The organism is Brucella haematophila (genome assembly GCF_005938105.1).
Taxonomy (GTDB): domain Bacteria; phylum Pseudomonadota; class Alphaproteobacteria; order Rhizobiales; family Rhizobiaceae; genus Brucella; species Brucella haematophila.
On record NZ_VCPE01000002.1, the window covers coordinates 115,344 to 173,014 of the forward strand.

Here is a 57,671-nt window from a genome sequence, read left to right on the forward strand (position 1 = left end):
AGGAAGCGGGTGGGGTTGGCCATATCGAGCCAGCTTGCGGTTTTCACAGCGTCTTTCGTCATGACCTATACTTAACCTCCCCCCTTATGCCGTTCAATTGACCGTAATCAACTGCGTCAATCCGCCGAACATGATGACCACCGAAAACCGGTTCCCACTTTTCGGGATCATGTTCAATCCGCTGAATTCTTGAGCGCAGCGCTCGCGGCCAGCGGCCCCAGCACCGCGAAAAACAGCGTGAGCGCGGACAGAACCAGAAATGGAGCGACAAAGGGGGCGTTGTCTACCGTCGCTCCATAAGAAGCAGATACACCAAAAATTAGAACCGGTATGGTGAGCGGCAGCACGATGACGGAAACAAGCAGTCCGCCGCGCGGCAAGGCCACTGCCAGCGCCGCACCGACTGCACCGACAAAGGCAATGGCGGGCGTGCCGACCAGAAGCGTCAGGGTTGTAGCGCCGATGGCTGCTGCATCCATATTCATGAAAAGGCCGAGCATGGGCGACGCGATCACCAGCGGCAACACGCTTGACGCCCAATGGGCGACGCATTTGACCAGCACCGTGAGCGCCAGCATATGCCGGTCGGAGCCGATCAGCAGAAGATCGAGAGAGCCATCGTCGCGGTCGACCTGAAACAGCCGGTCAAGCCCGAGCAGCGTCGCCAGCAGGGCGCCGATCCACAACATGGCCGGACCGATCCGCGCCAGCAGATTGAGGTCCGGGCCGACGCCAAATGGCATCACCGAAATGACGGCGAGAAAGAACAATATGCCGACCAGCGCGCCGCCACCCGCGCGAAAGCTCAGGCGCATGTCGCGAAGGAACAGCGCCAGCATCAAAAGGCCTCATGCGAGAAACCGGCCATATCGAGCGACTTGATAGAAATATTTCTGACTATCGCAGTTTCTGACGGGAAACCGGCCTCCACTTTCCCTGAAACGGCTTCCAGCCCCAGCGGAATATGCGTGGCAGCAATGATCATGCCGCCCTGTTGCAGATGGTCATGCATCAGCCCGGCAAAGCGCGCTTCGGATGCCTTGTCGAGACCTGCCGTCGGCTCATCGACAATCCATAGCGGACGATAACTGACAAGAAGCTTGGCAATGGAAACACGGCGCTTTTGCCCGGTGGAGAGATAGCCGAAGGGCAGATGTTCAACGCCGGGCAGATTGACGGCTTCCAGCGCCTCATCGACTTCAAGCAGCGGCGCAGTGGCGTCCTGACCGTTAAAGCGTTGCCAGAACAAAAGATTCTCGCGCACGCTCAAGGCTGGTTTCATCGCATTTTGATGGCCGAGATAATGGCAGGCTGCCTGCACCGGCAGTGATGCACCGCCTTCAGTCAACTCGATCCGCCCCTCTTCGGGCGCGAGCAAGCCGCAGATGATCCGCAGCAAGGTGGATTTGCCTGACCCGTTCGGGCCAGTGACCACCAGCGCCTCCCCGCTATCGAGCGTGAAAGAAAGGTTGGAGAAGATTGTCTCGCCGCCCCGTTCGCCGCCCAGATTTTCGGCCTCCAGCCGCATTTTCTCTCCTCAAAAACCAACCGCTTCCCAACTCGATGGAACAACCGGGAGGATCGCAACATTTCGCCGCAAGCAGGCGAATTCACGAGATTCAGTCTGGAATCGTTTTAGGAAACTCTCTATATAGCAGCTACCACGCCAGCGGTCGGCGTGGAAACCATTTTTGGCCGATCTCAACACCTGGCACCCGCAATAAAAAGTTCGGGACCCAGGCTTCGGGACGGACAGCGGAAATGACTGCACCCGCACCTTGGCGCGTCCTTGAAACGCTAGCCTAGGCGTTCGTCCTGGTTTTCCGGCCAGTAGCATAAGGACGAATGCAGTGTCACACATTGACAGCTTCAAATGCCGCAAGACCCTCACCGTAGGTGGTAAAGACTATGTCTATTACAGCCTGACCGAAGCCGAAAAGAACGGCCTCGAGGGTGTTTCCAAGCTTCCTTTCTCCATGAAGGTTCTACTTGAGAACCTGCTTCGCTTCGAGGACGACCGCTCCGTTAAGAAGTCGGACATCGAAGCTGTTGCCAAGTGGCTTGCCGACCGCGGCAAAGCCGGCGCAGAAATCGCCTACCGCCCAGCCCGCGTTCTCATGCAGGACTTCACTGGCGTTCCAGCCGTTGTAGACCTTGCAGCAATGCGCGACGGCCTCAAGGCGCTCGGCGGCGACCCGGAAAAGATCAATCCGCTCGTGCCCGTAGATCTGGTCATTGATCACTCGGTCATCGTTGACGAATTCGGCAATCCAAGCGCGTTCAAGGCCAATGTGGACCTCGAATATCAGCGCAACGGCGAACGCTACCGCTTCCTGAAATGGGGCCAGCAGGCGTTCCAGAATTTCCGCGTTGTTCCTCCTGGCACCGGCATCTGCCATCAGGTGAACCTCGAATATCTGGCCCAGGCAGTCTGGACCAAGGAAGAAGACGGCGAAACGATAGCCTATCCCGACACATGCGTCGGCACCGACAGCCACACAACCATGGTCAACGGCCTTGGCGTTCTGGGCTGGGGCGTGGGCGGCATCGAAGCTGAAGCTGCCATGCTCGGCCAGCCGGTTTCCATGCTTCTGCCGGAAGTTATCGGCTTCCGCCTGACCGGCAAGGTCAAGGAAGGCGTCACCGCGACCGACCTCGTGCTTACTGTCACGCAGATGCTGCGCAAGAAGGGCGTCGTCGGCAAGTTCGTCGAATTCTTCGGTGAAGGCCTCGAAAACATGACGCTGGCCGACCGTGCGACCATTGCCAATATGGGCCCGGAATATGGCGCAACCTGCGGCTTCTTCCCGGTTGACAGCGAAACGCTGAACTACATGAACACCACCGGTCGCGATGAGCATCGCATCGAGCTGGTTGAAGCTTACTGCCGTGCGCAGGGCATGTGGCGCGACAAGGGTGCAGCCGATCCGGTCTTCACCGACATTCTCGAACTCGACATGGCCGACGTCGTTCCGTCGATGGCCGGTCCGAAGCGTCCGGAAGGTCGTATTCCGCTGGAAAACATCGGTTCCGGTTTCGCAACCTCGCTGGAAAACGAGTACAAGAAGACCACCGGCCAGACCACGCGCTATGCCGTTGAAGGCGAAGACTTCGACCTCGGCCATGGCGATGTGGTGATCGCCGCCATCACATCCTGCACCAACACCTCGAACCCGAGCGTGCTGATTGCTGCCGGGCTGCTGGCTCGCAACGCCGTCGCCAAGGGTCTCAAGACCAAGCCTTGGGTCAAGACGTCGCTTGCTCCCGGCTCTCAGGTCGTTGCCGCCTATCTCGAATCCGCTGGTCTCCAGAAGGATCTCGATGCACTCGGCTTCAACCTCGTCGGTTTCGGCTGCACGACCTGTATCGGCAATTCCGGCCCGCTGCCAGCGCCAATCTCCAAGACGATCAACGAAAAGGGCCTGATCGCGGCTGCCGTTCTGTCCGGCAACCGTAACTTCGAAGGCCGCGTCTCTCCGGACGTGCAGGCAAACTACCTTGCTTCGCCGCCACTCGTCGTCGCCCACGCTCTTGCCGGTACGGTCACCAAGGACCTGACCAAGGAGCCACTTGGCGAAGACCAGAACGGCAACCCGGTATTCCTGCGCGACATCTGGCCTTCCTCGAAGGAAATCCAGGAGTTCATCGCCAAGAACGTCACCCGCAAAATCTTCTCGGAGAAATATGCAGACGTATTCAAGGGCGATGCCAACTGGCAGGCCGTTCAGGTTCCTGCCGGCCAGACCTATGCGTGGGACGATAACTCGACCTATGTGCAGAACCCGCCTTACTTCGTTGGCATGGGCAAGTCGGCAGGTCAGATCGGCGACGTCAAGGGCGCTCGTATTCTTGGTCTCTTCGGCGACAAGATCACGACCGACCACATTTCGCCTGCTGGTTCCATCAAGGCTCAGTCGCCTGCCGGCAAGTATCTCATCGACCATGGCGTCGGCATTGCCGACTTCAACCAGTACGGCACGCGTCGCGGCAACCATGAAGTGATGATGCGCGGCACCTTCGCAAATATCCGTATTCGCAACCACATGCTGGGCGAAAACGGACGTGAAGGCGGCTACACCATCCACTACCCGTCGAAGGAAGAAACCTCGATCTATGATGCTGCCATGCAGTACAAGGCCGAGGGTGTGCCGCTCGTCGTTTTTGCAGGCGTCGAATACGGTAACGGTTCTTCGCGTGACTGGGCTGCCAAGGGCACCAACCTGCTCGGCGTCAAGGCCGTGATCGCACAGTCCTTCGAGCGTATTCACCGCTCCAACCTCGTCGGCATGGGCATTGTGCCTTTCGTCTTCGAGGAAGGCACCAGCTGGCAGACGCTTGGCCTCAAGGGCGACGAAATCGTCACCATCGAAGGTCTTGCCGATGTGCGTCCGCGTCAGAAGGTCGACGCTTCCATCACCTATGCCGACGGCTCGGTGAAGAAGGTTCCGCTGATCTGCCGCATCGATACGCTGGACGAGCTGGACTACATGAAGAATGGCGGCATTCTGCAGACCGTTCTGCGCGATCTCGCCGCTTAATCGGCACTCGATTGAAACGAAAAGCCGCCGGATCACTTCGGCGGCTTTTTTATTTTCCGGCAGTTTCAACGCCGAATCTCTCATTTTCGCGATTTTCGCGCCCGAATCCCGACATTTCGGGATTGATATGACGCAAATAGAGCACACTTGCCCCGGAATCTCACCGCAACGTGAATTCCCATTGATCGACGCAATTCCTACATAATAGATGTCATCATCAATTAGTGCAGGATGAAACTAAAGTGACCGCTCAGCCGTCTTTTTATGGAACAGCCACATGGCTGACCGGCGATTTCCAGCCGGGTTGGCGCAACATATGCGCCGTTCTGGGGCTGGCTTTCACCGGTTGCGTCTCCATGCAAGGCTCCGCTTTGGCTGAAGCTGCGCCGAAGAAGACTGCCGTTATCGAGCTTTTCACCAGCCAGGGCTGCAAATCCTGCCCGAAGGCTGACGATAATTTTGCCAAATTCGCCGATGATCCGAGCGTTCTGGCGCTGTCGTTTCACGTCAATTACTGGGATTATATGGGGTGGCGCGACACGCTTGCCACCCAGGATAATACCGACCGGCAGAATGCCTATCGCAATTCCTTCAACGCGCGCATGATCTATACGCCGCAGGCCATCATCAATGGCCGGGCAGAAGTCAACGGTCGCGATGCGGGGGCTATCAACGCACAGATCGCTGCCGACAAGCTGACTGTGCCTGTCACGATCAACCGTCTCGATGATGGCCGTCTGTCGATCGAAATTGGCGCTGGTGAAAAGCCGAAATCGCCGGTGCATGTGGTGCTGTTCTATTTCCGCGATGCAGTGACCATACCGATCACCGAGGGCGAGAATGCCGGTCAGGATATCACTTACCGAAACACGGTGAGCGAGATCAACACCATCGGCATGTGGGACGGCAAACCGCTGAAAATCGAACTCCCCGCCTCCGAATTGAAGCGCAAGGATGTTTCAGGTTGTGCCGTTATTCTGCAGGAAACCCGGGACGACAATTCGCTCGGGCGTATCCATGGTGCCGCCATGTTCAAGGAAAAAGCGCCAGTCGGGTTCTGACCGCAGCGGTTTCATCACAAACCATAGTCTTCAAATCCGGCAGTATTGTCGGGTGTCGAACACGATCATCGCTTTTCGCGGGCTTCGGTTTCGAAGTGTCTGGAAGGAAGTATCAGTGTTGCGGCTCGGTCGGACGAAGAAGGTTGGTTCGGCTCGGGCAGTCCTTTGGGCGGGGGGCTTGGGGTCGGACATACCCGAACCGAACCGTCTCAGGCAACACGTGGATGCTGAAGCCATAATCAGGCTGGAATGCGAAGCTGACAAGGCGAAAATGTGTTCGCCGATCACCATTACAGACAGACTTTCGTTTTTCGTGAACAACTAATGCACGATCAAATAGGCAGCGAATCTGACTTTTTTTTGAGGGAAATCCCGGTCAATTAAACAGCCAAGACGCCGCCTGCACTTGAATTTGTTTCACAAAAGCATCACCCTACTGTCATGCGCTTCGTTTCAGCGAAGACGCGCCTGCCGCTTCGCCACCCACAGGGCTGAAAGGAAGGACATGGATATTTCAAGCGCAGCAAATGAGGATTCATCATCCTCGTCCAACGCGTCTGCGTCGACAAAGGTCGTCTCACTCGACCGCGCCAGACCAACCCCCTCCACCATCAGTTTCGACCGGCATGAACTTGGCAAGATCCTGAACATCTATGGCCGCATGGTCGCCGCCGGTGCATGGCGTGACTACGCCATCGACCACCTGACTGACCGGGCCGTCTTTTCCATCTTCCGGCGCGCCAGCGAGGTGCCGCTGTTCCGCATCGAGAAAAATCCCAAGCTGGCCCAGAAGCAGGGTGCTTATTCGGTCATCGCCGCAAGTGGGCTGATCATGAAGCGCGGCCATGAGCTGGAACGCGTGCTGCGCGTTTTCGACAAGAGCCTGAAACTCGTCGAGGCCTGAACGTCGGCGCGCTCAGGATGAGGATAGCGGCGGCGCTCCCGGCTCAAGCGTGCGTCCGCCGTTGAGCGGCAACTGCATCAGCACAGTATCCAGCCAGCGCCCGTGCTTGAAGCCTGAACCCTCAATTCGTCCGCAATGCTGGAAGCCCAGGCTTTCATGCAGCCGCACCGAACCAATATTGTTCTCGCCATCGCCGATGACGGCCAGCAGCTGCCGAAAACCCGCCGCCGTTACCCGTTCGATCACCTCGCGCAGGAGAAGCTTGCCGACGCCCTTATTCTTGGCCTCTGGCGCGATATAGATCGAATCCTCCGCAAGCCAGCGATAGGCCGGTCTGGTGCGGAAATAGCTGGCATAGGCATAGCCCAGCACCACACCCTCCTCTTCCGCAATCAGAATTGGGAAACCCTGCTCGACAAAACCCTCAAAGCGCTGTCGCAAATCTTCACGCGACGGTGGCTCGACTTCGTAGGAGCCGGAACCGTTCAGCACGGCTTCGGTATAGATTGCAGTGATGGCATCTATATCGGTGGGGTTAAAATCGCGGACGATGGGCATGAGGCAGAACCGGAGAAATGATTTTACACATTTCCAGAATGCATCATGAAACGATCGGACAAAAGCAAAAAGGGCAGCGTTTCCGCTGCCCTTTCGCATTCCAGCTTCTTCTGCTGATTAGTTACGGTTGCCCATGAACTGCAGCAGGAAGGTGAACATGTTGATGAAGTCGAGGTAGAGACGCAGCGCGCCCATCACGACCTTGCGGCCCTGCGTATCCGAAGCATCGCCTTCGTAATACATTTCCTTGATCGACTGCGTGTCGTAGGCGGTGAGGCCTGCGAAGATCAGAACGCCGATCACCGAGATTGCAAACTGCAATGCCGAGGAGCCGAGGAAGATGTTGACGACCGAAGCCAGGATCAGGCCGAACAGGCCCATGATCAGGAACGAGCCCATAGCGGACAGGTCACGCTTGGTCGTGTAGCCGTAGAGCGACAGCGCACCGAAGGACGCGGCGGTCACGAAGAAGGTGCGAACGATGCTCTGGCCGGTGAAGACCAGGAAGATCGACGACAGCGACAGGCCGACGAGAGCTGCATAGCCCCAGAAGACGGCGTTAGCGGTCGAGACCGAAAGACGTTCGATGCGGAAGCTCAGGAAGAACACTGCCGCCAGCGGCGCAAGCATCACCACCCAGCGCAACGGCGAGGTATAGAGCGCGACGCCAAGGCCCGTGAGCATCTTGCCGTTAGCAAGCTGCGCGACGGCTGCGGACGGGTCCGTCGTCGTTGCGAGTGCCGCAACGGCGAATGCAGCAAGGCCGGTAACGGCCAGGCCGATAGCCATCATGTTGTAAACGCCCAGCATATAGCTGCGCAAACCCTGATCGATGCCTGCATCGGCGCGAGCGCCGCCTACGGGCCTCTGCTGCGCCTGAATATTGCGAAAGTCAGCCATGACTTAAATCCTCTTGCCATGTCCCGTCCGGTGTCGGGGCGCTCATTCCGGCGAGCCGCCGCCAGGCGCCGCTGGCGGGACTCCAGCATGCCTGCCTGACATTATGGGGATTATGGCCCTCACGTACAAGTACCGCCTGTAAAAAAACGCGAGGGTCACAGCGAAAAACCGAACCGCATTCTCCATACGATCCAATGGCTTATGCTTTTTTAGCCCTACACATTACAAAACGCTCATATAGTCCGGAGCACTTGTGCAGGCTTCTGGCCCAGCACCCGCCATGTACCGGCCAATCCGAAACCGACCGTCAGCACCAGCGCAACCGCTACGGTCATCAGCGCCACATCGGGCAGGAAGCTCGCCTTGAGCTTCATGATTTCCACCACGACATACCAGCCAGCCGCACTACCGGCGGCAAGTGCAAAAAGCGCGGTTGCGAGACCGAGCAGCATATATTCCATCACATAGGCTGCAATCAGCGTGCCGCGTGTGGCCCCCAGCGTCTTCAGGACGACAGCATCGTGCACCCGGGCGCGGTTGCCCGCAGCCAGCGCACCGCCCAGCACCAGAACCGAAGCGGCAAGCGCAATGGAAGCCGCAGCGCGAATGGCTGTTGCAAGCTGGCTGATGAGATCATTGGCGACATTGAGCGCATCGGTCACGCTGACGGTCGTGACAGCGGGCCATGTCTTGGTGACTTGTCGGAGTACATCAGGCGCGCGGTTTTTCTGGCCGTCCGGAATGGTGAGCGTCGCAAGCCATGTCGCCGGCGCACCGGCAAAGGTGTTGGGCGAAAACACCATGACGAAATTCATCGCCAGCGTTTCCCACTGCACCTGACGGAAGCTCGCGATTTTTGCCGTGATGTTGCGGCCCAGCACATTGACCGTCACCTTGTCACCGAGCTTCAGCCCCAGTTCCTTGCCTTCCCGTTCGGAGAAAGAGACCAGCGGCTCACCGCTATATTCGGCAGGCCACCATTCGCCCTCGCTCAGCGTCGAATTATCCGGCACCTTGTCGGCAAATGTAATGCCGCGGTCGCCGCGCAGAACCCAGGCCGCCTCGGGCGGAATGGTCATGTCGCGGACATTGGCACCGTTGAAAGCCACGATACGCCCGCGCAGCATTGGGCCGGAAGTGAGCTTGCCGTCTGGCACGATGCCGCTCACCAGCTTGGTGAAATCGCCAATGTCGCGGTTCTGGATATCGACGAAAAAGAAATCCGGCGCCTGTGCCGGAATATTCTCCGTGACCTGACGGCGCAGATTGCCATCGATCAGCGCAATCGCCACCATCAGCGTGAGGCCTAGGCCGAGCGAAAGCACCACTGAAGGCGTCAGGGCGCCGGGGCGGTGAATATTGCCGACAGCAAGCCGCAGCGCCGTCGAGCGCACACGCGGTGCGCGGCGGGCGAGCCAGCGTATGCCATCGGCCACAAGCCGCAGCACGCCGAAAGCGGCAATGGCCGAGACGATGAAGATCGCCGCAATGCGCCGGTCATAGGCAACGTATAGCGCCAGAGCAGCGAGAGCCGCAATCAGCAGAACCGCCAGCCCCAGATAAAGCAGCGGCGGCAGACCACGCTGCTCAAAGCCCTGCTCGCGGAACAGGGCCGTCGCCGGAATATCGCGGGCGCGACCCAGCGGAATGATCGCAAAGGCGAGCGTGGTGATCAGGCCGAAGACGGCGGCGAGCGCCAGCGCGCCGGGAAAGAAACCGCCGCCACCGGCGACCGGCAGATAATTGGCCAGCACTATTCCAGCAGCAAACGGAATAATCGCCGCCAGAATAAGCCCAAGCACAATACCGATCAGGCCGATCACCATGATCTGCACCAGATAGACCAGAACCGCAAAGCGCGCAGGCGCGCCAAGCGACTTGAAGGTCGCGATCACACCGCGCTTGCCGTCAAGATAGGCACGCACAGCATTGGCGACACCGACACCGCCGACGATCAGCGCCGTCAGGCCAACCAGCGTGAGAAATTGTGAGAAGCGCTCGATATTGGCGCTCAGCGCCGGAGCGGCATTGGCGCGGGAGCGGATATTCCATCCGGCATCCGGGAAATCGGCGGTGGCCAGCCGTCTGACTTCGGCAATTGCCGAATCTGGCGCGCCATTGGGAAGCGCGACCTTATAAACATGGTCGACAAGGCTTCCCGGCTGGATCAAACCCGAAGCCCGTAGGCCATCAAGCGAAACCAGAAAACGCGGTGCAAAATTGAAGCCGGACGAAAGAAGGTCCGGTTCGCTTTCGATCACACCGCGCAATTCGAATGTTTGCGAACCGAGCAGCACCTTTGCGCCGAGCGACAGCCCCATGCGGTTGAGAAAATCCTGGGAGACCGCAGCGCCGTAAACATCGCCTTTGACAGCCGTCATATCGGCCAGCGACTGTTCTGGTGCGACCTTCAACGTACCATAGAGCGGATAGGCGGCATCGACCGCCTTAACCTCGACCAGCGACTGGTCGGACCCATCCGGCATACGGGCCATGGAGCGCATCGTTGCGCTTTCGGCCATCCTGCCCTGCTTTTCGATAAAGGCGCGCTCATCGGCGGATGCTTCGCGCTGATTGAGCGCAAAGCTGACATCGCCGCCAAGGATGCTCTGACCTTCCGACGCAATGCCTGTGCTGACCGACCGCGCCACGGAATTGACGCCGCCGATAGCCGCCACGCCAAGCGCGATACAGGCCAGAAAAATATAGAACCCGGCAAGTCCGCCGCGCATTTCGCGCAGTGCGAAGCGGAGTGCCAGCGAAAGCGACGTCGCAGATTTCATGCGCCAGCCACCAGTTTCTCAAGCACCGCACCACCCTTGGCCGGTTCTTCTATGCGACCGGAACGGACGGGAATCTCGCGGTCGCAACGCGCGGCCAGCGACGGATCGTGGGTAACGAGCACCATGGTCAGCCCGTTTTCGCGCTGTTTGGCGAAGAGCAGATCGGCAATCTGCCGCCCCGTCGTGGTGTCGAGATTACCGGTCGGCTCGTCGGCGATCAGAATTTTCGGCGACGGCGCAAGCGCACGTGCAATCGCCACGCGCTGCTGCTCGCCGCCGGACAGCTCGGACGGATAATGCGTCAGCCGTTCGCCAAGCCCAACGGCCTTCAACTCGCGTTCCGCAACTTCGAATGCGTCTCGGCGTCCGGCCAGTTCCAGCGGAACCGCCACATTTTCCAGCGCCGTCATATTGGGGATCAGGTGAAACGACTGGAACACAATGCCGATATTGGCCCCACGGAAAGCAGCGGCCTGATCCTCGCTCATCTGGCTGATCGTCTCGCCCGCAATCTTCACAGTTCCGTTATCGACATGCTCCAGCCCTGCCAGAACCATGAGAAGTGTGGATTTGCCCGAACCGGACGGACCGACAATGCCCACGGACTGGCCGCTGGCAATATTGAGGGAGACACCTTTCAGCACATGCACCGATGATGCAGCATGGCCAAGCGTCAGATGAACGTTCTCAAGTTCGATAATCGGGCCAACAGCCTGTTCCGTCACGCGGTTTTCTTCCTATATGAATCAGTAGAACTGAAGGGCGCGCCACAAATTTGAACTTATGTTGCGCCAACACTTGAATAAATCACGTGAGCTGTCGCTCACCCTTTTACCGAATATGGGTTGCCAACGATGCGTTTCAAACTCTCAATTCCGGCATGGCTCTCGATTTTTGCGATCCTCGGATCAGTTTTTGCTGGCAGCGTCTATGCCCAGCAGGAGCCGGCACAGGAAGACCCGACGGGTCTTGAAGACGCTCTGCCGACCGAACAGCTTTCGCAGGTCAAGGTTGTCGGCTTCGGTGACAGCCTGATGGCCGGCTATCTCCTGCCCGTCAATGCCGCCTTTCCGCAGCAGCTTGAAAAAGCGCTGAACGACAAGGGCGTCGAGGTTTCAATTGAAAATGCAGGCGTATCGGGCGACACGACCACGGGCGGCCTGTCACGCATCGACTGGTCCATCCCCGATGGAACCGATCTCGTCATTCTTGAACTCGGCGCCAACGATGCGCTGCGCGGCATCCAGCCCGACATTACGGAAAAGAATCTGGACGACATGCTGGCGCGCCTCAAGGAGCGCGGCATTTCCGTCATTCTGGCAGGCATGATCGCCCCACCCAATATGGGCAAGGACTATGCCGCCAAGTTCAACCCGATTTATCCGAAGCTGGCGCAGAAATATGGCGTGCCGCTCTACCCGTTTTTCCTCGACGGCGTAGCAACCAAGAAGGATCTTCTGCTCGAGGATGGAATGCACCCCAACGAAAAAGGTGTCGAAGCAATGGTGGCAAACTTTATGCCCACTATCGAAAAAAGCCTGTCCGACATGCAAAACAAGGGGACATCAGGAGGCTGAAACCCGTTAGGAGCATAAACAGCTTGCTCCGGGACTCAAACGATGATTCGCTACAAATGCATCGACTTAGCCGAATCGATTTCTGACAGGTACGATGTTTTGACTCTCTAGGTTAGAGTGTCCTTTATGCGTCCACGACGCATAGCGCTCTGACACAGAACGCTTCGAGGAGGATGCCTTATGCCGCGTCTTTTCACTGCCCTCGAAATCCCGCGCGATGCTGCGCTCTCGCTGTCATTATTGCGAGGCGGTCTCCCCGGCGCACGCTGGATTGATGTCGAAAACTACCACATAACGTTGCGTTTTATCGGAGATGTGGAAGGCCATGTGGCCGACGAGGTTGCCAATGCGCTTGATCGTGTGCGGCGACCCGAATTCATGCTCAACCTGTCGGGTGTCAATGCGTTCGGTTCCAAAAAGCCGCACAGCATTTATGCGGGTGTATCCCCGTCGCCTGAACTCAACGCATTGCAGGCGGAAATCGAACGCATCTGCCAGAGGCTGCACATTCCCGCTGACCCGCGCAAATTCACACCCCATGTGACGCTTGCGCGGCTTCGCAACGCTCGCATCGACGATGTCGTGCGTTACCTTTCTTCACGCGGCAATTTCGCGACGCCACCCTTCAAGGTGGGCCGTTTCGTGTTGATGTCCTCCCGCGATTCCGTGGGCGGCGGACCTTACATTGTTGAAGAAGCCTGGCCTTTGGTGGCGTCCACCCGCCAGAACTGGTCGGCCAGCGCTTTCGAAGACGCCAGAACCATCCGGTAAACCAGCTCGAAATCCCCGGTTCCGCCATAATAGGGATCGGGGATTTCAACTGCCTTTCCCTCTGCAATCTCGGTGAACAGCCCAACATGCGCGCTTGCATTTGCAGGCTGCCGTTGCGCGATCATCCGCATATTGTAGCGGTCCATCCCAAGGATCAGGTCGAAGCGGCTGAAATCGGCGGCGATCAGCTGGCGACATCGTTGTGCGCTGATATCGAGACCATGACGCGCCGCAACGCTGATGGACCGTTCATCGGGTTCTTCTCCCGTGTGATAACCGTTCGTCCCTGCCGAATCGATCAGCACATTGCGGACACCACGTGCTTCAAGAACATGTCCCATCACGCCCTCGGCAAGCGGTGAACGGCAGATATTGCCGGCGCAGATGAAAAGAATGCTGGTCGGTTTCTCTATGGTCACGGAACCCTCGCGCTCATGATAAGTTAGTTCAAGAACCGCAACATAGGCGAAAGACGATGGCACGCAACCGGCTGACTGCAGACGAACTGAAACAGGCGCTGGCCGAACTGGAGGGCTGGCAGAAGGTGGATGATCGCGAGGCGATCACCAAAAGCTTCAAGTTCAAGGACTTCAACGCCGCTTTCGGCTTCATGACACGGGCAGCGCTTTACGCCGAAAAACTCGACCATCATCCTGAATGGTTCAATGTCTATAACCGCGTCGATGTCACGTTAGCGACCCACAGCGAGAATGGCATCACAGACCTAGACATCAAAATGGCGCGCAAGATGAATGCGATAGCCACCTCTTAGAGCCTGAATCAAAAAGCGGCATGTGTGTGCGAAAATGGTGATTTTCGAGTACCGGAGCGGAGCGTACTAAAGGTACGTGAGCACCGGAATGTAGAAAATTGACATTTGCAGCCACACAGTACGACTTTTGGAACAGGCTCTTAAACCTTTGAAATATAAACCATGATGATCTTCTTCTGGTAATTGAAGCTGCCGTCGCGGTTCCGGCACGAATAGGGCAGCGCTTTGGTCAGATCGATGCGATCACCCCAGTTCTGGCCAAGCGCGCCGCCATTGATACTTCGGATAAAGACATCGCCGACAGCAATGGCCGAGTGGAAAATATGCCCGGCCCTAACATCGTAGAACCCGATGGCGCGGCCATAGGTGATGGCGGAATAGCCGTTCCACTGCTCTCCGGCACGGAAGTTCAACAGCGGAATCCAGTTCTGCCCGGAGGTTCCGCGCAAGGTATGCTCGGAAATGCCCGCACCCAGAAGAAAGCGCATATAAGCCGTTGCGTCGTAGCAAACATTGTCTTTCACATCGACGGTGATGTGGTCGCTTAAATCCTGCGCCGATGCGAGCTGGTTTCCGCGATAGAACTGACTCGTCCGGTCAGCACGAACAAAGTTCTCGCCATAGCCGGTAAGATGCATGAACAGTCTCCATTCAATCAGATCAAGAAGCTGACCCAGACCCAAAACTGACCTTGGGCTGGCCGGACCTATAATCCGGTGATTTGGGATGGAGGTTGTAGCTGATGGTTCTTGCAGGATGCTGCCTGCCCTGAACGAGCAAAAACTTGAAAACCGGGGCGATACCCCCCATTTTCGATCATGTCATTTTCGGCCCCTCATAGGCCGCGATCTGACTGACAGGAGTTTGCTCGACGATGGATAGCGTCAAAATTGGTGAAATCCTTGAACCCGGCAGCGAAAGCGATTTCAAGAAACGCAGCGAACGGGTGAAGCAAGGTTTCTGGAAGGCCGCACGCCGCGCCGGTCGGATGGTGCCCTTCATGGATGAAGTGGTGGCCGCCTATTATTGCGCCCTCGATCAGAAGACACCGACACGCGTGCGCATGACGCTGATGGCGGCGCTTGCCTATTTCGTGCTGCCCTTCGACATTATCCCCGACATGCTGGTCGGCATCGGCTTTACCGACGATGTCGCCGTGCTGATGGCCGCCCTTACCGCCGTGCGCACGCATATTACGCCTGCGCACCGGTTGGCGGCGCGTCAGGCGCTGGAAGAGGTTGAGGGAGTAAGGGAGTAAGGGAGTAAGGGAGTAAGGGAGTAAGGGAGTAAGTTCTCACAATCCTGAACCCGTACAAGCCCTTAAACTAGGCGGTGAGCCAGAACATATTTGTCGTCATTTGCAGCCCGGATGGCGACTTTCGGACCAGACACTTAATTGTGAAGCCGCAACTTCCCCCTTCATCCCCTATTCCCTTATTCCCCTACTGCCCTACTCCCCTCCTGTCATATTCCAGCCGCTTTCTTTGCATTGATGTGGAGCCTGGGGTGGCGATCAGCCCTTGCTCGTTCAAGTTTTCTTTCAAAACTTCACCGTTTGGTAACCCAGATTAAGGCACTTTAATCGGCAACTGAGCGGGGCGGCGTGTAGAACGGCGGCATCCCGATATTCGAGTTTGAAGCAAACGAAAGAGAACCGGTAAAAGATCATGCTTGGAAAATCGATCGTCGCGGCTTCGGTGTTTACAATTGCAATGGCGGGCTCGGCCCTCGCCCAGACACCGACCCAGATTAAACAGTTCGACGCCTGGGGCGCCTATAGCTACAAGGCGGGCAACGGCAAGGTTTGCTATGTCCTCTCCGTTCCGACTGTGAAGGCTCCGGCCTCGGTCGACCACGGCGACAATTTCTTCCTGATCAGCCAGAAGCCGGGCCAGAACATCTCGTTCGAGCCGCAGTTCATGGCGGGGTATGACCTGAACCCCAACGCCAAGGTTACCGTCAGCGTCGGCAGCAACCGTTTCACCATGTTCGTGAACGGCAAGTCGGGCTGGATGGAAAATGCCGCTGAAGAGCCGAAGCTCATCGCAGCCATGAAATCCGGTCAGGATCTCAAGGTCGAGGCGCAGTCGAAGCGCGGCACCAAGACCAATTACACCTATTCGCTGAAGGGTGTTTCGGCAGCTCTCGCCGCGATCCAGAACTGCAAGTAAGCGACTTTTCGTCGAATACGGACTGAATTTTCAGAGTCGGAGCCTTTGCTCCGGCTTTTTTCTTTTGTGTCAGTTCCGCCAATCTTGCATGACAGCCGGGATGATCGAACGGGATGACGGACGCCTTATTCTATGCTAAGAGCGCGCGGAACAAGGCTCGCATATGCAGATGACAGAGCCCATATACTCCTTGCAATCAGGGCAATCGGGCCCGAATTGATCGGCGCGCGTCATCGCGGTCGCCCCTTAACAGTTGAAAACAGATGTCTATTTCGTTCGACCTTACCATTGATGATACGCGCGACCAGCTTGCCCGCCATGTGCGCGCCAATCTGGAAGCAAAGCCGTCGCTCATCGGCATGTCGCGCGAGGAAATGGCCGAAGCGCTCGTCAAGTCCGGTGTGCCGGAACGTCAGGTGAAGATGCGCATCAGCCAGCTCTGGCACTGGCTTTATGTGCGCGGCGTTTCCGATTTCGCTGACATGCGCAATATTTCCAAGGATCTGCGCGCCATGCTGGCGGAGCATTTCACCATTGCGCGCCCGGAAGTGGTCGAAGAACAGATTTCTCAGGACGGCACCCGCAAGTGGCTGTTCCGCTTTCCGCCGCGCGGCGCAGGTCGCCCGGTCGAGATCGAAAGCGTCTATATCCCCGAAGAAGGCCGTGGCACGCTGTGCGTTTCCAGCCAGGTCGGCTGCACGCTCACCTGCTCGTTTTGCCATACCGGCACACAGAAGCTGGTGCGCAATCTGACCTCGGAAGAAATTCTGGCACAGCTTCTGACCGCCCGCGACCGGCTCGGCGATTTTCCGGACAAGGATACGCCCGACGGCGCCATGGTGCCTGCCGAAGGCCGCAAGATCACCAATATCGTGATGATGGGCATGGGCGAGCCGCTCTATAATTTCGAGGAAGTGAAGAAGGCCCTGATCATCGCCTCCGATGGCGACGGGCTGTCGCTTTCCAAGCGTCGCATCACGCTTTCGACCTCGGGCGTCGTGCCGGAAATCTATCGCACCGGTGATGAGATCGGGGTTATGCTCGCCATTTCGCTGCACGCCGTGCGCGACGAGTTGCGCGACATCCTCGTGCCGATCAACAAGAAGTATCCGCTGGAACAGCTGGTCAAGGCCTGCCGCGAATATCCCGGCCTGTCGAATGCCAAGCGCATCACATTCGAATATGTGATGCTGAAGGACATCAATGACAGCCTGGAAGATGCAAAGCTTCTGGTGAAGCTGTTGCAGGGCATTCCGGCCAAGATCAATCTCATTCCGTTCAACCCGTGGCCCGGCACCAACTACCAGTGCTCGGACTGGGAGCAGATCGAACGTTTTGCCGATTACGTCAACGCAGCCGGTTATGCCTCGCCGATCCGCACCCCACGCGGTCGCGACATTCTCGCGGCCTGCGGCCAGCTGAAGTCGGAATCCGAACGCATGCGCAAGAGCGAACGCCTTGCGCTGGAAGCCATGATGATCGCCGGACACGGCGAATAAACGGAACAAGCGAGCGCGCGTGAACGATACATTCGACTACATAATGCGCTTCGTCGTTATTCTCTTTGGCTATTGCTGCGGCCTTCTGGCAACCGGCTGGTTTCTGGCCGCCATCCTGTTTCGCAGCATCGGCGTCGATGCACTGATGGACGATTTCGCCATGATGGCCGGGGCCAGCAATACGGAAGCCGCCACGCTTTGGGCGACAACCAGCTTCTGGAGCAGTGTGTTCGTCGGTGGTTTTGTCGTGGCCATGCTGGCAGGCGGCATCAGCTTCCTGCCTGCGGCTATCGTCATTCTGCTTGCCGAAGCACGCGGCTATCGCTCGTCGGTGTTTTATTGCGTTGTGGGAGCCGTGATCGGTCTTGGAACTGCTGGAACCGCCATTCCGTTTCGCGGCTCGGACGACTGGCCGGAAATGCCGCTCTGGATTGCTGCCTTCGTGGGCGCGGGCATTGTAGGCGGCTTCATCTACTGGCTGATTGCAGGCCGCAATGCCGGACGGCTTTCCGACCGCCCGGCAGGATAATCAAGGCATAAAGCTTATTTCGCCTGCGCGGTGATGATTTTCAGCGCGAAAGCCGAAAACACACCGGCAAACAACCAATCCACAATGCGCGTGACTGTCGGGTTCTTCTTCAGAAGGCCTGCAAATCTGTCGGCTGCCAGGACCATTGGCACGGTAAAGGGTAGCGCCAGCGGAATGAAGGACAGGCCGAGGAAAAACAGTTTGCCCATCGCATGCGGATCGTGTGCGGAAACAAACTGCGGCAGGAAGGTCATGTTGAACAGAATGATCTTCGGGTTGAGCAGATTGATGCCAAGCCCTGTCGCCCAGTTCTGAACCAGCGTGTGCTTTTTACCACCGTTCTTTTCCGGCGAAAACGCCGAGCCCTTGCGGATTGCCTGTACGGCGAGCCAGACGAGATAGCCGGCACCCACCACCTTCAGCACAGTGAAAGCAGCCGGAGACGCGATAATCAGCGCCGAAAGCCCCAGCGCCACCATCGTCGTATGGATGACGATGCCGGTATTTGCGCCTGCCATGCAGGCAAAACCGGCCGCCTTGCCTTCAGACAAGGCGCGCCCGACGAACAGCGTCATATCCGGGCCAGGCGTGATGGAAAGAATGGCGGTTGCAATCGCGAACTGGACGAAAATGGTCCATTCGGGAATGAAGGTCAGGTTTGTCAGGAATGACATGCGCGTAGCTCCGAAAATTCGCGGCAAAATAGAGCGGTTTCTGTTCTGACAGAATCGTCGGAACCGCTCTATTTGGTTTGCTTTGAGCATTATCCTATGCATCGAAGCGGGATCAGAAATCAGTCCAGTGGACTGATTTCCCCGCGTAGACGCTTCGCACTTTTGCTGGAAATGCTCTAACGCGAATCAAATCTCGCCGCTACTGGATTCTCTGGTCTTTTCGATAAGTCGCAGCCATCCTGCTTGCACGTGGCTTAGCAACTGATAAAAGGACAGCAACATCCAATTCCCAAGCCCTGCGGATGCTCTTCCCGAGCGGACAATGGGGCATCCATCGTATCGGAAGTTGACTATGAGCAAGTGGAAAGACGTTAAGAAGGTCGTACTCGCCTATTCGGGCGGTCTCGACACCTCGATCATCCTGAAATGGCTTCAGACGGAGCTCGGCGCGGAAGTCGTGACTTTCACTGCCGATCTGGGTCAGGGCGAAGAACTTGAACCGGCACGCAAGAAAGCGGAAATGCTGGGCATCAAGGAAATCTTCATTGAGGATGTGCGCGAAGAATTCGTGCGCGATTTCGTTTTCCCGATGTTCCGCGCCAATGCCGTCTATGAAGGCGTTTATCTGCTCGGCACGTCGATTGCCCGTCCGCTGATTTCCAAGCATCTCATCGAGATTGCCAAGAAGACCGGCGCAGACGCCATTGCGCACGGCGCGACCGGCAAGGGCAACGATCAGGTTCGCTTCGAGCTTTCCGCTTATGCCCTGAACCCGGACATCAAGATCATCGCTCCATGGCGCGACTGGTCGTTCAAGAGCCGCACGCATCTGCTCGAATTCGCCGAACAGCACCAGATTCCGGTTGCCAAGGACAAGAAGGGCGAAGCGCCGTTCTCCGTCGATGCCAACCTGCTGCACTCCTCGTCCGAGGGCAAGGTTCTGGAAGATCCGGCACTCGAAGCACCAGAATATGTGCATATGCGCACCATTTCGCCGGAAGCAGCGCCCGACAAGGCAACGATCATCAAGATCGGCTTTGAAAAGGGCGACGCCGTTTCGATCAATGGCCAGCGTCTTTCGCCTGCAACGCTTCTTGCCAAGCTCAATGAATATGGCCGCGACAACGGCATCGGTCGTCTCGACCTCGTGGAAAACCGCTTCGTCGGCATGAAGTCGCGTGGCGTCTACGAAACGCCGGGCGGCACGATCCTGCTGGCAGCTCACCGCGCCATCGAATCGATCACGCTCGACCGCGGTGCTGCTCACCTCAAGGACGAGCTGATGCCGCGCTATGCGGAACTGATCTATTACGGCTTCTGGTTCTCGCCGGAACGCGAAATGCTGCAGGCCGCAATCGATCTCAGCCAGAAGAACGTCGAAGGCGAAGTCACTCTCAAGCTCTACAAGGGCAATGTGATGGTGATCGGCCGTGAGTCGGACAAGTCGCTTTATTCCGACAAGCTCGTGACCTTCGAAGACGATCAGGGCGCTTACGACCAGAAGGATGCAGCGGGCTTCATCAAGCTCAACGCGCTGCGCCTGCGGACGCTCGCCGCGCGCGACCGCCGTTAGGCATTGATCTTCAGGCTCTGATGGCCTGCAAATGGCCGTTTTCTGCGCTTCCGGTGCTCACGTACCTTTAAGTACGCTGCGCGCCGGTTCTCGAAAACCACCATTTTCAGCTCACCAGCGCCAGAATCTCAACAGCCTAAGGTCTACCGTTCTGGAAACGCCCTCCCTCATCGGAGGGCGTTTTTCTTTGCCTGAATTTTCTTTTCTATGAAGAATCCGACACGCCGACAGGGATCGGACGTTTCCCTGCTTGACTCTTTTCAGAGTCGATTCAATACTGGAACAAATAGAGAACGAAAGCGACTTCGGCAAAACAGGCAGGCAGGCTTGCCTCCGGAACCGCGCAATCAAACACAGACAGATTACAGGAATTTTGACGTGAGCGGCATCGACATCGCGACGTTGCGGCGCATGGTTACCGCCATTGAAGGCAACGATCCGCAAGGAAACTTTGCTGGCGATACAGGTGCCGGTTTCGGGCGCGCAAACAGCTTCGCGCTTGGCCATGCGGCGGCGGACACCGCCTTTCCGCATGGGTTTGCTGGCGATGCCTTGCATGAGGTTTTCGCGGAAAATCCCGGTGCGCATATGGCGGCAACGGGCTTTGCGCTCGCCATGGCATTGCGAGCCACACAGAAGCAGCGACCGATCATTTGGATCGAGGAGGAAACGGCGACAAGCGAGTATGGCGGGCTCTACCCGCCGGGACTGTATGCTTTCGGCATCGATCCGCACCGGCTGCTGATCGTGCGCTGTCCGAATGCGCAGGATGTGCTGAAGGCCGCCAATGATGTGCTGGAAGCAGGAACCGGCGGCAAGGCTTCGCATCTGGTTTCCGGCATCGTTGCCTCGATAACCGGCCAGCCGAAATGCCTCGACCTGACGGCCTCACGCCGCCTGCTGCTGGCAGCGGAGACAGCGCAACTGCCGGTCATCCTGCTTCGAAGCCATCGCACCGGCGTGCAAAGCGCTGCCGTCAGCCGATGGCGTGTGGCCCCTGCGCCCTCGCGCTCCAGCGGGGCCAATGCGCCCGGGAAACCGGCCTTTCTGGCCGTTCTGGAGCGCAACCGTCATGGCACATGCGGCCAGTGGATCATGGAATGGAACAATGAAACCCTTGAATTCGGCATCAGAGAACGGGAAGGAAGCGGTAGCGTCGGCATCCATGGCGTCCTCCATGGCGTTCATGGCGCTGTGGTTTCCGTTTCTGCCGACGGACAGGCTGCACCGCGCCGGGCGATCTGATGCGTCCTCCGGGCAAGCATCCGACGCGCTGCCGCTTGTCATTACCGAGCGCACCGCCAATGCGCTGCGGCTGACGGCCATCGACGTCAATGCCGCCAAGCTCGGGCTTTATCCCGGCATGGCGCTGACCGATGCGCGAGCGCGCGTGGAAAGACTTGATGTGGCCAATGCCGAGCCGGAGCGCGATGCCGCCCTGCTCAAAGGAATGGCCCATTGGTGCGAACGCTATACGCCGCTTGTCGCCTTCGATCCGCCGCACGGGTTGATGCTGGACATTACCGGCTGCGCGCATCTGTTCGGTGTCTTAACCGCCATGCATGCCGATGTGATCCGACGCATCGAGCGCGCCGGTCTGCACATACAGGCGGCCATTGCCGATAACAGTTTTGCTGCGCGGCTTCTCGCCCGAGGTACGAGAGGCGGTGTATTCGACAAGGCGCAGGCCGACGCCGTGTTGCCACGCCTGCCGCTTTCCGCACTTGAACTGGCCGCTGCCGCTGAAACCGGCCTCAAACGTGCGGGTCTGAAACGGATCGGCGATGTGATGGCGCTGCCGCGTGCCGCCCTCACCGCGCGCTTCGGTCCAGATCTCGCCACCCGTCTCGGTCGCCTGACACGGCAGGAGCGCGCGCCCATCTCGCCGCTGCGCATGGTACCGCTCGCAACGACTGAACGCCGCCTCTCCGAGCCTGTGACCGCCATGGAACTGGTGGAGCGCATCTTGCAGGAACTGGCGCTGGAGCTGTTCGCCCGGCTTGAGACGGAAGGCAAAGGCGCGCTTCTGATCGAAGCGACTTTCTTCCGGGTGGATGGCGCGATACGCCATATCCATATCGAAACTGGCCAACCTCTGCGCGACGACAGGGTTTTTCTGCGTCTTGCGCGCGAAAGGCTCAATGCCCTTACTGATCCGCTGGATGCCGGTTTTGGTTTCGACATGATCAGGCTTGCCGCCTTGCGCAGCGCCGCGGTCGCACAACGCCAGACCGGGCTGGACCAGCATGAGGAAGACGATGCCGGTTTCAGCCAGCTGATCGACCGGCTCTCGGCGCGTCTGGGGCCGGAACGCGTGCTGGTGCCCTTCGCGCGCGATACGCATATGCCGGAGCGCGCTTTTGGCCTGCGCCCTGCCCTGCATGGCAGCCGCGCAAGCCAGACCGACTATGAAAGCGGCCCGGCACTGGCCGGTGATCCGCCAGCGCGTCCCATAAAATTGTTTCGTCCGCCGCAGCCCATCGAAAGCGTGGCGGAAGTGCCTGACAGTCCGCCTTCGTTCTTCCTGTGGCGGCGGGTTCGCCATCATATTCGCCTTGCCGAGGGGCCAGAGCGGATCGAGCCGGAATGGTGGCTTTCCATCGGTCATGACGTGCCGGAACTGCGCGATTATTACCGGGTGGAGGATGAGAACGGCCAGCGTTTCTGGATTTTCCGCGAAGGGCTTTATGACGGCGCCAATCATCCGCGCTGGTTTCTGCATGGGTTGTTTGCCTGATGACCCATATCGGCAGAAACCCCGCTTATTATGAAATGGCTGTCGCCAGCAATTTCTCCTTCCTGTGCGGCGCATCGCATCCGCAGGAACTGGTGTTGCGCGCGCACGAACTTGGCCTGTCCGGCATCGGCATTGCCGATCGCAACACGCTGGCCGGTGTGGTGCGGGCGCATGCCGCCTGGAAAGATTTTCGTGACAAAAGCGACTTCCGGCTTTTCATCGGCTGCCGCCTGTCCTTCATCGACGGCACGCCGGATATGGTCGTCTATCCGCGCGACCGGCCTGCTTATGGCCAATTGTGCCGCCTCCTGACCGAGGGCAAAAGGCGCGCTGCCATCAAGGGCGAATGCCATCTGCTCTGGGCCGACCTGTTGTTTCGCGCCAGACAGTTTCAGATCGCCGTCATGCCTCCGGAAGACGACGATCCTGACTTTTCGACGCGCCTGTCGGAAATCGCCACGGCGGCGCAAGGCTGTGTCTGGCTGGCGCTCGCCATGCCGCATCAGGGCCATGACGGTCGCCGGGCCGAACGCATCGCCCGTTTTGCAGCAGACGCGGGCGTGCCGCTTCTCGCCACCAATGATGTGCTCTATCACCATCCCGACCGCCGTGCGCTTCAGGATGTGCTGACCGCAACCCGCCATCACAGCACGGTTTTTGCCGCCGGGCGGCTGCTGGAGAAAAACGCCGAGCGCCATCTGAAGCCAGCGCGGGAAATGGTACGGCTTTTCCGCGCCTATTCGCAGGCGATTGCTGCGACCGCCGATTTCACCGCGCCCATCACCTTCCAGCTCGATGAGTTGAAATATGACTATCCCGATGAGCCTGTGCCACCGGGAAAGACGCCGCAACAGCATTTGCATGATCTGGCCTGGGAAGGTGCTGCCCGACATTACGGCGCGGATACCATTCCGGAAAAGGTGCAGGCGCTGATCCACAAGGAGCTGGCACTGATCGAAAAGCTGCAATATGCGGCCTATTTCCTGACCGTCTATGACATTGTGAGCTATGCCCGCTCGCAAGATATTCTGTGCCAGGGGCGTGGCTCGGCGGCAAATTCCGTCGTGTGCTATTGCCTCGGTGTAACCGGTGTGGACCCGACCGAAGTCGATCTCCTGTTCGAGCGCTTCATTTCCGCCGAGCGCAAGGAACCGCCGGATATCGACGTCGATTTTGAACACGAACGACGCGAGGAGGTGATGCAATATGTCTATAATCGCTACACCACCGACCGCGCGGCAATTGTTGCGACCGTCATCAGCTATCGTTCCCGCAGTGCGATCCGTGATGTCGGCAAGGCGCTGGGACTGACCGAAGATGTGACGGCGGCGCTTGCCAATACGGTCTGGGGCATATCCGGCGGCGGCATCGACAAACAGCATATTCGTCAGGCAGGCCTCGACCCGGAAAATCCGGTGATCCGTCGCGCCGTGGAACTTGCCATAGAGCTGATCGGCTTTCCGCGCCACCTGTCGCAGCATGTGGGGGGCTTTGTGCTCACACGCGACCGTCTGGACGAGACTGTACCCATCGGCCCGGCAGCTATGGAAGACCGTTATTTCATCGAATGGGACAAGGATGACATCGATGAAGTGGGGCTGATGAAAGTGGATGTGCTGTCGCTCGGCATGCTCACCTGCATCCGCAAGGCTTTCGACCTCATTCACCAGCACAAGCCGCAGCTTTATGGTGGTCAAAAAATGACCCTCGCCACCCTGCCCCGCAAAGATGAAGCCGTCTATGACATGCTCTGCAAGGGGGATTCGCTCGGCGTATTTCAGGTAGAAAGCCGCGCGCAGATGAACATGCTGCCGCGTCTGAAACCGAAGGAGTTCTACGATCTCGTCATCCAGGTCGCCATTGTACGTCCCGGCCCGATTCAGGGCGATATGGTGCATCCCTATCTGCGACGAAGAAACGGACAGGAGCCCAACACCCTGCCGTCGCCTGCCCCGGAACATGGGCCACCGGACGAGCTGCGGCAGATATTGGACAAGACCAAAGGCGTGCCGCTGTTTCAGGAACAGGCTATGCGTATTGCCATCGAAGCGGCGAAATTCACGCCCGACGAAGCCAACCAATTGCGCCGTGCCATGGCGACTTTCCGCAAGATGGGCACCATCCACACCATGCAGGAAAAGATGATCGACGGCATGGTGAAGCGCGGCTACGACCGGACCTTCGCCGAGAACTGCTTCAACCAGATCAAGGGCTTCGGTGAATATGGTTTTCCGGAAAGCCATGCGGCAAGCTTTGCGCATCTGGTCTATATTTCCGCGTGGATCAAGCATCATCACCCGGAAGTCTTTGCCGCCGCCCTGCTCAACTCGCAGCCGATGGGTTTTTATGCCCCGGCGCAGATCGTGCGCGATGCGCGTGAGCATGGCGTGACGGTCCTGCCCGTCGATGTGAATTTCAGCCAATGGGATAATCTTCTCGAAGACATCCCCGGCCCGCAACCAGCTGTGCGGCTGGGCTTCCGCCAGATCGACGGCTTTGCCAGCCGGGATGCTGATCTGCTGCTTGCCGACCGGCATGAGCCTTATCGCACCATTGAGGATATGCATCGCCGCCTGCGCCTCGACCGGCGGGCCTTCACCGCGCTCGCCGATGCCGATGCTTTCGGCTCGCTCGATATCGACCGTCGCGCAGCACTCTGGGCTGTGCGCCGCCTGCCCAATGATGAAACCCTGCCGCTGTTTCGGGCTGCATCCACAAGCGAACTGGCGGAAGAACCGCGCACCAAGCTGCCCGAAATGGCCGCGGCGGAACATGTCATTGCCGATTACGAGACGACCCGGCTTTCGCTGAAAGGGCATCCGCTGCAATATTTACGCGAGGGGCTGACGGCGGAAGGTGTCTCCACCTGCCGCGCTGTGCAGGAAAGCACCGATAGCCGCCGGATGAAGGTGGCAGGCATCGTGACCGTTCGCCAGCGCCCCGGCAGCGCGAAGGGCGTTGTGTTTCTCACCATCGAAGACGAAACCGGCATTGCCAATATCGTCGTCTGGCCGAAGATCATGAAAGCATTTCGCCGCGAGGTGATGGGTGCTCGTCTCGTCCGCATCGATGGCCGCATCCAGCGCAGCCCGGAAGGCGTGGTGCATGTGGTGGCGGCCAAGATCGAGGATCGCTCCGGTGCCCTGCTGGATCTCAGCGGGCGCGAGGCGCAACGCCTCGTCCCGCCGTCACAAATGGCGCATCACCCCAGAAATGTGCGGATCATGCCGAAGTCACGAGACTTCCATTGAGTATTTCAGTTCCACGCGCCGACGAAGAACACAGCGCAATAATGCAGCATCGCCCCAACCACGACAAAGCCATGCCAGATGGCATTCTGAAAACGCAGCTGTTGCCAGACGTGAAAGATCACGCCCAGCGAATACACGATGCCGCCTGCTGCAATCAGCCAGAACACGGTCGGCGGCAGCGATTGAACAATCGTGTCGTAAACCATGATGCCGCTCCATCCGAGTGCCAGATAAAGCAGGATCGACAGCCGGTCGAAACGGCCGGGCAGGAAAAGCTTCAGCATGATGCCGATGAAAGCCACACCCCACACGAAAAGAAGCAGCGGTACGGCACGGTCGCCCATATGCATGGCGAAAGGTGTGTAGGTTCCGGCAATCAGCAGATAGATGGCCGAATGATCGAAACGGCGCAGGAACCACTTGGTCGGCGAGACCGGCCAGATATTATAGACCGCCGAAATACCGAGTGCGCCCAGAAGGCACGCCAGATAGACGCTGGAAGAAATCGACGTCGATGCGGGACTGTTGGGCAGGAAATAGATCAGCATGGCGATTGCACCGGCAAAGGCCAGCGCCACGCCGAGCACATGGATGACGCCATCCGCCCAGAGCTCCGCCCTGTCGTAATGCCATTTAATAGTATCTGGCAGTTTCATAATCTTCGCCCTGTCCGATGTTCAGACAGCAAACTGCCATTGCTCTACAGCGTCAATATGACAGTTAAACGCATCGTGCTTTCCAAAAATCGATTCCGACTTTTGGGCCGATGCGCCAATCGATGTCGAGATTTAAACCGGCGACCAAGCGCCGCCGGGATAAGCTTACTGCGCGGCAGGCGCGTAAGAAGCCTGGATCGGCGCAACACCCGGCAGCGGCGCGGACGAACCGCTTGGCAGGGAAACTGGCTCGATAGAAGCTGCGGCATCGCGTGTCGGGCCATTGCGGAAACCGCCATCCATGCCGGTTTCTTCCAGCATGCCCTGACGCTTAGCATCGTAATAATAGCCGCGTGCATAGTAACGCACGGCCTGGCTTTCATTGCCGCCGGCAACCTTATACGCACCCGACAGATAGCGAACGGCGTATTTCAGGTTGGTTTCGGCATCAAGCAAGCCCTTCGGCGCGCCCTTATAGCCCATGCCGCGTGCCGTCGGATGGCTGATCTGCATCAGACCCCAATAGGGTCCATTGCGCGCACCGGGATTGAAGCGGCTTTCGCGATGCACAACCCGGCGCACAAGACGCTCAGGCACATCATAAGCGACGGAATATTTGGCAATCAGCGCATCGAGATCTTTCGGCGCGTTCTCCGGCGTCTCAAAAGCCATGTTGGCGGCAACCGAAGCAGGCGAAGCGGCAGCACGTGCGCCGGCATAGGCCATCATCGGCTGCGAAACGCCGCGTTCGCCGGGAATAGGAACAGCGGCAGGCAAAACCGGCTCGGCAGAAGCAACGGCTTCGGCACCCGCTGCTGGCACGCCGGGAACGGTAGTACCGTCCGTTGTGGTGGCAGCGGCAATAGCGGCAGCGCCGCCTGTTGCAGCCGGACCAGCAGCCATGGCCGTTGCAGTCGTGCCGACGGCAGCGCCAGCGGCAGGAGCAGCCGCAGCACCCGGAACCGCAGTTGCGGTTGCGGCGGCAGGCGCACCCGCCACAGCAACAGCCTGCGGCGCGGTAGCGTCGATAGTGGCGCCCGCTGCACTCGTTTGGGGTGCGGTATCGGCGGGGGAAATCAGAGCCGTTTTGACCGGCTTGCCATCATTGGTGGTATTGCAGGCGCTCAGCGCCACGGCGCAGCCCAAAAGCAGGACACCCTTGCGTGCAAGGGAAGCGGATGCAGAAGAAAAAAGCGCGAAACGCATAGCTGGACCCGTTCTCAGGAATCGAAATCTTTTTCGATGCGTTTTTCAAGCTCGACCAGATCGTCAGGCAGCGGCAAACCGTTCGCACGGAGCGCATTCAGCTTTTCGCGAACCGTTTCGCGGATTTCATGGGCGTCCTGCGGCTGATTCACCATTTGCTCAAACAGCAGCGCAATTTCCGCCTTGATGTCCTCGAATGCCATCCAGATCCTCTTGGCTTAACGGCCTCCAGGAAGCCCGTTGCAGTCAATATTCTTTCGGTCGATGACAGTTCTGTACCACGCAAAAGACGAAAAGCGGAAGCTCTAAACGTCAGCGTCGCGCCAAAATGAATATTTCAAATGGTAACAAAAGGATTAACACGCTCAAAGAATGCGTGGCAGCATCGTATCTATGACATTGAAATCCAAGGCAAAAATCCCAAGATCGTCGAAGTCCAGCCCACCGTTTGGATCGAAGAGATAAATGCTCATCCAGATAAGCGCGATGACCAGCAAAATAGCCAGAATCGTGAGAATCAAAAGGCGTTTGCCGAGCGCCGCCTTGCGACCCGCCCCCTGCTTTGAATGCTTTGCCATCGTCACTTGTCGCCCCGGCTCTGGTGCTTCGGCGTTGTTTCGGACGCGCTAATCATCATTGGTCGCATTCAGTTCTTCCGGCGGCGTGCCATGTTCCGGCGCCGTCGGCAGATAGCCTTCATGAACCAGCCATTTGCGCAAAATCAGCGTTATGGCCTCTGTCAGGTTCAGACCCGGATGCTTCTCAGCGATGACGCGCTCCAAAGCATCATGCACATCATCGGGAAGATAGGTGCTCATTCTGTCTCCTCCGCTTAGAGCGCGTTTCGATCTGATTGGATCGGCGCTCTAACTGTTTTATAGAACGCACATCTTATCCGAAAACCGGTGCCCACTTTTCGGGATGCGCTTAATAATCTCAGACAACCGTTACGGACACGCTGCCGACACCATCCACCTTGCCCACGAGACGGTCGCCGCGCTGCACGGGGCCGACGCCTGCGGGCGTGCCTGTGAATATAAGATCGCCCGGTTGCAGCTCAAAGAGCGACGAGAGATAGGAAATCGTTTCGGCCACTTTCCAGATCATCTGGTTGAGATCACCGGACTGGCGCGTCTCACCATTGATGGAAAGCGAAATCGAGGCCGACTGCGGGTGGCCCACATCGGATACAGGCGCAATGGCCGAGCACGGTGCGGAATGTTCAAAAGCCTTGGCGACTTCCCACGGACGACCGGCCTTTTTAGCGACCGCTTGCAGGTCGCGCCGCGTCATGTCGATGCCGACCGCATAGCCGAAAACGTGATCCAGCGCCTGTTCGACCGGAATGTCGATGCCGCCGGTCTTCAATGCAATCACCAGCTCGATCTCGTGATGCACATCCTCTGTCTTGGGCGGATAGGGAAAATCACCGCCATTGATGACCAGGCTGTCCGGATTTTTCTGGAAGAAGAACGGAGGGTTGCGGGTCGGATCACCGCCCATTTCGATGGCGTGATCGGCATAATTCTGACCGACGCAATAGATGCGGTGCACGGGGAAAAGCGCATCTGTTCCCTTCACGGGCAGAAACGGCTGCGGGCGCGGCGCGAAGACATAATCGGTCATTGGGGATTATTCCGATCGGAAATTGCAGAATACGACGAGTTTTGCCCATCATGCAGACGCAAGCGCGTCCTCGCAAGCCTTGAAAGCAGCAATTCCCCGTTATCGCCCGTCCGAGACCACGACAAAATCCGCCTGGCGCGATTGTCCCACAACGAGTTGCGCATTGGGAATGTCGTTGGAAAGTGCGCGGTTGCGCGCCGTCTCCTCGTCGAAACCGAAAGAGAGCCAGCGGTCGATCAATCGCCGTTCCAGTACCGGAAAAGGCACATCGAGGCGGATCGTCATGTCGAAAAATGGCGCCAGTCTTGACCATGGTTGCTGGTCAAGCAGCAGATAATTGCCTTCGACCAGAAGCACCCGATGCTCGGGGCCGACCACCGAGGCCGCCGCACGGGAAAGCTCCAGCGAACGGTCGAACACCGGAATGAACACTTCCTCCCGCACTTGTTTCAGCCGTTCGAGCAACGCTGCAAACCCGGCGCAATCGAAAGTCGGCGGCGATCCTTTGCGACTGCGCAGACCACGCTGATCGAGAATCACATCGTCGAGGTGAAACCCGTCCATCGGCACGACGATGGACGGTGCGTCATCGCCGTTGTTAAGGGCAGCGCGCAGCTCTTCAGAGATCGTAGACTTGCCTGCGCCCGGAGGGCCGGCAATCGCGACGATCAACCGGCCATCATCCTTGGCAAGCCGCGCAAGAATTTCTGAAGGCAGGGCTTCGCGGTCGATAGGCGTCATGTCCGGTTTCCGTATTCTGTCCTTGCCGATGGGTGGGCTGACAGATGCAGCGATTCGAGGGGCCCGCTCAAGAAAACTATGCAGCCTCGGCCTTCGGTCGCATTGCGCCCGTCATCAGAGCCACGGCGTCAGACATCGAATATTCCTTCGGGTCGATCACCGTCAGCCGACGTCCGAGCCGGTGAATATGGATGCGGTCGGCCACTTCGAACACATGCGGCATGTTATGCGAGATGAGCACTATCGGCATGCCCCGCGCCTTGACGTCCTGAATCAGTTCCAGCACACGGCGCGATTCCTTGACGCCGAGCGCTGCCGTTGGCTCATCCATGATCACGACCTTGGACCCGAAAGCGGCTGCGCGCGCCACCGCAACGCCCTGACGCTGCCCGCCGGACAGCGTCTCCACCGCCTGACCGATATTCTGGATGGTCATCAGACCCAGCTCCGTCAGCTTATCGCGGGCGATCTTCTCCATCGCGCCTCGGTCGAGCATACGGAATACCGAACCGAGCGGTCCCTTGCGGCGGATTTCCCGCCCGAGAAACAGATTGTCAGCGATGGAAAGCGCGGGCGAAAGAGCGAGGTTCTGGTAAACTGTCTCGATACCCGCATGCCGGGCTTCCATCGGCGAATGGAAGCTGACCGGCTTGCCATCGAGCTGGATTTCACCTTCGTCGGGCTTGATCGCGCCGGACAGCGCCTTGATGAGCGATGATTTACCCGCGCCATTATCGCCGATAACGGCGAGGATTTCGCCCGGATAGAGATCGAAATCGGCATGGTCGAGCGCGGTAACGCGGCCATAACGCTTGACCAGACCTTTTGCCGAGAGAACAGGTGTAGCCGAGTTTGTCATGCGGCAGCCTTTCTGATCCATTGGTCGATGGCAACAGCGGCGATGATGAGAACGCCGATCAGGAGATAGGTCCATTGCGGATCGGTGCCCCAAAGGCGCAGGCCGAGCGAGAACACGCCGACAATCAGCGCACCGAACATGGTGCCGAGGATGGAGCCGCGCCCGCCGAAGAGCGAGATGCCGCCGATCACCACAGCCGTGATGGACTCGATATTGGCGAACTGGCCTGCAGTCGGCGACACGGAACCAAGGCGACCAATCATTGCCCAGCCAGCCAGAGCGCAGATGATACCGGCCAGAACATAGACCGACATCAGGATCGGCTTGACCGAAACGCCGGACAGCTTTGCGGCCTCCGGATCATCGCCGATGGCGTAGACATGGCGGCCCCAGGCGGTGTGGTTCAGCACATACCAGAGCAACAGCACCAAAAGCACCATGGCGATCACGCCATAAGTAAACACAGCACCGCCGACGCGAATGCTCTCGCCGAAAAATTGCAGGATCGGCGCTTGCGCGGTGATCTCCTGCGCCCGGATGGTTTCATTGGCCGAATAGAGGAAATTTGTCGCCAGAATCACCTGCCACATGCCGAGCGTGACGATGAAGGGCGGCAGGCGAACATAAGCGACAAGAAAGCCGTTGATGAAGCCGCAAAGCGCGCCGGTTGCAAAGCCAAGCACGATGGAAAGCTCGGCTGGCAGACCATAGCGGAAAGTGAACTGGCCCATCACCACCGATGACAGCACCATGATCGCGCCGACCGAAAGATCGATACCGGCAGTGAGAATGACCAGCGTTTGCGCTGCGGCCACGATGCCTGTGATAGCGACCTGCTGGAGAATGAGCGTGAGCGCAAAGGCGGAGAAGAACTTGCCGCCCAATGTGACGCCGAACACCACCAACGACAGAACCAACACGATCAGCGGCACGGCTGCCGGATTGTGATGCAGAAACTGGCGGACGCGGTAAACGGTCGAACGATCGCCCGCATCGAAGGAGGCGACGTCGGTTGCGCTTTGCGACAGGGTTGTTTCAAACGCCTGCATCGACGGTTTTTTTGCAGCGGAAGCCGCCTGTGGCTCACTCATGATTGTCTCCTGCTTTCGCCCGCAGAACGGTCCGGCAAATCTGACACTACAGTTGCATTCTTCGTGATGCCGGTCTGCAACGAGCAATTTCCTGTGCTCCGGTGCTCGAAAATCACTCGTTTCGCCACGGCCTGACGAATTTGCAACTGTAGTGCAAAGACCCGCCAGGCCGGCATTTCCCGACGTTTCAACGACGGATCAACCCCAGCACTTGCCCAGCGCCGTCTTGGTGTCGATCGACGGAACGCCATCGACAGGCTTGTCGGTGACGAGCGTCACGCCCGTATCGACGAAAGTTTTGCCTTCGGTCGGCTTTGGCTTTTCGCCGGTATCGGCAAACTTCTTGATCGCCTCGATGCCAAGCGACGCCATCTGCAACGGATATTGCTGCGAGGTTGCACCAATCACGCCAGCTGCAACATTCTTCACGCCGGGGCAGCCGCCATCGATGGAAACAATCAGCACGTCCTTTTCACGACCCACTGCCTTCAGCGCTTCATAAGCGCCAGCAGCGGCAGGTTCGTTGATCGTGTGCACGACATTGATGGTCGGATCTTTCTGGAGAAGGTTTTCCATGGCGCGACGGCCGCCTTCTTCATTGCCATCGGTCAGATCGCGACCAGCGATGCGCGGATCGTCTTCATCGCCAAGCTTGCTCTTGTCCTTCGGGTCAATACCGAAACCGACATCGAAGCCCTGATCGCGCAGAACGTCGACGCTGGGCTGTGAGGCTGTCAGGTTGAGGAAGGCAACGCGCGCATCCTTGGCCTTGTCGCCAAGCGTTGATGCAGCCCATTTGCCGACCAGTTCACCGGCCATGAAATTGTCGGTCGCAAAAGTCGCGTCTGCCGCATCGGCCGGTTCCAGCGGCGTGTCGAGCGCGATGATCAGAAGACCAGCATCACGCGCCTTTTGCAGCGTCGGCACGATGCCCTTGGTGTCGGAAGCCGTGATGAGAATGCCCTTGGCGCCATCGGCGATGCAGGTTTCAACGGCTGCAACCTGACTTTCTGAATCGCCGTCAATCTTGCCCGCATAGGTCTTGAGGTTGACGCCCAGCTCCTTGGCCTTGGCGACAGCGCCTTCTTTCATCTTGACGAAAAAGGGATTGGTGTCGGTCTTGGTAATGAGGCATGCGCCAACATCGGCAGCCTGCGCAGGCAGTGCTGCAACACCAAGCGTGAAGGCAGCAAAGGCCGCCGACAGAACTGTCTTCTTCATGAACTCCTCCCAGAGTGATACCGGTCCTTTTCCCCCGGCATGCCATGAGGAAAACACGGCTTTGAAACAGAGTCAATTAATAAATCCACTTGATTTATTAATGTGCTGTGTCACTCTCACCATCGGAGGAGAAAGCCGAGGGAAGCAGGAGACCGCGCTGCAAAAGCAGGTAACTTGCCGCGTAAGCTTTTGTTTTTATTTCATATCCCAAAGAAGAGGGCTTTTTCTCCTGCGATGAATGGGTTAGGACCTCGCCGTGCCCGAACACGACAGTTGCAAATTCGTCAGGCCGTGGCGAAACGAGTGATTTTCGAGCACCGGAGCGGAGCGTACTTCAACGTACGTGAGCACCGGAGCACAGGAAATTGCTCGTTGCAGACCGGCATCACGAAGAATGCAACTGTCGTGTCAAGCGTGGGATTTGGGAGAGAAAATGGTCAGGCATCATCCGGAACAGGACGTTTCCGAGCCGAGGGACGGACCGGCAGGTTCGCCCGGCCCTGCCATGCAGAAATTTGCCGAACCGGGCGCGAATATCAATCGCGGTTCCAACCAGATCGGTGTGCGCGCCTATAATGAGCGGTTGGTTCTGGCGCTCGTCCGCAGGCATGGCGCTCTGGCCCGGGCCGATATTGCGCGCCTGACCGGCCTTTCGGCGCAGACCGTTTCCGTCATCATTCGCGCTCTGGAAAAAGACGGGCTGATCACGCAAGGCGAGCGCGTGCGTGGGCGGGTCGGCCAGCCTTCCATGCCGATGCGGCTTGCAGCCGACGGTGTTTTCTCCTTCGGCCTCAAGATCGGGCGACGCAGCGCGGAAATCATATTGATGGATTTTCTGGGCGCGATCCGCGAACGCAGGCACATCACCTATCGCTGGCCAGTACCCGACGAAATCCGCCATTTCGCCTTTGACAGTATTGCCGCTTTCACCGCCGCACTTGATCCGGACAAGCGCGATCGCATTGCAGGCCTCGGCATCGCGCTGCCTTTTGAACTGTGGAACTGGGTTGAGGAAGTGGGCGCGCCCGCCGCCGACATGAATGCGTGGCTCGATGCCGATCTCGTCAACGATTTCGGCGCGGTCTTTCCGTTTCCAGTGTTTCTCCAGAATGACGGCACGGCAGCCTGTGGCGCGGAACTGACCTTCGGGCGCGGGCCGGAATTCACCGATTTCGTCTATTTCTTCATCGGCTCGTTCATTGGCGGCGGCGTGGTGCTGAACAACACGCTCTATCCGGGCCGCACCGGCAATGCCGGTGCACTCGGTTCCATGCCGATGCGCATGCGCAGCGCCGAAGACGGGCGCGCGACATTGCAGCTCATCGATACAGCCTCGCTTTTCGTGCTGGAGCGGCTGTTGCAGGAGCGGAACATCTCGTCCGACGATCTCTGGCTGTCGCCCGAAAGCTGGCACAATTTCGGCGAGCCGCTGGATGCCTGGATTGCACTCGCCGCGCGCGGGCTTGCCCATGCAGCGGTGGCCGCAGCGTCGATCATCGATTTTCCAGCGGCCATCATTGATGGATGGCTGCCGGAAAGTGTTCGCCATCGCATTGTCGAAGCAACGCGGGCCGAACTTTCCCGCCTTGATCTTCAGGGTCTCAGTGCGCCGGAGATCATAGAGGGCAAGGTCGGCGTCCACGCCAAGGCAATGGGTGCTGCAAGCCTGCCGCTCTCCAACCGCTATCTGTTCGACCAGAGCGTATTGTTCAAGGATGCAGGCTAGCGCCCTTGATGGCCTTGTCGATATCCTTCTTCGGACCATAAAGCGCCAGCCCGACCAGATCGGGCGCATCTGCCGGCTCTGTCTTGAACACAGCGCGATTGGCTTCGTCATGGCCGGTCTCGAACATGGCTTGCACATAAGGCGCGCGCACCAGATCGCGCTGGATCGATTGCTGCCATGCCCGTTGCAGGATTTCCGGCGTCGCGGCGAAAATCAGCATCGGCTGCCCCAGAAGTGGCGCGTGGCGGCGGCCTGACGCATCTTCGTAAGGCGTGCCCATGGCATCAGGCACGGCACCGGATATGCCGGTTGCGATGAAGGCAGTCACGTTCAGTTTTTGCCAGACGGGCAAATCGTTCAGGACAAGAATGGCTACTTTGGTATCGAAAATCATCGGTTCTTCCTCTGTTCGAGAGAAGACCTATCTCTTCGCGGCTGCAATTTCTGGAACGTTTGTGCGCCCCCGACGATAAGCTGCCGGTGTCATGCCATAAGCCCGCCGGAACCAGCGCCCCATATGGCTTTGGTCTGCAAAGCCGCTGAGTGCGGCGGCTTCCGCTGGCGGCACTTTCTCTCGCAACAGCCGGCGCGCCTCGGCAAGCCGCAACTGCACCAGAAAGGCATGGGGTGATGTGCCGAACTCACGTCGAAACCCGCGTGAAAGCTGAAATCGGTCCGCAGCACCTGCGGCTTTTGCCAGCTCATCCAGCCCGAATTCTTCATCGAAGCGCGCACGCAGATACTCCATCGCACGGGCTGCAACGGGATGCGGCGGCGCACCTGTTTCCGGCCCGTCCTGCCCGAGATGCCGCGCCAGATGCTGCGTAACCTGATCGCGATAATCCTCGACCATCAGCTGCGGCGCTTGCAGAAAGATCGCTTCGCAGGCACGTGCTATGGCTTGAAACAACTGCTGGTCATCGGCCAGCGTTTCGCGAAAGCCGATATGCGCGTCATTGCCACCCATTGCATCGCGGATCAGCGATTGCGGCATATAGAGCATATTGTAAGTGAAACCGTCCGCCTCAATCGCCTGCCCGTCGTGACGTTCGCCCGGTTCGATGAGAATCACCCGGCCCGGCGTGCTCTGCCGCCGCTTGCCGCGACAGAAAAAGTCCTGCACGCCCGCATGTGTTACGCCGACAAGCCATTCGTCATGGAAATGCATGTCATAGGCATGGCTGTGAAAACGCGCAGCAACGGCTTCAAGTCCGGTGGCATCGTCGCGTTTCAGGCGCATGACATCGCGGGCGTCATGGCCATGGTGGTTCATGTCGGTCATCGGATAAATTTGTAGCACATCGCGTCACAAACACACGCTTTGTTATTTTCAAACAATAAGTTTGATCTATGTTGTCTTGCAATGACCGCAAATGGCAACACATTGACTGCTTAATTCATTGAATCGAACGGGAAAGATATGACCGTCAAGACGATCGCGACCACGCCTTTTCAAGATCAGCAACCGGGCACTTCAGGCCTGCGCAAGAAGGTTCCTGTTTTCCAGCAGCCCAACTATGCCGAAAACTTCATCCAGTCAGTTTTCGATGTGCTGGAAGGTTTTGAAGGCAAGACGCTGGTGGTTGGCGGCGACGGACGCTTCTATAATCGCGAAGTGATCCAGAAGCTCATCAAGATCGCGGTCGCCAACGGCTTCGGTCGCATCATGGTGGGCCAAGGCGGCATTCTGTCGACACCGGCTGCATCCAACATGATCCGCAAATACAAGGCCTTCGGCGGCATGATACTGTCGGCCAGCCATAATCCAGGCGGCCCGAAGGAAGATTTCGGCATCAAGTACAATATCGGCAATGGCGGCCCGGCACCGGAAAAGATCACCGAGGCGATCTTCGCCCGCTCCAAGGTGATCGATCAGTACAAAATCGCCGAGGTGGCCGATGTCGATATCGACAAACTCGGCAGCACCAGGCTGGGTGACGCCGAGATCGTCATTTTCGATCCGGTGACCGACTATGCCGAACTGATGGAAAGCCTGTTCGATTTCGACGCCATCCGCGCCATGATCAAGGGCGGTTTTGGGCTCAAATTCGACGCCATGCATGCCGTGACTGGTCCTTACGCCAAGGAAATTTTCGAGCGCCGTCTCGGCGCGCCGGATGGTAGCGTCGTCAATTTCGTTCCGCTGCCGGATTTCGGCGGCCATCACCCCGATCCAAACCTCGTCTATGCAAAGGATCTCTATGATCTGCTGATGTCGGACAACGCACCAGATTTCGGTGCAGCCTCTGACGGTGATGGCGACCGCAACCTCATCATCGGGCGCGGCATTTTCGTCACCCCTTCCGATTCGCTCGCCATGCTTGCCGCCAATGCGCATCTGGCGCCCGGATATAAGGGCGGCATCAAGGGCATCGCGCGTTCCATGCCGACCAGCGCCGCCGCCGACCGTGTCGCGGAAAAGCTCGGCATCGGCATGTATGAAACGCCGACCGGCTGGAAATTCTTCGGCAATCTGCTGGACAATGGCAAGGTCACGATCTGCGGCGAAGAAAGCTCCGGCACGGGCTCCGATCACGTGCGTGAGAAGGACGGCCTGTGGGCCGTGCTGCTCTGGCTCAACATTCTGGCCGTGCGCAAGGAAAGCGTGAAGGCCATTGTCGAGGAACATTGGGCGCGCTTCGGGCGCAATTATTACACCCGCCACGACTATGAAGCGGTCGATTCGGATATCGCGAACAAGCTGGTGGCCGACCTGCGCGACAAGCTTTCGAGCCTGCCGGGCACCACGGTCAACGGTTTGAAGATCGAGAAGGCCGACGACTTCGCCTATCATGATCCGGTCGACCATTCGGTGAGCGAGCATCAGGGCATCCGCATCTATTTCCCCGATGGCGGGCGCGTCGTGCTTCGCCTGTCGGGCACCGGCACGTCGGGCGCAACCATCCGCATCTATATCGAACGCTATGAAGCGGACACCGCCAAGCACAATCTCGATACGCAGGAAACACTCGCCGCACTGATCGACGCTGCGGAACAGATCGCCGAAGTCAAGAAGCGCAGCGGACGCGACGCTCCGTCGGTGGTTACGTGATCAGTTAGGGGAATAGGGGAATAGGGGAATAGGGGAATAGGGGAATAGGGGAATAGGGGAATAGGGGAATAGGCTTGCAAGGCCGAAACCTTGTTCAAGCGCTCTTTTCACTTATTCCCCTACTGCCTTACTCCCCACTCCCTTAATCGAAGACAATCGCCGGAGCTGGCCGACCGGCCCCGTTGCCGCCCTTCATGTTTTCCCAGACCTTCGAGGCGATATCGCGGTAGATTTTCGCGTGCTCACTATCCGGATCGACCACCGTGACCGGTGTGCCATTATCCGAATGGGCGCGGATATCCATATGCAGCGGCACTTCGCCGAGGAACGGCACATTGAGGCGCTCGGCCTCCTTGCGCGCGCCGCCATGACCGAAAATGTCGTAGCGCTTGCCGGTATCCGGCGCGATGAAGTAGCTCATATTTTCGACAATGCCGAGCAACGGCACATCCACCTTGCGGAACATGGACAGGCCCTTGCGCGCGTCGATCAGCGCCAGATCCTGTGGCGTCGAGACGACGACCGCACCAGCCAGCGGCACCTGTTGCGCCATCGTCAATTGCGCATCGCCAGTGCCCGGAGGCATGTCGACGACGAGGACGTCAAGCTCACCCCAAGCCACTTCGCGCAGCATCTGCGTCAGCGCCGACATGACCATCGGCCCGCGCCAGATCATCGGCGTTTCCTCATCAACCATGAAGCCCATGGACATGACCTTGAGGCCGTAATTTTCCATCGGCTTCAGGATGCGGCCTTCAATCGTTTCCGGACGACCGGTAAGGCCCAGAAGACGCGGCATGGACGGCCCGTAAATATCGGCGTCGAGAATGCCGACCTTCAAGCCATTGGCCTGCAGACCGAGGGCGAGATTGACCGCGGTGGTGGACTTGCCCACGCCGCCCTTGCCGGATGCGACAGCGATGATCGCGCCGACACCGGGAATGCCGGGCTTTTGCGCCGCACGTTGCGGTGGCGAGGGATGACGATGCTGCGCAGGTGCGGCAGCAGCAGGGCGTGGTTGCGGCTTTGGCGGCGGCGGAGCGTCGTCGCTGGTGCGACCGCCTCGCTTTTCCGCCGTCAGCGTGACCAGTGCACCGGAAACGCCGGGGATTTCCTTCACGGCCTTTTCCGCTGCAACCCGCATGGGTTCCAGCCCGTCTGCGCGTTCCGCCGGAACCGTGATGGAGAAGAAGACCTTGCCGTCGGCAATAAAGATATCCGATACCAGTCCGAGCGACACAACATCGCTTTCGAAGTCCGGTCCCGTCACGGTCTTCAGCCGCTCCAGAACCTGTTCGCGCGTTACGCTTGCCATTTCGATTCCCTTGATTAGGGGAGTAAGGGAATAGGGGAGTAAGGCAGTATGTTCCTCGAAACGAACACACCGCGCGACCACCTATTCCCTTACTCCCCTATTCCCATATTGCCTTACTGTTACTCCCCTATTCCCATTTCACCAAGAGGCCAATACCTCATTCAGGCCGCTTCCTCACAGACGGCGGCTTCGGGGCGATGTCCCATGAGATAAAGCGCGCAGGTGGTGCGCAGCATGGAGGCGAAATTCGGGATCGCGCCATTGGCCTCCAGCGCTTCATCATAGAGCGTGGAGATAAAGCGTGGCGTGGTCAGATTCTGGCTGGCCGCGATTTCATCCAACAGGCGCCAGAATGTGGCTTCCAGCTGAATGCTGGTGGAATGCCCGCCAATGCGCACGGAGCGATTGATCTGCCGGTAGCCTTCCGGGTCCTGCTCGGCGAAAACCTTGCACATGGGTTCCTCCATCCTTTAGAGCGCGAACTGTGCTGTGGTAGCCGATTGCCACCACGCCGTCGTTTTTTCTTTCATAATCGACAACCAGTGAGACAATCGCAAGCCGCTTTTGCTGAAGCGCTGCCAAAAATGACATGCAAGAAATAGGAGTCACTTGTGGCTAAAGCCATTCATTCGATGATCCGCGTTCTCGACGAGGAAAAATCAGTTTCCTTCTACCAACAGGCCTTCAAGCTCGACATTGCCGAACGCATTGATTTCGAAACATTCACGCTAATCTATCTGCGCAATGCAGAAGCCGACTTCGAAGTCGAGCTGACGGTCAACAAGGGCCGCACCGAACCGTATAATCTGGGCGACGGATATGGTCACCTTGCCGTGGTCGTGGACGATGTCGACGCCGAACATGCCCGCTTCACCGCGCTTGGTTTCAAGGTCGGCAAGCTTGTCGATTTCAAGAACAAGGGCGTGCAGCTCGCCCGCTTCTTCTTTGCCGAAGATCCGGACGGGTACAAGATTGAAGTTCTGCAGCGCGGCGGCCGTTACCAGTAAGCCGCCCTGCACCTGTATCGCCTGTCATGGCCGAGAGGAGCGGCCATGACAGACGCCAGCGTTCCCGGTGGCGACAATTCGCCGGGGGCGCGCAGCCAGCCCATCCATTCCGGATGGGCAAGCAAAGGAGGAGAACCGAATGACAACCGTTTTCGACGGTCTTTCCACCCACGAAAAGAAGAAGCTCTCCCGCCGCGACCTCTTGAAGCGCGGTGCGGGCCTGAGCTTGAGGATATCTGGGTCTGAGATGAGAATGTACACAGCTCGAACGGTCAATAATTTTTAGCCGGTCTGGACCATTATTATTACACCAAAGACGAATACAAGATCTGCATAACGCGGGCACAGGACTTTAAAACCTGCCAGCGCTCAGCTTTTTTCACGCTTTGCAAAACAAGTGTGCCTACTGCTTTTTTTGCAACTCGCAACAAAAACAAATATTGCGCCTTTTTTTACAGTAGTTGAATCCGCTTCGATCTTTCATTGTCGTCCCTACAATATTCGGAAGAAAATCGACATTTCCATTCGAATATTTAATCAGAATGCGACCAATAAATCCTCAACCTATAAAATATAGGAAAGTGAAATGGCGGATTATATTCGTACAAAAGGCAACAGCACCTTAAGTTATTTATATTATAATTATTGCTCAAATGAAATAAAACTTAATGACTATTATGTCAATATTTACGCATACTTCGAAGACAACAGACAAAAGCCCTTAGCCCAGCGAAGGCTCGTATGGCAGCTTACTGAGGGCAACGCTACCCTAAGCCAGTCCTTGACACTGACCGACGACAATGGCCAGAGCAAAAACTCTATCCAAGAACTACCAGCTAATAATAAAGCAAACACGCCCGTGCGCCTAGCTGTCTGGCCCGAGGACGAACCGGATGCAGTGCTCGAAATTGAACATACATTTGATACGAAGGAGGCTTCTCCGCGCGATGAATATAATAGCCTCTGGTTATACCCGCCCGCTGATGATCAAGTGCTGTACGACACTGACGTCCCCATACGTGCTGCAGTTGCCGCTCGCCTCGGTAGACCTGTATCGGGCGCCACTCTGATTTGGGAATATACTATCAATGGCAAGCCGGCCGGAGATGTTCTGGAGTATCAGAAAATCACCACTACTGACTATAAGGGAGATAGCAACTCGTCATTTTATTACAAAACAACATCCGGTTACCCTATCGGTGACCCGATCAAAATTCAGGTCAAGGTTACAACGCAAGGGTTTATTCCTGAGCTGACGCAAGGTCCGGTCGATCTCACATTCATCGGCGGCAGCCACAACAATAAATTGGAGTTGTCATTTCCAGAAGAAACCACATCTCTCCCCACAAACGAGCAGATTGACATAAGGTTAAAACTCACCGACGGCAAAGGATATCCTTTGACGAATTATTATGTCGATTGGGGAAATCCCCCGACCGGTGCCATCTTCGTTGAGATTCATCCTATGACCAATGAAAACGGTGAAACTCAAGCCACGATCAAGCAAACTCTCGAAGGAATCGCAACCTTCAGCGTTAGCGCTCCGAAAGCAAACATCACCCGCACCGACTTCCAAATATATTTCCGCCAACAGCCCAGCAGTATCAAGATAATTCCTCCTGCTCCTGATAGCATCCGATACGACGACTATGTGACCATAACCGCCAAAGCTCTAAACAGCGAAGGAAACCCAGTACCTGGCGTGGCTTTGCATTGGAAATACGAAGGATATACTAACTTAGAGACAGGCCCTCAACCAAATACCGACGCAGATGGTATTGCAACGGTCTGGTTCATTGTCCGCACAGATGATGGCTACCCCGACACACCTACCAAAATAACAGTCACCGCAAGCGACGACTTCAGTCATACTTCGGAGCCTGTAGAGCTCGACATTGTTGGGGGGAGCCTGAACAATAAGCTGCAATTGCAAAACCTGTCATATGGCAAAACGGGAAATACCGACACCCCTTTTGAAGTCGTACTGAAATTGTCGACGTTCGAAGACCTTGCATTGACAAAATATCCTGTCATTTGGGATATCCCTACCAATGGCGCTTCTATCTTACAACATGATCTAAAAACCGATCCACACGGTTACGCTACTGCGACCCTCATGGGAACTCGAAAGGGAGTTGCCGATTTCAGAGCACGTGTTCCACTGGCGAATGCCACATGCCAGTTCCCTTTGAATTTTCGCAAACAAGGCATAACGCCGAGTAGCATAATACTCAAACTAGACCTTAATGAGGAACTTCGCTACGACACCAAGGTGCTGCTAGAAGCAACTGTGTTGGACGGCGAAGAGAATCCAGTACCCAATTTAACGGTATTTTTCGAACCCCATTTTGACCCGGCATATAACAGTTATGAGTGGAGAGAGGAAGTTGTTACAGATGAGAATGGTATTGCAATATGTTGGGTCACGTTAAATACATCATCCACTGGCTATCCGCTTACTCCGATCACCTTAACAATGACCGCACAAACTAATGATGGATCTGTTAAATCGAATCCGGTGACAGGCACTTTTGTCGGTGGCGGTCTCAACAATAAATTGAAACTAATCAAACCACCTGAAAGCCCTTTGCATGTCAATGAAAAGACTGTTGCCGAATTCCAGTTGATTTCCGCCGAGGGCTTTGAAATGAGTAATTACGCCATCAGCTGGGATACTCCAACCAATGGTGGCATTGTCGGCGCACATGACACGAACACTGGAGCTTCAGGCAAAGTTACAGCGTCGCTGACTGGAAAGCTTGAAGGCATTACCGAATTTACTATACGCGCTCCAGATGCGAATGCATCCTACACTTTCTCGTTAAACTTTCACAAATAGAGCGTGTTCGGTATAGACACGAAATGGCCTATATTTGGAATGCTGTGAAGCAGATCAAAGCATGATGCCTTGCAACACGCAAACAGAACCGGCGCGACCAATTCGCGCCGGTTCTGTTTGGCGCTTGGCAAAGATGCGCGGTTTGGACTAGATAGGCTCCGCAGAACAATGAGAGGCACCCGGTTGAAGCTCAACGCGCGCCAGTTTCGGAGCAGTCTTGCAATACGCCTGTTGAGCGTATTGGCTTTGATGCTCGTGGCATTCGCGCATAAGCCGGTCGACCTCAATGCGCTCGACAGCTACCAGCTCGCGCAATATCAGCTGCCTGATGGAACCTATCCTGTCATCTGCATCAGCGATCAGGGTGAAAATCAGGATCACCACGGGCATGACAAGCATCTGAACAGCGAAAGCTGCGAGGCCTGCCGTATCGCCTCCGGTTTTCTCTGCCCCGCGCCTGACAGTTCGACCGGTCCCGCGCCGCATGTCGCGATGGCCGATGGCGTTGTGCCGCCACAGCCGGTTTTACGCCGCGCGGTCTATCCGCCCTCGGCACCGCCGCAAGCCCCGCCTCTCGCCTGAACACGTCCCGTTTGAACGAATGCGCCTGACAAAAGGCTGGCGCGTTTTCCTCACGACTATTCAGGTAATTCAACATGAAAAACTATCGTCTTTTTACGTCCGCAATTTCGCTGGCAGCCCTTTGCGTCTCCGCTGGCATGGCCAACGCCCATTCGTCGCTTGACCAGAGCGAAGCCAAGGCTGGCAGCTTCTACAAGGCCACGTTCCGCATTCCGCATGGCTGCGACGGCAAAGCCACAACCGAAGTGAAAGTGGAGCTTCCGGAAGGCTTTATCGCCGCGCAGCCGCAGGCCAAGGCTGGCTGGAAAATCGAAACCACCAAGGGCGATTATGCCAAGACCTACAAGGTGCATGGCAAGGATGTCACCTCCGGTGTGAAGGAAGTGCGCTTCACCGAAGGCAGCCTGCCAGCCGAGTTCTATGACGAGTTCACCGTCGTCGGCCAGCTGGCCAAGTTCGACAAGGACACCACGCTTTCCTTCCCGGTGACGCAGGCCTGCGGCAGCGACGCCTCCGTCGCCTGGACAGAGATTGCCAAGGACGGGCAGAACCCGCACGAACTCGAACACCCGGCACCGCAGCTTCTCGTGCTGGCCGCGACCGGCGCTGACGAACATGCAGGCCATGGCGGCCATGGTGACGCGCACGGCAGTCATGCAGCCGAGCCGGTGAAACTTGGCGACCTCACCATCACGTCACCTTCGGTACGCGCCATGGTGCCCGGCGCCAAGGTGGCAGGCGGCTTCCTGACCATTGCCAATACCGGCAAGGATGCCGACAAGCTCGTATCGGTCACGACAGCGGGCGCAAAGCGCGTGGAAGTCCATGAAATGAGCATGGAAAACAACGTGATGAAGATGCGCAAGCTTGATGGCGGTCTCGACGTGCCTGCGGGCGAAACCGTCGAACTGAAGTCCGGCGGTTATCACCTCATGTTCATCCAGCCGGAAAAGCCTTACACCGAAGGCGAAACGGTGCCGGTCACGCTCCAATTCGAAAAGGCTGGCAAGGTCGAGATCAACTTCCCCGTCACGGCCCAGAATGGCCAGACGGGCGAGCAATCATCCGATCATTCTGGCCACTAATTCCCGGAGCATGGGGGCGCAGTGCCTTCTCTCCCCCCTCCACCGGCATTGCGCCCGTTTGCCGCAACCGCTGTCCCCCCACAGCGGTTGCGTATTCATTCAAATGCTGTAAACATGACTATTATAGTCTAGAATAATTCTACACTCTTGAAATATCTAAGTTTTTTAAAAGTTGACTAATTGACTCCAGATCAATTTGCGGCTTTTATACCCTTCGCGCAATCCTGCGCACCTTTGATGTCTGGGCCTTGAACCCTTTCGATTGGAGGACCCAATGGTTGGTCTCGGCGAATGCCGGTCCGCAAATATCGACGGCCTGCCCTGGCAGCTCAGTCTTTTGCCGACCGGATACTGCAATATACGGCGTATAATATGGGGCGAAACGGAACGTCCCGTTCAGCGCAAGCAGGGCAAATGCCTTGTCTCGTATCCGTCTTCCGATGTTTCATCGTGGAGGCGCACATGAATATGCGTATATCGCAGCTGAACGGCGCCAATACCGCAGGCTATTTCGACCGCCTGCCGGAAAAGCTGGTGCTGGAAGGTTATCGTCGCTGGACTGCGGGTTTCGAGACTGGCTCGATTATCCCGTGGGAAATGACCTGGGGTCTCTATTCGGAAGTGCTCGGACCATCGGAGGCGAAACGCGCTGTCGGCGAACTTTCGCACTTCATCCGCGTGCTGCGTCATTGTGCAAGCTGCCAGTTGCGCGCTTTCCCGTTCGACTCGCATCATGTCTGCCGCGAGGAATGCCTGACATTGGGGCTGATTTCTGGCCTGCATAATCAGGACGCGCTGTTGCTCGACACATGCCTTGAGGCCATTGCCTGCAAAAGGCGCTGCGACGATGTGGCAGCTGCCGCCAGCAATTTTGCCGAAGCTTTGGCCGATTTCGGCCAGACTTTGCTGCCAATACCGATTCACGCCATCGATACCGCTTTGAACATTACGCATCGCGCGACTTTTCACTGATCTGAAAATCCAGCGTTTTGCGAACAAAGACGATTCTGATTTTTAAGTCGCCGCGACGCGGCGCAAGGAGATAGAAATGCAGGCCAGAACCGAACGACGCCTCGGCATTGCCGCTGCCCTCGTACTGACCGCAGCAGCATTTGTGATGCCGGGCGTATCCACCCAGATTGCGCAAAACGACGTTGCGCCACAGAAGCAGATTCATATGGCTTCGGCTGACACACTGCGCGCCGAGTTCCGTCATTTCGTCAGGCTTGGCGAAGCGATGCCGAAGTCGATCCGCTACGAATAAAACGCCGCCAGGACTGTTGAGATTCCGGCTATGGCGAGCCGAAAATGGTGGGGTGCGAGAACCGGAGCGGAGTGTACTTTTGAGTACATGAGCACCGGAAGCGCAGAACAACGCCATTTGCAGGCCGTCAGAGCCTGAATATCGACGGTCCTAGCCGACGACAATCGGGGCCTGCCCCTGTACGCGATTATACAGGTCGATAATGTCCTGATTCATCAGGCGGATACAACCGGACGACATGGACTGGCCGATGGACCACCATTCGGGCGAGCCATGGATGCGATAGCCGGTGTCGCGACCATTCTGGAAAATGTAAAGCGCACGTGCACCGAGCGGGTTCTGCGGACCCGGCTCCTGACCATTGCGGTATTTTTCGAGTTCCGGCTTGCGCTGGATCATTTCCGGTGGCGGCGTCCAGCGTGGCCACTGCTTCTTATATTGCACATTGGCGCGGCCTTGCCATTCAAAGCCTGCCTTGCCGATGCCGACGCCATAGCGCAGCGCTTCGCCGCCCGGCAGAACATAATAGAGGTAATGGTCTTTCAGGCTGACGACGATGGTGCCTGGCGCCTGACCGGTCGGATCAGGCACGATCTGGCGGCGAAATTGCTTCGGCACCTTGTCATAAGGAATGGCAGGCAGCGCATAAGGCCCTTCCTGTACCGATGCATACATGACGTCTGGCGTCGTGATGGCGCGATCAACACTGATCTGCGGGCGCATCGGCGAGATGCCGCCCGTCGACATCGTATCTACCTGAAAGGCAGACATATCCATCGTCTGCGAGCAGCCTGCAACACCACTCAGAACGACGGCCCCGGTGCCAAGCAGAAAGCGGCGGCGGCTCAGATCATCACTCAACTTTGACATGCAAAACGCCCAAAACACAGATGACAGGGAGCAGGCATCATGCCGCTCGGTATTAACCGTAATTTGCAGTCTTATGGTTGAGGAACCGTTAAACCAGGCGCACCGATGCTCATAAAAGAATAGCACCGGCGTGAAAACTCAACCGAGGGATGCAGTGCTTGAAAAGAAAAAGCCGGACGAAACGCCCGGCTTTTCAATCAAATCAAAGGATCGGTCAGTAGTCTTTTTCGTAGAAGATACCGCCGCTGGAATCGCCCTCTGCGCCAAGCGCGCCCTTCGCCTTGAGGTTTCGCGTGATGTCAAGATTGACGGTTCCCTTGGTCGAGCCGCCAGAACCCGCTTCCACACCCAGATAGATATTGTCGCGGATATAGCGCCCGGCGCGAACGGCCGTCTGTCCGTTGCTGTCGGTCACGACATCGAGATCGTCCAACCCCGTTCCGGCGCGCAGCTTGTTCATGAGAGAATTTCCGCCGGGCCCGCCCGCAAGTTCCGCAGCCGCAGCCGCAAGCTGTGCGATCTGGAAGGCCGACAATTCGCTGATGGAGCGTTTGAAAATCAACTGTGCCAGCACTTCATCCTGCGGCAGTTCTGGCGACGAGGAGAAGACGATATTGAGATTATCGACCGTACCCGTGACCGTCACGATGGCCGTGATTTCATTGCCTTCCGAACTGGCCACGAAATTGAGCTGCGGATTGAGATCGCCGACCAGCGTGACATGGCCTTCATCGAAGGTGATGCGCTGGCCGAGAATGCCGATGCGACCACGGATCAGGTCAAAGGAACCGACCGGCTTGATATCGCTGACCGGCCCGGTGAGCCGCACGCGACCGCCCAGTTCCGTATCGAGACCGCGACCGCGCACGAATATCTGGTTTGGCGCATTGACGACGACATCGAGGCGTGGGCCGGCGGAATTGGCGCGCGCCACCGATTTGGCCTTGCCCTTGCGGGTTTCGACCTTGGCGCGTTCCAGTGTTTTCGCAACATTCTTCGGCGTGTTCTTGTGCTCGACAGGCACATAGGTTGCGCCGCCGCCGAGATTTTCAGGCACCGAGATTTCGGCACGCTCCACATCGATACGACCGCCGATGAGCATATCGCCCGCCAGCGGCCCGGTGATCGTAATGCCGCCATTGACCGTTGCGACGACCAGCTTGCCATCGGCATAACGCGCACGGTCGAGCTTGATATTGATATCGGCGGGGAAATTCGCCGCCGCATTGGTCGATATGGTGCCGCTTGCCGACACGGAACCGCCGCTGCCAAATGCAGCATTCACTTGCCGCAGCGTGATGGTTTCGCCGTCCATGCTGCCCATGATGTTGATGCTGTTCACACGGACATTGGTTTCCGGGTCGATGAAAGTCGCGCCGCTGGTGGAGAACATGCCGCGCAATTGCGGACGATCAAAACCACCGGAAACACTTGCGGTCAGCGTCAGCATCCCGCTGGCCTGCGCGCCACGATCCGCGAGGAAGCGATTGGCAAGCACCAGCGGGATATTGCCGTTGACGTTGACACCGAGCCCCTGACCGGAGAACGGCACCTTGCCGCTCGCCGTGACATTGAGGCCTTGTGGACCGTCCACCGTCAGCGATGAAATATCGACCGCTTTGGCTGCATAGCTGCCTGCTGCCTGCAGGCTGAGCGGGGCAAGGCCGTTGTCGCGCAGCGGCTTGGCAGCGAGGCCGGAGCCCTTGAGATTGAAGGTGGCTGCTGGATTGGTCAGCGGGCCTGTCACACGCGCCGTGCCGGTGACATTGCCTGCGAGGTCCTGCCCTTTCACAGCGCCGTTCAGAATACCGAGCGGCAGATTGGCCAGCGTCACGTCAACGGCGAGATCGCCCTTGCCGAGCGGCACGCCGCCTTTGGCTGTAACGTCGATGCCATTGCCGCTTGCCGCACCCCCGGTCACCCGTGCGTCGATATTGAGCCGGTCATTGGCAGAGGTGCCCTTGGCGTCGGCATTCAGGGCAGCAATGCCCTGCTTTTTGAGTTCCGCTGCCGTTACGCCGCGCGCCGCCATATCGAAGGCGACATTCGGTGCATCGCGAGAGCCGGTCAGGCGCGCCGTGCCGTTGATCGTACCGCCGAGGCCCAGGTCCGGCTTGAAGGTGTTGGCAAGCGCCAGCGGCAGGTCGGACAGCGCCACCGACAGATCAAGCTTTTGATCGACAGAGCCGTTGACCTTCACCTGTCCTTGCGTGCCATTGGCGCCGGTGTTGATAACGATATCGCCAAAGGAAATCTCGCTGCCCTTCATGACGATATTCGCCGGGGCAGCCAGATTGGCGCGCAGTGTGCCCTGCTTCACATCGGCGGAGGCGAGGCCAAGCTCAAAGCCGCCATCCTTCGGCTCAAGCGAACCGGCGGCATTGGCCACCGTGCCAATCTTGAGCTTGGTATTGGCGCTGAAATCGGTCTTGGTGCCGGTAGCGTTGGCCTTGGCATCGAACGTGTCGATACCGAAAGTGCCGACCATGATATCGCGCGCGGCAGCGTTGCCGTCCACAACAGGCACGCCGAACAGATCCTGCGCGGTCAGCGCGATAGTGGCGGATGCAATATGGTTGCCATTGACCTTCACACCCTTGGCGTCAGCAGAAACGGTCGCATTCTGGCGGTCGCCATCGACTTGCAGCGCGATATCTGCATTGGCCGCGCCGGTTGCTTCGGCAAGGAACAGTGCGGCGGCAGTGGAGATATCCGGCGCATCGAGTTTCAGCGCGCCATTGAGCAAGCCCTTGGCGGTCTGTGTGACATTGCCGGAGAGATGCGCCCCGCCAGCATTGAAAAGGAGATTGGTCAGGCGCTTCTCGTCATTAACGATGTCGATCAGCGTGCCAAGTTCGATGCGCTCACCATTGAGGAAGGCATTGCCCGCCAGCTTGCCGGAGAGCGCCGCACCCGTGGTGGCATTGCCGTCGAGCATGGCGTTGAAATCAAGACCGGCATTGGCAAGCTTGCGACCTGCCAGCGTGCCCTGTGGCGCATCGGCGCGCAGGGCCAGCGCAATCAGCTTGTCGTCGCCGCGCGCACTGCCCTTGATCGTCATGCGACCGGAGGCCTGCTTTGAAACCAGTTTCAGATCGGACAGCATCACGCCGAAATCGAAATTCGCCTTATCCGATGCGAAAGAGCCATTGGCCGTGATTTCGCTCAACTCATTGCCGATCCGGAAGTCACGGGCCGAGAAACCTTCGGCGCTACGACCGATTGCACCGGCCAGACGCACTTCACCATCCAGAATATTGTCGACCGCCTCGGTGCCGGTGCGCATGTTCTGCGCCGTGCCGTCAAGATCAAGATAGAATGCGCCGCTGATCGGACGAACCGTGCCCTTGGCCTTGACGTCGATACTGCCAGCCAGTTCCTTGTCCGCCAAAGCGCCAAATGGCGCAAGGCTTGCGACCTTGGCGGCGATATCGCCATTGAAGACGAAGTCGTCAATATTGCCCTTGAGGTCGAGGCTGAGACCATTGCCCTCGATATTGGCCTGTGCAAGCTCCACCGGAGAACCGGCGCGCCAGCCGCCATCGACGAGAAGCGCGATCTTGCTGCCCAGCGCTTCCGCCAGCTCCGCGCGCGGCGACGAAATACCGTCCATGCCGCCAGTCACCTTGAACGTGATGTGGCGGTTTGCGGCATCGTTGAGGTTTTCGGCAACGCCGCCCATATCCAGCGCAACGCTGGAGGCGGAAATGGTTGCATTCTTCAAGCCATTGACGGCGAGCTTGCCCGTCCAGTCATTGGTCGGACGGTCACCATAGGAAACCTGAAACCGTGCATTGTCGATATAGGTTTCCGCACCCTTGACCGGCAGCAGGACACGGCCCTTGCTTTCATCGGCAATCGACGCATCGATGCTGAGCTTGTTCAGAAAATGATCATTGCCGGATTCGGCAGCAGCTTTCAGCTTCAATGCGGCGCTTGTCAGCGCCAGATCGTCAAGGCGGAAACCGCCCGCATCTTTCAGGAAGCCATCGGCAGAAAGCACGGTTTCAGCGCCGAAGAAGTCACGGAACACAGGCGGCACCAGAACGGCGATCGGCCCATTGAAACGGGCCACGAAAACGCGACCGCCATTCGGCGCTTCGCCCTGACGGTTCAGTGTGAATGCGCCGGTCAGCGTGCGCGTGCCATTGGTGTCGAGCGCCAGATCCACTTTCAATTCATCAAGCGGGCCAGCGCCAGTCAAAGTGAGATCAACCGGCGGGCGGCCATCAATATTGAGCAGGTTGGCCACGATGCCATTGGCCGGTTCGGCGACTTTCAGATCGAGGTCGACCTTCTGGTCGGCATTGGCATAGGCCGCGCGCAGGGCAAAACTGCCGCCGGGGCCGTCAAGACGCTTAATGTCGAAGGTGGAATTGAGCGAGCCATCGGCCAGCGAAAGACTGCCGGTTGCGGATACTTCCGATTCGAGGCCGAAAATCTCCGGTCCGAAACGCAGGCGCGCCACATCGAGCTGGTCCAGATTGATGGAAATCGGCAGTTCGGGCAGGCTGAAGCTTGACGATTCCGGCGACGGCAAACTGTTGTCCGGCAGCGGCTTTCGGGCGATATCGATCCGTTCCGCGCTCAGCGACTGGATGCTGAGACGACCGAGCAGCAATGCGGTGCGGCTCCAGTTCAGCTTGGCATTTTCAATGCGCAGCCAGACGCCTTCGCGGTCAGCAATGGTGATCAAGCCGATGGATGCTTCCGACGACAGAACACCGCTGATGCCCGACAGGGAAATGCGGCGGTTCGGCGCGGAAAGCTGGCTTTCGACAAAAGACAGGAAATAGGATTTTTGCTCTTCGTTGCTTTCAGACGCTTCGGCCTGCTGCGTGCTCTGGCTCTGATCCTGCGCCTGTGCGGGCGCGACAATCGCTGCCGTGGTCTGCGTATCGACGCCGACAAGCGTAACCCATGCGCCCGGTATGGCCAGCACAGCGGCCACTACGGCGAGAATCAGGAAAAGGAAAACTGCGATAAATCTGGTCAAAACGCCTGTCCTATGCCCACGTAGAATGCATAGCTCGGATCACCCGAGCGGCGGTTAAGCGGTATGGCGACGTCGAGGCGGATCGGCCCGAGGCCGGTCAGGTAGCGTAGACCGCCACCGGCGCCAATGCGCATTTGTTCGGAAAAATCCGGGAACGATTTTTCGCCGACATAGCCCGCATCGACAAAGGCGACCGCTCCGATGGAATCGGTAATGCGAGTGCGCACTTCGCCCGAAGCTTCCACCAGCGAACGTCCGCCGACAATGTTGCCGTTTCCGGCATCGACGCCGATATTGCGATAGGCATAGCCGCGTACCGAGCCGCCGCCGCCCGCTAGGAAGGACAGGCTCGGCGGCAAGTCTTCGATGGAAGCGCCAACGATCGACCCCACTTTCACGCGCCCGGCCAGAATCACGCGATCCTTTGCGCCGATGCCGTAATAGGTGCGGCCTTCTGCGGTGAAGCGGGTGGCGAAATTGCCATAATGGAATTCGTAGAAGGGCTGGATATTGCCTTCCAGATAAAAGCCCGAACTCGGGTCCGGCTTGTTGTTGCGGCTGTCGTAGAGCACGCTGCCTTCCAGACCCGCAGTCGTGAAGTCGCGCGGGCCGAAAGGATAGTCGGTGTAGCGGCCCTGACTTGCCTTGGCATAGATCGCGCCCGACAATTCGTCGCTGAATATCTGCGTGAAGCCGGTTTTGGCGTTGACCGACGTTTCGGTATAAGCGTCGAGCACTTCGCGCTTGGCGTCGAGCGACAAAACGAAATCCGTATCGGGCGTGTAGACACCGGGCTTCTTGAACGTACCGCCAAGAAGATAGGAATAGTTCTGCGGGTTGAAGGAATTATCCTGCGAGCCGCCGATCCCGCTGATCTTGGCATCGAAACGCAGGTTTTCGCCCTTGCCGAACAGGTTGCGGTGCATCCAGTAGCCGGTGACACCGAAGCCGTCGATGGTCGAATATTCAGCACCAAAGCCGAAACGGCGAGGCTTACGCTCCTGCACATTGAGCGTCATCGGCAGGCTGCCGTCCGGCTCAATGGTTTCCGCCTCCTCGAAACTCATCGCACGGAACACTTCCATGCGGCCAAGACGCTTCTTGGCCTTTTCGATGTCGTCGGGATCATATTCCTTGTCGGGCGTCAGTCCGGTCATCCAGGCGATGAACTGCGGGTCCATACGCGCGGTACCAACCACGCTGACCGGCCCGTAATGCGCCTTGCGACCCGGATCGAGCGAAACATCGGCGGCCACCGTGTTGCCGTCATGGTCGGCGACCACATCCTCGCCCGTCACACGCGCCTTGGGATAGCCCTGCTGACGCCATGCCTCGACGGCAAGACGTTCGGCCTTGATGATCGTTCCGGACCGCGCCACCTTACCGGGCGCGAAACCTGCATCCTCGGGCGATTGCACAACGTCGCGCTTGTCCGTCGCAGGCGGGGCGATATTGGAAATGGCCGTGCGCGAAAACAGGAATTGCGGCCCCGGATCAACTGAAATCGCCACTTTGGCATTGTTGGGAATATCGGCATCCGGCGGAATGTCGTTCGCCTCGCGGCCATCGACAAGAATCGAGATCGTGCCGCCATAGCGGCCTTCGCCATAAAGGGCCGCCAGAATACGCCGATAATCGCCGCGGGCCTTGGCAAGCAGACCAGCAGAACCTGAAGCGGGCTTGTCCGCATCTGTAACCAGACCGGATGCGCCTTCGACGACGGACTTCAGATCGGCTTCGGTGCCATCCGCATTCTTGCGATCACCGGTGGTAGTGACCTCGACCTCATAGGTCTTCGGATCGATAATATCTGGATCGGTTTTCTTGTCTTCGCCCCAAAGACGGACGCCAAAAAGCTCAAACGCCAAGGCGGGCGACACGGTAAAGGAGGAAAAATGAGCCGCCAGCAAAAGCATGGCGATGCCTTTTCCCTGTATCGTCCTGTTACTCCAAGTCATACGCGCTACTGTCCGGTTCCTGTCTTTGCGGTCGCCTGGCAGCGTCCCGTTTATTCCCCACCCAGGACGATTTAGGGATTACCATAGGGAGGCCGGGGGGCCAAGCAACAACCTAAAGATTAGTCTCTAGATATGAACGGATTCAGTCAAAGGAGTGTTAACGTTACCACAGCTTTACGCAACGCCCGGTCGCAAGAGACACTTAGCTCGTGCTGGAAAATGCAAAATATGAAGAAGCTTTAAAAAAAGGGAGGCGCTCCGGAGGGAACCGGAGCGCCACGCGGCTTTGGGGGGAGAGAGGGAGGATAAAGCCGCGATTCAAACCGTGCGCGGATTGAGGTCCGGCGCACGGGAGAAACGGTAGCTCAGCGGGGCATGTCCAAGACCAACCCCGCTAGGCGCGAACTATTTAAGGCAGGTTGCGCACGTCGTCAGGCGACATGTACATCGGCATCATATTGGTATCGAGGTGATGCATGACCCAGATGGAGCCTGCAAGCACGATGGCCAGAATGATGACCGTGAAGATGAGCGCCAGAATATTCCAGCCGCCTTCCGACTTCGGATCGAGGTGCAGGAAGTAAACCAGATGCACCAGGATCTGAACGACAGCGATGCCGAGAACAACGGCCGCGGTCGTGGCAGGCGTGAAATAGCCGTTCATCGCCAGAAGGAACGGAACGACGGTGAGAATAACCGCCAGCACGAAGCCGATCAGATAGGACTTCAGGCTGCCATGCGCGGCATGATCGTGTGTTTCGTGTGCAGAACTCATCACAGTACACCCAGCAGATAGACAAGGGTAAAGACGCCAATCCAGATGATGTCCAGGAAGTGCCAGAAGAGGCTGAGGCACATCACGCGCGTCTGGTTCTTTTCCGTCAGACCGTCACGCAGAAGCTGGGCGGAAAGCACCAGAATCCAGATCAGGCCGGACGTGATGTGAAGACCGTGGGTTCCAACCAGCGCGAAGAAGGCCGAAAGGAACGCACTGCGGCTCGGACCGGCATCCTCGAGAATCAGGTGATGGAATTCATAGACTTCCATCACGAGGAACGCTGCGCCCAGCAGGAACGTTACGCCCAGCCAGAACAGCACGCCTGCACGGTTCTTCTTGTACATGGACAGCGTCGCCAGACCGTAGGTCAGCGACGACACCAGCAGCAGCATGGTTTCGGTCAACACAAACTGCAGGTCGAAGAGTTCACGGCCGGTCGGGCCGCCCGCGAACTGGTGCGCCAGAACGGCGTAGGTTGCAAACAGGCCCGAGAACAGGACGCAGTCGCTCATCAGATAGATCCAGAAGCCGACCAGCGTGGTCGACCCTGCATCGTGATGGTCCTCGTGAGCAGGATGCTCGTTGCCGCCCTTGAATGGACCAGCAGTTGAAATGCTAGCGCTCATGGATCAAGCCTCCTGAGCCGTCAGTTGCCGGGTGCGGAGGTCTTCGACGCTCTGCACTTCTTCGGCCGAGACGTAAAAGTCTCTGTCATTGTTGAACGAGTGGAAGATCGCAACGGCCAGCACACCCACGGCAGCGGCAATTGCCAGCCACCAGATATGCCACACCAGAGCAAAGCCGAGCGGAATGTTCATGATGCCGATGATGAAACCGGTACCGGTGTTCTTCGGCATATGAATGCGTGCGAACTTTTCCGTGCGGCGCACATAACCGTTCTGCTTCATGTCCCACCAGCTGTCGTGATCGCGGACATGCGGCACTTCAGCGAAGTTGTAGAATGCAGGCGGCGAAGCCAGCGACCATTCCAGCGTACGGCCCGTACCCCAGCTGTCGCCATTGTTGTCGCGCAGCTTTTCGCGGTCGCGGATCGAAACGGCGATCTGCAGAACCTGGAACACGATACCGCACAGGATGATCGCAACGCCGACGGCGGCGATGATCAGATAGATATGCCATGCCGGATTTTCCGTGTGGTTCAGACGACGGGTCATGCCCATCAGGCCGAGCACGTAGAGCGGCATGAAGGCCATGATGAAGCCGACCAGCCAGCACCAGAATGCGTTGCGGCCCAGACGTTCGTTCAGCTTGAAGCCGAAAGCCTTCGGCCACCAGTAGACGAGACCGGCGAAGCAGCCGAACAGCACGCCCGAGATGATCACATTGTGGAAGTGGGCGATCAGGAACACCGAGTTGTGCAGCACGAAATCCGCAGGCGGAACAGCAAGCAGAACGCCCGTCATACCGCCGACCACGAAGGTGCACATGAAGCCGATGGTCCACAGAACCGGCGTTTCCATGCGGACGCGGCCCTTATACATCGTGAACAGCCAGTTGAAGACCTTCGCCCCTGTCGGGATCGAGATGATCATCGTCGCCACGCCGAAGAAAGCGTTGACGTTGGCGCCGCCACCCATGGTGAAGAAGTGGTGCACCCAGACGAGGAACGACAGGACCGTAATGGCAACAGTTGCGTAAACCATCGACTTGTAGCCGAAGAGACGCTTGCCGGAGAAGGTCGCGATGATTTCGGAGAAGACACCGAAAGCAGGCAGGATGAGGATGTAGACTTCCGGGTGACCCCAGATCCAGATCAGGTTCACATACATCATCGGATTGCCACCAGCATCATTGGTGAAGAAGTGGAAATCCAGATAGCGGTCCAGCGAAAGCAGGGCCAGCGTGACGGTGAGGATCGGGAAGGCCGCGACGATCAGCACGTTCGAGCAGAGCGCGGTCCAGGTGAAGACCGGAACCTGCATCATGCCCATGCCGGGCGCACGCATCTTGATGATCGTGGTGATCAGGTTGACGCCTGAAAGCAGCGTACCCATACCGGAAATCTGCAAGGCCCAGATATAGTAATCCACGCCGACATCCGGGCTGAATTCCTTGCCCGACAGCGGCGGATAAGCGAGCCAGCCGGTCTTGGCGAATTCGCCGATGCCGAGCGACAGGTTGATCAGAACCGCACCGGCGACCGTGAGCCAGAAGCTCAGCGAGTTGAGGTACGGGAAAGCAACGTCGCGTGCACCGATCTGAAGCGGAACTGCAAAGTTCATCAGACCGACGACAAAAGGCATCGCCACGAAGAAGATCATGATCACGCCATGGGCGGTGAAGACCTGGTCGTAGTGATGCGGCGGGAGAAAGCCTTCATTCGCGCCAGAGGCAAGGGCCTGCTGCGCGCGCATCATCACGGCGTCCGAGAAGCCGCGGAACAGCATCACGAAAGCCAGAATGATGTACATGATGCCAATACGCTTGTGATCGACCGACGTTAGCCAGTCTTTCCAGAGCGGGACCCACTTTCCGTAGTA

52 protein-coding genes (2 of these 52 cut by a window edge) are annotated in these 57,671 nt (G+C 57.9%); 22 read left to right on the top strand and 30 right to left on the bottom strand.

The window, feature by feature from the left end:
• The 3 genes from FGI60_RS03315 to ccmA form a co-directional block, all read right to left on the bottom strand.
• Positions 1–62 carry the beginning of a heme ABC transporter permease gene (locus FGI60_RS03315; RefSeq protein ID WP_138783943.1) on the bottom strand. Its footprint begins 730 nt before the window's first position, so 62 of the gene's 792 nt are visible here — the first part of the coding sequence; the start codon lies at positions 60–62; the stop codon falls past the left edge of the window.
• A gap of 111 nt (positions 63–173) precedes the next feature.
• Entirely contained in the window at positions 174–839 is a 666-nt protein-coding gene (gene ccmB / locus FGI60_RS03320; RefSeq protein WP_138783944.1) for a heme exporter protein CcmB, read from the bottom strand.
• Positions 839–1,528, bottom strand: a complete 690-nt coding sequence (ccmA, locus tag FGI60_RS03325; RefSeq protein ID WP_138783945.1) for a heme ABC exporter ATP-binding protein CcmA — start codon at positions 1,526–1,528, stop codon at positions 839–841. Before ccmA ends, ccmB begins: the two co-directional genes overlap by 1 nt.
• Before the next feature lie 322 nt (positions 1,529–1,850).
• Between ccmA and acnA the strand changes: the two genes are divergently transcribed.
• From acnA to FGI60_RS03345, 3 genes are all read left to right on the top strand, one after another.
• A complete protein-coding gene (acnA, locus tag FGI60_RS03335; RefSeq protein WP_138783946.1) occupies positions 1,851–4,538 on the top strand; it encodes an aconitate hydratase AcnA in 2,688 nt (895 codons plus the stop codon).
• A 326-nt stretch (positions 4,539–4,864) separates the two neighbouring features.
• Positions 4,865–5,599, top strand: a complete 735-nt coding sequence (locus tag FGI60_RS03340) for a DUF1223 domain-containing protein (protein WP_138784229.1) — start codon at positions 4,865–4,867, stop codon at positions 5,597–5,599.
• Between the two features lie 505 nt (positions 5,600–6,104).
• Positions 6,105–6,503 (top strand): DUF2794 domain-containing protein, encoded by a 399-nt coding sequence (locus FGI60_RS03345; RefSeq protein WP_138783947.1) that lies wholly within the window; start codon positions 6,105–6,107, stop codon positions 6,501–6,503.
• A gap of 12 nt (positions 6,504–6,515) precedes the next feature.
• Here the strand turns inward: FGI60_RS03345 and FGI60_RS03350 are convergent, their stop codons facing one another.
• The 4 genes from FGI60_RS03350 to FGI60_RS03365 form a co-directional block, all read right to left on the bottom strand.
• Positions 6,516–7,061, bottom strand: coding sequence for a GNAT family N-acetyltransferase (locus FGI60_RS03350; protein WP_138783948.1), 546 nt, complete (start codon positions 7,059–7,061; stop codon positions 6,516–6,518).
• Between the two features lie 117 nt (positions 7,062–7,178).
• Entirely contained in the window at positions 7,179–7,961 is a 783-nt protein-coding gene (locus FGI60_RS03355; protein ID WP_078339693.1) for a Bax inhibitor-1/YccA family protein, read from the bottom strand.
• Between the two features lie 233 nt (positions 7,962–8,194).
• Complete coding sequence (locus FGI60_RS03360) at positions 8,195–10,744, bottom strand: ABC transporter permease (RefSeq protein WP_138783949.1); 2,550 nt, start codon at positions 10,742–10,744, stop codon at positions 8,195–8,197.
• Positions 10,741–11,469: an ABC transporter ATP-binding protein gene (locus FGI60_RS03365; RefSeq protein WP_138783950.1), complete on the bottom strand. Its 729-nt coding sequence runs from the start codon at positions 11,467–11,469 to the stop codon at positions 10,741–10,743. Before FGI60_RS03365 ends, FGI60_RS03360 begins: the two co-directional genes overlap by 4 nt.
• Positions 11,470–11,598: 129 nt before the next feature.
• On the opposite strand from FGI60_RS03365, the gene FGI60_RS03370 reads away from it, so the two are divergent.
• On the top strand, positions 11,599–12,321 hold the full coding sequence (locus FGI60_RS03370; RefSeq protein ID WP_078339696.1) for an arylesterase: 723 nt from the start codon (positions 11,599–11,601) through the stop codon (positions 12,319–12,321).
• Positions 12,322–12,501: 180 nt separating this feature from the next.
• The gene (gene thpR, locus FGI60_RS03375) at positions 12,502–13,092 is read left to right on the top strand and encodes an RNA 2',3'-cyclic phosphodiesterase (RefSeq protein ID WP_078339697.1); all 591 of its coding nucleotides are present in this window, start codon (positions 12,502–12,504) and stop codon (positions 13,090–13,092) included.
• On the opposite strand, the gene FGI60_RS03380 is transcribed toward thpR, so the two are convergent.
• On the bottom strand, positions 13,002–13,511 hold the full coding sequence (locus FGI60_RS03380; protein ID WP_078339710.1) for a low molecular weight protein-tyrosine-phosphatase: 510 nt from the start codon (positions 13,509–13,511) through the stop codon (positions 13,002–13,004). The two genes, thpR and FGI60_RS03380, sit on opposite strands and share 91 nt — an antisense overlap.
• A 56-nt stretch (positions 13,512–13,567) precedes the next feature.
• On the opposite strand from FGI60_RS03380, the gene FGI60_RS03385 reads away from it, so the two are divergent.
• Positions 13,568–13,864 carry a 4a-hydroxytetrahydrobiopterin dehydratase gene (locus FGI60_RS03385; protein ID WP_138783951.1) on the top strand — a complete coding sequence of 99 codons (297 nt, stop codon included), beginning with the start codon at positions 13,568–13,570 and terminating at the stop codon, positions 13,862–13,864.
• A gap of 140 nt (positions 13,865–14,004) precedes the next feature.
• Here FGI60_RS03385 and FGI60_RS03395 read toward each other — a convergent pair whose 3' ends face one another.
• On the bottom strand, positions 14,005–14,502 hold the full coding sequence (locus FGI60_RS03395; RefSeq protein WP_138783952.1) for a hypothetical protein: 498 nt from the start codon (positions 14,500–14,502) through the stop codon (positions 14,005–14,007).
• A 236-nt stretch (positions 14,503–14,738) separates the two neighbouring features.
• Here FGI60_RS03395 and FGI60_RS03400 point away from each other — a divergent pair, with 236 nt between their 5' ends.
• From FGI60_RS03400 to FGI60_RS03420, 4 genes are all read left to right on the top strand, one after another.
• Positions 14,739–15,122, top strand: a complete 384-nt coding sequence (locus FGI60_RS03400) for a YkvA family protein (protein ID WP_138783953.1) — start codon at positions 14,739–14,741, stop codon at positions 15,120–15,122.
• Positions 15,123–15,531: 409 nt separating this feature from the next.
• Positions 15,532–16,035: an invasion associated locus B family protein gene (locus tag FGI60_RS03405; RefSeq protein ID WP_113533733.1), complete on the top strand. Its 504-nt coding sequence runs from the start codon at positions 15,532–15,534 to the stop codon at positions 16,033–16,035.
• A gap of 263 nt (positions 16,036–16,298) precedes the next feature.
• The gene (gene rlmN / locus FGI60_RS03415; protein WP_138783954.1) at positions 16,299–17,534 is read left to right on the top strand and encodes a 23S rRNA (adenine(2503)-C(2))-methyltransferase RlmN; all 1,236 of its coding nucleotides are present in this window, start codon (positions 16,299–16,301) and stop codon (positions 17,532–17,534) included.
• A 19-nt stretch (positions 17,535–17,553) separates the two neighbouring features.
• Positions 17,554–18,063 carry a hypothetical protein gene (locus FGI60_RS03420; protein ID WP_138783955.1) on the top strand — a complete coding sequence of 170 codons (510 nt, stop codon included), beginning with the start codon at positions 17,554–17,556 and terminating at the stop codon, positions 18,061–18,063.
• A 14-nt stretch (positions 18,064–18,077) separates the two neighbouring features.
• On the opposite strand, the gene FGI60_RS03425 is transcribed toward FGI60_RS03420, so the two are convergent.
• Entirely contained in the window at positions 18,078–18,737 is a 660-nt protein-coding gene (locus FGI60_RS03425; RefSeq protein ID WP_138783956.1) for a LysE family translocator, read from the bottom strand.
• Positions 18,738–19,089: 352 nt separating this feature from the next.
• Here FGI60_RS03425 and FGI60_RS03430 point away from each other — a divergent pair, with 352 nt between their 5' ends.
• The 4 genes from FGI60_RS03430 to FGI60_RS03445 all read left to right on the top strand — a co-directional run bounded on the left by FGI60_RS03430 (position 19,090) and on the right by FGI60_RS03445 (position 26,298).
• Complete coding sequence (locus FGI60_RS03430) at positions 19,090–20,310, top strand: argininosuccinate synthase (protein ID WP_109368119.1); 1,221 nt, start codon at positions 19,090–19,092, stop codon at positions 20,308–20,310.
• Positions 20,311–20,688: 378 nt separating this feature from the next.
• A complete protein-coding gene (locus tag FGI60_RS03435; RefSeq protein ID WP_138783957.1) occupies positions 20,689–21,555 on the top strand; it encodes an ImuA family protein in 867 nt (288 codons plus the stop codon).
• A 40-nt stretch (positions 21,556–21,595) separates the two neighbouring features.
• Positions 21,596–23,047, top strand: coding sequence for a Y-family DNA polymerase (locus FGI60_RS03440; protein WP_138784230.1), 1,452 nt, complete (start codon positions 21,596–21,598; stop codon positions 23,045–23,047).
• Complete coding sequence (locus FGI60_RS03445; protein ID WP_138783958.1) at positions 23,047–26,298, top strand: error-prone DNA polymerase; 3,252 nt, start codon at positions 23,047–23,049, stop codon at positions 26,296–26,298. The genes FGI60_RS03440 and FGI60_RS03445 overlap by 1 nt, the downstream gene beginning before the upstream one ends.
• A gap of 5 nt (positions 26,299–26,303) precedes the next feature.
• On the opposite strand, the gene trhA is transcribed toward FGI60_RS03445, so the two are convergent.
• From trhA to FGI60_RS03495, 10 genes are all read right to left on the bottom strand, one after another.
• On the bottom strand, positions 26,304–26,954 hold the full coding sequence (gene trhA / locus FGI60_RS03450) for a PAQR family membrane homeostasis protein TrhA (RefSeq protein WP_138783959.1): 651 nt from the start codon (positions 26,952–26,954) through the stop codon (positions 26,304–26,306).
• Between the two features lie 165 nt (positions 26,955–27,119).
• Positions 27,120–28,160 (bottom strand): lytic transglycosylase domain-containing protein, encoded by a 1,041-nt coding sequence (locus FGI60_RS03455; RefSeq protein WP_138783960.1) that lies wholly within the window; start codon positions 28,158–28,160, stop codon positions 27,120–27,122.
• A 14-nt stretch (positions 28,161–28,174) separates the two neighbouring features.
• Positions 28,175–28,363: a hypothetical protein gene (locus tag FGI60_RS03460; RefSeq protein ID WP_078339953.1), complete on the bottom strand. Its 189-nt coding sequence runs from the start codon at positions 28,361–28,363 to the stop codon at positions 28,175–28,177.
• Between the two features lie 162 nt (positions 28,364–28,525).
• Positions 28,526–28,738, bottom strand: a complete 213-nt coding sequence (locus tag FGI60_RS03465; protein WP_078339952.1) for a hypothetical protein — start codon at positions 28,736–28,738, stop codon at positions 28,526–28,528.
• 48 nt (positions 28,739–28,786) lie between these two features.
• Positions 28,787–28,978, bottom strand: coding sequence for a hypothetical protein (locus tag FGI60_RS03470; RefSeq protein WP_138783961.1), 192 nt, complete (start codon positions 28,976–28,978; stop codon positions 28,787–28,789).
• A 118-nt stretch (positions 28,979–29,096) separates the two neighbouring features.
• The gene (locus FGI60_RS03475; RefSeq protein ID WP_138783962.1) at positions 29,097–29,786 is read right to left on the bottom strand and encodes a fumarylacetoacetate hydrolase family protein; all 690 of its coding nucleotides are present in this window, start codon (positions 29,784–29,786) and stop codon (positions 29,097–29,099) included.
• 99 nt (positions 29,787–29,885) lie between these two features.
• Positions 29,886–30,527 carry a nucleoside/nucleotide kinase family protein gene (locus FGI60_RS03480; RefSeq protein WP_138783963.1) on the bottom strand — a complete coding sequence of 214 codons (642 nt, stop codon included), beginning with the start codon at positions 30,525–30,527 and terminating at the stop codon, positions 29,886–29,888.
• Between the two features lie 76 nt (positions 30,528–30,603).
• Positions 30,604–31,386, bottom strand: a complete 783-nt coding sequence (locus FGI60_RS03485; protein WP_078339948.1) for an ATP-binding cassette domain-containing protein — start codon at positions 31,384–31,386, stop codon at positions 30,604–30,606.
• Complete coding sequence (locus FGI60_RS03490) at positions 31,383–32,477, bottom strand: ABC transporter permease (RefSeq protein ID WP_138783964.1); 1,095 nt, start codon at positions 32,475–32,477, stop codon at positions 31,383–31,385. Before FGI60_RS03490 ends, FGI60_RS03485 begins: the two co-directional genes overlap by 4 nt.
• Before the next feature lie 198 nt (positions 32,478–32,675).
• A complete protein-coding gene (locus FGI60_RS03495) occupies positions 32,676–33,698 on the bottom strand; it encodes a sugar ABC transporter substrate-binding protein (RefSeq protein WP_138783965.1) in 1,023 nt (340 codons plus the stop codon).
• Positions 33,699–34,131: 433 nt separating this feature from the next.
• Here FGI60_RS03495 and FGI60_RS03500 point away from each other — a divergent pair, with 433 nt between their 5' ends.
• The gene (locus FGI60_RS03500; protein ID WP_138783966.1) at positions 34,132–35,424 is read left to right on the top strand and encodes an ROK family transcriptional regulator; all 1,293 of its coding nucleotides are present in this window, start codon (positions 34,132–34,134) and stop codon (positions 35,422–35,424) included.
• On the opposite strand, the gene FGI60_RS03505 is transcribed toward FGI60_RS03500, so the two are convergent.
• Both FGI60_RS03505 and FGI60_RS03510 read right to left on the bottom strand, forming a co-directional pair.
• The gene (locus FGI60_RS03505; protein ID WP_138783967.1) at positions 35,408–35,818 is read right to left on the bottom strand and encodes a DUF2000 domain-containing protein; all 411 of its coding nucleotides are present in this window, start codon (positions 35,816–35,818) and stop codon (positions 35,408–35,410) included. The genes FGI60_RS03500 and FGI60_RS03505 overlap by 17 nt on opposite strands.
• 27 nt (positions 35,819–35,845) lie before the next feature.
• Positions 35,846–36,706: an AraC family transcriptional regulator gene (locus FGI60_RS03510; protein ID WP_138783968.1), complete on the bottom strand. Its 861-nt coding sequence runs from the start codon at positions 36,704–36,706 to the stop codon at positions 35,846–35,848.
• Positions 36,707–36,844: 138 nt separating this feature from the next.
• Between FGI60_RS03510 and FGI60_RS03515 the strand changes: the two genes are divergently transcribed.
• Entirely contained in the window at positions 36,845–38,476 is a 1,632-nt protein-coding gene (locus FGI60_RS03515; RefSeq protein WP_138783969.1) for an alpha-D-glucose phosphate-specific phosphoglucomutase, read from the top strand.
• A gap of 142 nt (positions 38,477–38,618) precedes the next feature.
• Here the strand turns inward: FGI60_RS03515 and apbC are convergent, their stop codons facing one another.
• Entirely contained in the window at positions 38,619–39,791 is a 1,173-nt protein-coding gene (apbC, locus tag FGI60_RS03520; RefSeq protein WP_138783970.1) for an iron-sulfur cluster carrier protein ApbC, read from the bottom strand.
• Positions 39,792–39,952: 161 nt separating this feature from the next.
• Positions 39,953–40,246, bottom strand: coding sequence for a ribbon-helix-helix domain-containing protein (locus FGI60_RS03525; protein WP_006471202.1), 294 nt, complete (start codon positions 40,244–40,246; stop codon positions 39,953–39,955).
• 156 nt (positions 40,247–40,402) lie between these two features.
• On the opposite strand from FGI60_RS03525, the gene FGI60_RS03530 reads away from it, so the two are divergent.
• The 6 genes from FGI60_RS03530 to FGI60_RS03560 all read left to right on the top strand — a co-directional run bounded on the left by FGI60_RS03530 (position 40,403) and on the right by FGI60_RS03560 (position 46,568).
• Positions 40,403–40,798 (top strand): VOC family protein, encoded by a 396-nt coding sequence (locus FGI60_RS03530; protein WP_138783971.1) that lies wholly within the window; start codon positions 40,403–40,405, stop codon positions 40,796–40,798.
• 586 nt (positions 40,799–41,384) lie between these two features.
• Positions 41,385–43,637: an Ig-like domain-containing protein gene (locus tag FGI60_RS03540; protein ID WP_138783972.1), complete on the top strand. Its 2,253-nt coding sequence runs from the start codon at positions 41,385–41,387 to the stop codon at positions 43,635–43,637.
• A 183-nt stretch (positions 43,638–43,820) separates the two neighbouring features.
• Positions 43,821–44,219, top strand: a complete 399-nt coding sequence (locus FGI60_RS03545) for a hypothetical protein (RefSeq protein ID WP_138784231.1) — start codon at positions 43,821–43,823, stop codon at positions 44,217–44,219.
• 74 nt (positions 44,220–44,293) lie between these two features.
• Entirely contained in the window at positions 44,294–45,304 is a 1,011-nt protein-coding gene (locus tag FGI60_RS03550; RefSeq protein WP_138783973.1) for a DUF1775 domain-containing protein, read from the top strand.
• Positions 45,305–45,766: 462 nt separating this feature from the next.
• The gene (locus FGI60_RS03555; RefSeq protein ID WP_171058689.1) at positions 45,767–46,276 is read left to right on the top strand and encodes a hypothetical protein; all 510 of its coding nucleotides are present in this window, start codon (positions 45,767–45,769) and stop codon (positions 46,274–46,276) included.
• Between the two features lie 76 nt (positions 46,277–46,352).
• Positions 46,353–46,568 carry a hypothetical protein gene (locus FGI60_RS03560; RefSeq protein WP_138783974.1) on the top strand — a complete coding sequence of 72 codons (216 nt, stop codon included), beginning with the start codon at positions 46,353–46,355 and terminating at the stop codon, positions 46,566–46,568.
• Positions 46,569–46,718: 150 nt separating this feature from the next.
• On the opposite strand, the gene FGI60_RS03565 is transcribed toward FGI60_RS03560, so the two are convergent.
• The 6 genes from FGI60_RS03565 to cyoB all read right to left on the bottom strand — a co-directional run.
• The gene (locus FGI60_RS03565; RefSeq protein WP_078337800.1) at positions 46,719–47,438 is read right to left on the bottom strand and encodes a L,D-transpeptidase; all 720 of its coding nucleotides are present in this window, start codon (positions 47,436–47,438) and stop codon (positions 46,719–46,721) included.
• Positions 47,439–47,652: 214 nt separating this feature from the next.
• Positions 47,653–52,434 (bottom strand): translocation/assembly module TamB domain-containing protein, encoded by a 4,782-nt coding sequence (locus FGI60_RS03570; protein WP_138783975.1) that lies wholly within the window; start codon positions 52,432–52,434, stop codon positions 47,653–47,655.
• Positions 52,431–54,392: an autotransporter assembly complex protein TamA gene (locus tag FGI60_RS03575; RefSeq protein WP_445433036.1), complete on the bottom strand. Its 1,962-nt coding sequence runs from the start codon at positions 54,390–54,392 to the stop codon at positions 52,431–52,433. Before FGI60_RS03575 ends, FGI60_RS03570 begins: the two co-directional genes overlap by 4 nt.
• 409 nt (positions 54,393–54,801) lie before the next feature.
• Complete coding sequence (cyoD, locus tag FGI60_RS03580) at positions 54,802–55,167, bottom strand: cytochrome o ubiquinol oxidase subunit IV (protein ID WP_138783976.1); 366 nt, start codon at positions 55,165–55,167, stop codon at positions 54,802–54,804.
• Positions 55,167–55,796 (bottom strand): cytochrome o ubiquinol oxidase subunit III, encoded by a 630-nt coding sequence (cyoC, locus tag FGI60_RS03585; RefSeq protein ID WP_078337796.1) that lies wholly within the window; start codon positions 55,794–55,796, stop codon positions 55,167–55,169. Before cyoC ends, cyoD begins: the two co-directional genes overlap by 1 nt.
• 3 nt (positions 55,797–55,799) lie before the next feature.
• On the bottom strand, positions 55,800–57,671 hold the 3' portion of the coding sequence (cyoB, locus tag FGI60_RS03590) for a cytochrome o ubiquinol oxidase subunit I (RefSeq protein WP_138783977.1). The gene runs 108 nt beyond the window's last position; 1,872 of the gene's 1,980 nt are visible here — the last part of the coding sequence; its start codon lies off the right edge, out of view — the gene reads right to left on this strand; its stop codon occupies positions 55,800–55,802.

Bases quoted from the DNA above. Each gene is read 5' to 3' on its own strand.
- FGI60_RS03500 (WP_138783966.1), top strand. From the start codon at position 34,132: ATGGTCAGGCATCATCCGGAACAGGACGTTTCCGAGCCGAGGGACGGA.
- FGI60_RS03480 (WP_138783963.1), bottom strand. From the start codon at position 30,527: ATGACGCCTATCGACCGCGAAGCCCTGCCTTCAGAAATTCTTGCGCGG.
- rlmN (WP_138783954.1), top strand. From the start codon at position 16,299: ATGTCTATTTCGTTCGACCTTACCATTGATGATACGCGCGACCAGCTT.
- cyoD (WP_138783976.1), bottom strand. From the start codon at position 55,167: ATGAGTTCTGCACACGAAACACACGATCATGCCGCGCATGGCAGCCTG.
- FGI60_RS03360 (WP_138783949.1), bottom strand. From the start codon at position 10,744: ATGAAATCTGCGACGTCGCTTTCGCTGGCACTCCGCTTCGCACTGCGC.
- FGI60_RS03370 (WP_078339696.1), top strand. From the start codon at position 11,599: ATGCGTTTCAAACTCTCAATTCCGGCATGGCTCTCGATTTTTGCGATC.
- apbC (WP_138783970.1), bottom strand. From the start codon at position 39,791: ATGGCAAGCGTAACGCGCGAACAGGTTCTGGAGCGGCTGAAGACCGTG.
- FGI60_RS03460 (WP_078339953.1), bottom strand. From the start codon at position 28,363: ATGGCATTCGAGGACATCAAGGCGGAAATTGCGCTGCTGTTTGAGCAA.
- ccmB (WP_138783944.1), bottom strand. From the start codon at position 839: ATGCTGGCGCTGTTCCTTCGCGACATGCGCCTGAGCTTTCGCGCGGGT.
- FGI60_RS03525 (WP_006471202.1), bottom strand. From the start codon at position 40,246: ATGTGCAAGGTTTTCGCCGAGCAGGACCCGGAAGGCTACCGGCAGATC.
- FGI60_RS03490 (WP_138783964.1), bottom strand. From the start codon at position 32,477: ATGAGTGAGCCACAGGCGGCTTCCGCTGCAAAAAAACCGTCGATGCAG.
- thpR (WP_078339697.1), top strand. From the start codon at position 12,502: ATGCCGCGTCTTTTCACTGCCCTCGAAATCCCGCGCGATGCTGCGCTC.
- FGI60_RS03560 (WP_138783974.1), top strand. From the start codon at position 46,353: ATGCAGGCCAGAACCGAACGACGCCTCGGCATTGCCGCTGCCCTCGTA.
- FGI60_RS03455 (WP_138783960.1), bottom strand. From the start codon at position 28,160: ATGCGTTTCGCGCTTTTTTCTTCTGCATCCGCTTCCCTTGCACGCAAG.
- FGI60_RS03400 (WP_138783953.1), top strand. From the start codon at position 14,739: ATGGATAGCGTCAAAATTGGTGAAATCCTTGAACCCGGCAGCGAAAGC.
- FGI60_RS03555 (WP_171058689.1), top strand. From the start codon at position 45,767: ATGAATATGCGTATATCGCAGCTGAACGGCGCCAATACCGCAGGCTAT.
- FGI60_RS03355 (WP_078339693.1), bottom strand. From the start codon at position 7,961: ATGGCTGACTTTCGCAATATTCAGGCGCAGCAGAGGCCCGTAGGCGGC.
- FGI60_RS03470 (WP_138783961.1), bottom strand. From the start codon at position 28,978: ATGAGCACCTATCTTCCCGATGATGTGCATGATGCTTTGGAGCGCGTC.
- FGI60_RS03385 (WP_138783951.1), top strand. From the start codon at position 13,568: ATGGCACGCAACCGGCTGACTGCAGACGAACTGAAACAGGCGCTGGCC.
- FGI60_RS03505 (WP_138783967.1), bottom strand. From the start codon at position 35,818: ATGATTTTCGATACCAAAGTAGCCATTCTTGTCCTGAACGATTTGCCC.
- FGI60_RS03510 (WP_138783968.1), bottom strand. From the start codon at position 36,706: ATGACCGACATGAACCACCATGGCCATGACGCCCGCGATGTCATGCGC.
- FGI60_RS03575 (WP_445433036.1), bottom strand. From the start codon at position 54,392: ATGACTTGGAGTAACAGGACGATACAGGGAAAAGGCATCGCCATGCTT.
- FGI60_RS03495 (WP_138783965.1), bottom strand. From the start codon at position 33,698: ATGAAGAAGACAGTTCTGTCGGCGGCCTTTGCTGCCTTCACGCTTGGT.
- FGI60_RS03550 (WP_138783973.1), top strand. From the start codon at position 44,294: ATGAAAAACTATCGTCTTTTTACGTCCGCAATTTCGCTGGCAGCCCTT.
- trhA (WP_138783959.1), bottom strand. From the start codon at position 26,954: ATGAAACTGCCAGATACTATTAAATGGCATTACGACAGGGCGGAGCTC.
- FGI60_RS03515 (WP_138783969.1), top strand. From the start codon at position 36,845: ATGACCGTCAAGACGATCGCGACCACGCCTTTTCAAGATCAGCAACCG.
- FGI60_RS03430 (WP_109368119.1), top strand. From the start codon at position 19,090: ATGAGCAAGTGGAAAGACGTTAAGAAGGTCGTACTCGCCTATTCGGGC.
- FGI60_RS03425 (WP_138783956.1), bottom strand. From the start codon at position 18,737: ATGTCATTCCTGACAAACCTGACCTTCATTCCCGAATGGACCATTTTC.
- FGI60_RS03405 (WP_113533733.1), top strand. From the start codon at position 15,532: ATGCTTGGAAAATCGATCGTCGCGGCTTCGGTGTTTACAATTGCAATG.
- ccmA (WP_138783945.1), bottom strand. From the start codon at position 1,528: ATGCGGCTGGAGGCCGAAAATCTGGGCGGCGAACGGGGCGGCGAGACA.
- FGI60_RS03475 (WP_138783962.1), bottom strand. From the start codon at position 29,786: ATGACCGATTATGTCTTCGCGCCGCGCCCGCAGCCGTTTCTGCCCGTG.
- FGI60_RS03540 (WP_138783972.1), top strand. From the start codon at position 41,385: ATGGCGGATTATATTCGTACAAAAGGCAACAGCACCTTAAGTTATTTA.
- FGI60_RS03565 (WP_078337800.1), bottom strand. From the start codon at position 47,438: ATGTCAAAGTTGAGTGATGATCTGAGCCGCCGCCGCTTTCTGCTTGGC.
- FGI60_RS03445 (WP_138783958.1), top strand. From the start codon at position 23,047: ATGACCCATATCGGCAGAAACCCCGCTTATTATGAAATGGCTGTCGCC.
- FGI60_RS03465 (WP_078339952.1), bottom strand. From the start codon at position 28,738: ATGGCAAAGCATTCAAAGCAGGGGGCGGGTCGCAAGGCGGCGCTCGGC.
- FGI60_RS03350 (WP_138783948.1), bottom strand. From the start codon at position 7,061: ATGCCCATCGTCCGCGATTTTAACCCCACCGATATAGATGCCATCACT.
- FGI60_RS03395 (WP_138783952.1), bottom strand. From the start codon at position 14,502: ATGCATCTTACCGGCTATGGCGAGAACTTTGTTCGTGCTGACCGGACG.
- FGI60_RS03485 (WP_078339948.1), bottom strand. From the start codon at position 31,386: ATGACAAACTCGGCTACACCTGTTCTCTCGGCAAAAGGTCTGGTCAAG.
- cyoC (WP_078337796.1), bottom strand. From the start codon at position 55,796: ATGAGCGCTAGCATTTCAACTGCTGGTCCATTCAAGGGCGGCAACGAG.
- FGI60_RS03345 (WP_138783947.1), top strand. From the start codon at position 6,105: ATGGATATTTCAAGCGCAGCAAATGAGGATTCATCATCCTCGTCCAAC.